Source organism: Mesorhizobium sp. M0139 (assembly GCF_040322455.1).
Classification (GTDB): domain Bacteria; phylum Pseudomonadota; class Alphaproteobacteria; order Rhizobiales; family Rhizobiaceae; genus Mesorhizobium.
This window is the reverse complement of sequence record NZ_JAMYTN010000007.1, coordinates 112,883-166,732: the sequence shown is the minus strand read 5'-3', so window position 1 is coordinate 166,732 and position 53,850 is coordinate 112,883. Positions and strand designations below refer to the sequence as shown.

Annotated in this window: 60 protein-coding genes and 2 pseudogenes (2 of these 62 only partly in view); 19 read left to right on the top strand and 43 right to left on the bottom strand. The window is 63.3% G+C overall.

Going from position 1 to position 53,850, the window contains the following annotated elements:
• The 4 genes from NKJ58_RS14150 to NKJ58_RS14135 all read right to left on the bottom strand — a co-directional run.
• On the bottom strand, positions 1–236 hold the 5' portion of the coding sequence (locus tag NKJ58_RS14150) for an antibiotic biosynthesis monooxygenase family protein (RefSeq protein WP_023752515.1). It extends 112 nt beyond the left edge of the window; 236 of the gene's 348 nt are visible here — the first part of the coding sequence; it begins with the start codon at positions 234–236; its stop codon lies off the left edge, out of view.
• 262 nt (positions 237–498) lie between these two features.
• Positions 499–2,379, bottom strand: a complete 1,881-nt coding sequence (locus NKJ58_RS14145; RefSeq protein WP_023752514.1) for an ABCB family ABC transporter ATP-binding protein/permease — start codon at positions 2,377–2,379, stop codon at positions 499–501.
• Positions 2,380–2,403: 24 nt separating this feature from the next.
• Complete coding sequence (locus NKJ58_RS14140; RefSeq protein ID WP_023685665.1) at positions 2,404–2,739, bottom strand: ArsR/SmtB family transcription factor; 336 nt, start codon at positions 2,737–2,739, stop codon at positions 2,404–2,406.
• A 229-nt stretch (positions 2,740–2,968) separates the two neighbouring features.
• Positions 2,969–4,675, bottom strand: coding sequence for a LysM peptidoglycan-binding domain-containing protein (locus NKJ58_RS14135; protein ID WP_352560204.1), 1,707 nt, complete (start codon positions 4,673–4,675; stop codon positions 2,969–2,971).
• A 125-nt stretch (positions 4,676–4,800) separates the two neighbouring features.
• Between NKJ58_RS14135 and NKJ58_RS14130 the strand changes: the two genes are divergently transcribed.
• From NKJ58_RS14130 to NKJ58_RS14115, 4 genes are all read left to right on the top strand, one after another.
• Positions 4,801–5,412, top strand: a complete 612-nt coding sequence (locus NKJ58_RS14130) for an LOG family protein (protein ID WP_023673582.1) — start codon at positions 4,801–4,803, stop codon at positions 5,410–5,412.
• The gene (locus NKJ58_RS14125; protein WP_023727585.1) at positions 5,399–5,674 is read left to right on the top strand and encodes a hypothetical protein; all 276 of its coding nucleotides are present in this window, start codon (positions 5,399–5,401) and stop codon (positions 5,672–5,674) included. Before NKJ58_RS14130 ends, NKJ58_RS14125 begins: the two co-directional genes overlap by 14 nt.
• A gap of 121 nt (positions 5,675–5,795) precedes the next feature.
• Complete coding sequence (locus NKJ58_RS14120; protein ID WP_352518926.1) at positions 5,796–7,100, top strand: sulfotransferase family protein; 1,305 nt, start codon at positions 5,796–5,798, stop codon at positions 7,098–7,100.
• 158 nt (positions 7,101–7,258) lie between these two features.
• The gene (locus tag NKJ58_RS14115) at positions 7,259–8,251 is read left to right on the top strand and encodes a transporter (protein ID WP_023698659.1); all 993 of its coding nucleotides are present in this window, start codon (positions 7,259–7,261) and stop codon (positions 8,249–8,251) included.
• 66 nt (positions 8,252–8,317) lie between these two features.
• Here the strand turns inward: NKJ58_RS14115 and NKJ58_RS14110 are convergent, their stop codons facing one another.
• From NKJ58_RS14110 to cysS, 9 genes are all read right to left on the bottom strand, one after another.
• Positions 8,318–9,004, bottom strand: coding sequence for a glutathione S-transferase family protein (locus NKJ58_RS14110; RefSeq protein WP_023698660.1), 687 nt, complete (start codon positions 9,002–9,004; stop codon positions 8,318–8,320).
• Between the two features lie 11 nt (positions 9,005–9,015).
• Positions 9,016–9,945, bottom strand: coding sequence for an EamA family transporter RarD (gene rarD / locus NKJ58_RS14105; RefSeq protein ID WP_023673577.1), 930 nt, complete (start codon positions 9,943–9,945; stop codon positions 9,016–9,018).
• A 138-nt stretch (positions 9,946–10,083) separates the two neighbouring features.
• On the bottom strand, positions 10,084–11,700 hold the full coding sequence (gene cimA / locus NKJ58_RS14100) for a citramalate synthase (protein ID WP_023684468.1): 1,617 nt from the start codon (positions 11,698–11,700) through the stop codon (positions 10,084–10,086).
• A gap of 187 nt (positions 11,701–11,887) precedes the next feature.
• Positions 11,888–12,844: a prolyl aminopeptidase gene (pip, locus tag NKJ58_RS14095; RefSeq protein ID WP_023735501.1), complete on the bottom strand. Its 957-nt coding sequence runs from the start codon at positions 12,842–12,844 to the stop codon at positions 11,888–11,890.
• A gap of 8 nt (positions 12,845–12,852) precedes the next feature.
• A complete protein-coding gene (locus tag NKJ58_RS14090) occupies positions 12,853–13,329 on the bottom strand; it encodes a GFA family protein (protein ID WP_023687309.1) in 477 nt (158 codons plus the stop codon).
• Positions 13,326–13,832, bottom strand: a complete 507-nt coding sequence (locus NKJ58_RS14085; RefSeq protein ID WP_023687308.1) for a GFA family protein — start codon at positions 13,830–13,832, stop codon at positions 13,326–13,328. Before NKJ58_RS14085 ends, NKJ58_RS14090 begins: the two co-directional genes overlap by 4 nt.
• A gap of 22 nt (positions 13,833–13,854) precedes the next feature.
• On the bottom strand, positions 13,855–14,241 hold the full coding sequence (locus NKJ58_RS14080) for a VOC family protein (protein WP_023673572.1): 387 nt from the start codon (positions 14,239–14,241) through the stop codon (positions 13,855–13,857).
• Entirely contained in the window at positions 14,238–14,642 is a 405-nt protein-coding gene (locus tag NKJ58_RS14075) for an endonuclease domain-containing protein (protein ID WP_023709770.1), read from the bottom strand. The genes NKJ58_RS14080 and NKJ58_RS14075 overlap by 4 nt, the downstream gene beginning before the upstream one ends.
• 178 nt (positions 14,643–14,820) lie before the next feature.
• Positions 14,821–16,254 carry a cysteine--tRNA ligase gene (gene cysS / locus NKJ58_RS14070; RefSeq protein WP_352518925.1) on the bottom strand — a complete coding sequence of 478 codons (1,434 nt, stop codon included), beginning with the start codon at positions 16,252–16,254 and terminating at the stop codon, positions 14,821–14,823.
• A 390-nt stretch (positions 16,255–16,644) separates the two neighbouring features.
• Here cysS and NKJ58_RS14065 point away from each other — a divergent pair, with 390 nt between their 5' ends.
• Positions 16,645–16,800 (top strand): hypothetical protein, encoded by a 156-nt coding sequence (locus NKJ58_RS14065; RefSeq protein WP_023673568.1) that lies wholly within the window; start codon positions 16,645–16,647, stop codon positions 16,798–16,800.
• A 138-nt stretch (positions 16,801–16,938) separates the two neighbouring features.
• Here NKJ58_RS14065 and NKJ58_RS14060 read toward each other — a convergent pair whose 3' ends face one another.
• Positions 16,939–17,697 carry an SOS response-associated peptidase gene (locus tag NKJ58_RS14060; RefSeq protein ID WP_023727577.1) on the bottom strand — a complete coding sequence of 253 codons (759 nt, stop codon included), beginning with the start codon at positions 17,695–17,697 and terminating at the stop codon, positions 16,939–16,941.
• A 126-nt stretch (positions 17,698–17,823) separates the two neighbouring features.
• On the opposite strand from NKJ58_RS14060, the gene NKJ58_RS14055 reads away from it, so the two are divergent.
• The 4 genes from NKJ58_RS14055 (at position 17,824) to NKJ58_RS14040 (ending at position 20,172) form a co-directional block, all read left to right on the top strand.
• Positions 17,824–18,231 (top strand): NUDIX hydrolase, encoded by a 408-nt coding sequence (locus NKJ58_RS14055; protein ID WP_023698665.1) that lies wholly within the window; start codon positions 17,824–17,826, stop codon positions 18,229–18,231.
• Between the two features lie 67 nt (positions 18,232–18,298).
• Positions 18,299–18,676, top strand: a complete 378-nt coding sequence (locus NKJ58_RS14050) for a TIGR02301 family protein (RefSeq protein WP_023692875.1) — start codon at positions 18,299–18,301, stop codon at positions 18,674–18,676.
• A gap of 328 nt (positions 18,677–19,004) precedes the next feature.
• A complete protein-coding gene (locus NKJ58_RS14045) occupies positions 19,005–19,262 on the top strand; it encodes a hypothetical protein (RefSeq protein ID WP_023673564.1) in 258 nt (85 codons plus the stop codon).
• Positions 19,263–19,368: 106 nt separating this feature from the next.
• Positions 19,369–20,172 (top strand): hypothetical protein, encoded by an 804-nt coding sequence (locus tag NKJ58_RS14040; RefSeq protein ID WP_023687301.1) that lies wholly within the window; start codon positions 19,369–19,371, stop codon positions 20,170–20,172.
• A 21-nt stretch (positions 20,173–20,193) separates the two neighbouring features.
• On the opposite strand, the gene NKJ58_RS14035 is transcribed toward NKJ58_RS14040, so the two are convergent.
• The 3 genes from NKJ58_RS14035 to NKJ58_RS14025 all read right to left on the bottom strand — a co-directional run bounded on the left by NKJ58_RS14035 (position 20,194) and on the right by NKJ58_RS14025 (position 22,598).
• Complete coding sequence (locus NKJ58_RS14035) at positions 20,194–20,922, bottom strand: nucleotidyl transferase AbiEii/AbiGii toxin family protein (RefSeq protein ID WP_023684480.1); 729 nt, start codon at positions 20,920–20,922, stop codon at positions 20,194–20,196.
• 62 nt (positions 20,923–20,984) lie between these two features.
• Positions 20,985–21,212, bottom strand: a complete 228-nt coding sequence (locus NKJ58_RS14030) for a hypothetical protein (RefSeq protein ID WP_027049982.1) — start codon at positions 21,210–21,212, stop codon at positions 20,985–20,987.
• A gap of 54 nt (positions 21,213–21,266) precedes the next feature.
• Positions 21,267–22,598: a dihydroorotase gene (locus tag NKJ58_RS14025; RefSeq protein WP_023727576.1), complete on the bottom strand. Its 1,332-nt coding sequence runs from the start codon at positions 22,596–22,598 to the stop codon at positions 21,267–21,269.
• Positions 22,599–22,680: 82 nt separating this feature from the next.
• Here NKJ58_RS14025 and ygfZ point away from each other — a divergent pair, with 82 nt between their 5' ends.
• The 3 genes from ygfZ (at position 22,681) to NKJ58_RS14010 (ending at position 26,379) form a co-directional block, all read left to right on the top strand.
• Positions 22,681–23,541: a CAF17-like 4Fe-4S cluster assembly/insertion protein YgfZ gene (gene ygfZ, locus NKJ58_RS14020; RefSeq protein ID WP_023727575.1), complete on the top strand. Its 861-nt coding sequence runs from the start codon at positions 22,681–22,683 to the stop codon at positions 23,539–23,541.
• Entirely contained in the window at positions 23,541–24,179 is a 639-nt protein-coding gene (locus NKJ58_RS14015; RefSeq protein ID WP_023727574.1) for an HD domain-containing protein, read from the top strand. The genes ygfZ and NKJ58_RS14015 overlap by 1 nt, the downstream gene beginning before the upstream one ends.
• Positions 24,180–24,246: 67 nt before the next feature.
• Entirely contained in the window at positions 24,247–26,379 is a 2,133-nt protein-coding gene (locus NKJ58_RS14010; protein ID WP_352459644.1) for a putative bifunctional diguanylate cyclase/phosphodiesterase, read from the top strand.
• Here the strand turns inward: NKJ58_RS14010 and NKJ58_RS14005 are convergent.
• Positions 26,348–27,127 carry an AraC family transcriptional regulator gene (locus NKJ58_RS14005; RefSeq protein WP_050593978.1) on the bottom strand — a complete coding sequence of 260 codons (780 nt, stop codon included), beginning with the start codon at positions 27,125–27,127 and terminating at the stop codon, positions 26,348–26,350. The genes NKJ58_RS14010 and NKJ58_RS14005 overlap by 32 nt on opposite strands.
• Positions 27,128–27,287: 160 nt before the next feature.
• Here NKJ58_RS14005 and NKJ58_RS14000 point away from each other — a divergent pair, with 160 nt between their 5' ends.
• Positions 27,288–28,454 (top strand): amidohydrolase, encoded by a 1,167-nt coding sequence (locus tag NKJ58_RS14000; RefSeq protein WP_023727571.1) that lies wholly within the window; start codon positions 27,288–27,290, stop codon positions 28,452–28,454.
• Positions 28,455–28,466: 12 nt separating this feature from the next.
• Here NKJ58_RS14000 and NKJ58_RS13995 read toward each other — a convergent pair whose 3' ends face one another.
• Positions 28,467–29,384, bottom strand: coding sequence for a fatty acid desaturase family protein (locus NKJ58_RS13995; protein WP_023692868.1), 918 nt, complete (start codon positions 29,382–29,384; stop codon positions 28,467–28,469).
• A gap of 87 nt (positions 29,385–29,471) precedes the next feature.
• On the opposite strand from NKJ58_RS13995, the gene NKJ58_RS13990 reads away from it, so the two are divergent.
• The gene (locus NKJ58_RS13990; RefSeq protein WP_023753089.1) at positions 29,472–30,371 is read left to right on the top strand and encodes a LysR substrate-binding domain-containing protein; all 900 of its coding nucleotides are present in this window, start codon (positions 29,472–29,474) and stop codon (positions 30,369–30,371) included.
• A gap of 12 nt (positions 30,372–30,383) precedes the next feature.
• On the opposite strand, the gene NKJ58_RS13985 is transcribed toward NKJ58_RS13990, so the two are convergent.
• The 8 genes from NKJ58_RS13985 to NKJ58_RS13950 all read right to left on the bottom strand — a co-directional run bounded on the left by NKJ58_RS13985 (position 30,384) and on the right by NKJ58_RS13950 (position 38,394).
• Positions 30,384–30,656 carry a DUF3303 domain-containing protein gene (locus tag NKJ58_RS13985; RefSeq protein WP_023727570.1) on the bottom strand — a complete coding sequence of 91 codons (273 nt, stop codon included), beginning with the start codon at positions 30,654–30,656 and terminating at the stop codon, positions 30,384–30,386.
• Positions 30,657–30,694: 38 nt separating this feature from the next.
• The gene (locus tag NKJ58_RS13980) at positions 30,695–32,158 is read right to left on the bottom strand and encodes a RimK family ATP-grasp domain-containing protein (protein WP_023692866.1); all 1,464 of its coding nucleotides are present in this window, start codon (positions 32,156–32,158) and stop codon (positions 30,695–30,697) included.
• Between the two features lie 5 nt (positions 32,159–32,163).
• Positions 32,164–33,261, bottom strand: coding sequence for a peptidase C39 family protein (locus NKJ58_RS13975; protein WP_023820178.1), 1,098 nt, complete (start codon positions 33,259–33,261; stop codon positions 32,164–32,166).
• A gap of 159 nt (positions 33,262–33,420) precedes the next feature.
• The gene (locus NKJ58_RS13970; RefSeq protein WP_023709777.1) at positions 33,421–34,212 is read right to left on the bottom strand and encodes an anti-sigma factor family protein; all 792 of its coding nucleotides are present in this window, start codon (positions 34,210–34,212) and stop codon (positions 33,421–33,423) included.
• On the bottom strand, positions 34,209–34,727 hold the full coding sequence (locus tag NKJ58_RS13965; RefSeq protein WP_023670250.1) for an RNA polymerase sigma factor: 519 nt from the start codon (positions 34,725–34,727) through the stop codon (positions 34,209–34,211). Before NKJ58_RS13965 ends, NKJ58_RS13970 begins: the two co-directional genes overlap by 4 nt.
• A gap of 162 nt (positions 34,728–34,889) precedes the next feature.
• Positions 34,890–35,306 carry a type II toxin-antitoxin system VapC family toxin gene (locus NKJ58_RS13960; RefSeq protein ID WP_352497148.1) on the bottom strand — a complete coding sequence of 139 codons (417 nt, stop codon included), beginning with the start codon at positions 35,304–35,306 and terminating at the stop codon, positions 34,890–34,892.
• On the bottom strand, positions 35,306–35,548 hold the full coding sequence (locus NKJ58_RS13955; RefSeq protein WP_023687289.1) for a type II toxin-antitoxin system VapB family antitoxin: 243 nt from the start codon (positions 35,546–35,548) through the stop codon (positions 35,306–35,308). The genes NKJ58_RS13960 and NKJ58_RS13955 overlap by 1 nt, the downstream gene beginning before the upstream one ends.
• 47 nt (positions 35,549–35,595) lie before the next feature.
• Positions 35,596–38,394 carry a DUF2339 domain-containing protein gene (locus NKJ58_RS13950; protein ID WP_023820176.1) on the bottom strand — a complete coding sequence of 933 codons (2,799 nt, stop codon included), beginning with the start codon at positions 38,392–38,394 and terminating at the stop codon, positions 35,596–35,598.
• Positions 38,395–38,641: 247 nt separating this feature from the next.
• Here NKJ58_RS13950 and NKJ58_RS13945 point away from each other — a divergent pair, with 247 nt between their 5' ends.
• Positions 38,642–39,106, top strand: coding sequence for an NUDIX hydrolase (locus tag NKJ58_RS13945; protein WP_023670246.1), 465 nt, complete (start codon positions 38,642–38,644; stop codon positions 39,104–39,106).
• A 101-nt stretch (positions 39,107–39,207) separates the two neighbouring features.
• Here NKJ58_RS13945 and recO read toward each other — a convergent pair whose 3' ends face one another.
• The 11 genes from recO to rpoZ form a co-directional block, all read right to left on the bottom strand.
• Entirely contained in the window at positions 39,208–39,999 is a 792-nt protein-coding gene (gene recO, locus NKJ58_RS13940; protein WP_023670245.1) for a DNA repair protein RecO, read from the bottom strand.
• Positions 40,000–40,101: 102 nt separating this feature from the next.
• Entirely contained in the window at positions 40,102–40,995 is an 894-nt protein-coding gene (locus tag NKJ58_RS13935; RefSeq protein WP_023820175.1) for an aminoglycoside phosphotransferase family protein, read from the bottom strand.
• A gap of 45 nt (positions 40,996–41,040) precedes the next feature.
• On the bottom strand, positions 41,041–41,967 hold the full coding sequence (era, locus tag NKJ58_RS13930; RefSeq protein WP_023670243.1) for a GTPase Era: 927 nt from the start codon (positions 41,965–41,967) through the stop codon (positions 41,041–41,043).
• Positions 41,964–42,680 carry a ribonuclease III gene (gene rnc / locus NKJ58_RS13925; protein WP_023692856.1) on the bottom strand — a complete coding sequence of 239 codons (717 nt, stop codon included), beginning with the start codon at positions 42,678–42,680 and terminating at the stop codon, positions 41,964–41,966. Before rnc ends, era begins: the two co-directional genes overlap by 4 nt.
• The gene (gene lepB / locus NKJ58_RS13920; RefSeq protein ID WP_023670241.1) at positions 42,680–43,429 is read right to left on the bottom strand and encodes a signal peptidase I; all 750 of its coding nucleotides are present in this window, start codon (positions 43,427–43,429) and stop codon (positions 42,680–42,682) included. The genes rnc and lepB overlap by 1 nt, the downstream gene beginning before the upstream one ends.
• 90 nt (positions 43,430–43,519) lie before the next feature.
• On the bottom strand, positions 43,520–43,933 hold the full coding sequence (acpS, locus tag NKJ58_RS13915) for a holo-ACP synthase (protein ID WP_023670240.1): 414 nt from the start codon (positions 43,931–43,933) through the stop codon (positions 43,520–43,522).
• Positions 43,930–44,514, bottom strand: a complete 585-nt coding sequence (locus tag NKJ58_RS13910; protein WP_023670239.1) for a DUF2062 domain-containing protein — start codon at positions 44,512–44,514, stop codon at positions 43,930–43,932. The genes acpS and NKJ58_RS13910 overlap by 4 nt, the downstream gene beginning before the upstream one ends.
• A 265-nt stretch (positions 44,515–44,779) precedes the next feature.
• The gene (locus NKJ58_RS13905) at positions 44,780–45,160 is read right to left on the bottom strand and encodes a VOC family protein (RefSeq protein WP_023684494.1); all 381 of its coding nucleotides are present in this window, start codon (positions 45,158–45,160) and stop codon (positions 44,780–44,782) included.
• A gap of 11 nt (positions 45,161–45,171) precedes the next feature.
• Positions 45,172–45,750 (bottom strand): orotate phosphoribosyltransferase, encoded by a 579-nt coding sequence (pyrE, locus tag NKJ58_RS13900; protein ID WP_023684495.1) that lies wholly within the window; start codon positions 45,748–45,750, stop codon positions 45,172–45,174.
• Positions 45,751–45,863: 113 nt separating this feature from the next.
• Complete coding sequence (locus NKJ58_RS13895; protein ID WP_023670236.1) at positions 45,864–48,095, bottom strand: RelA/SpoT family protein; 2,232 nt, start codon at positions 48,093–48,095, stop codon at positions 45,864–45,866.
• 127 nt (positions 48,096–48,222) lie between these two features.
• Positions 48,223–48,624, bottom strand: coding sequence for a DNA-directed RNA polymerase subunit omega (gene rpoZ, locus NKJ58_RS13890; protein ID WP_023670235.1), 402 nt, complete (start codon positions 48,622–48,624; stop codon positions 48,223–48,225).
• 331 nt (positions 48,625–48,955) lie between these two features.
• Here rpoZ and NKJ58_RS13885 point away from each other — a divergent pair, with 331 nt between their 5' ends.
• Positions 48,956–49,537 carry a LabA-like NYN domain-containing protein gene (locus NKJ58_RS13885; RefSeq protein WP_023670234.1) on the top strand — a complete coding sequence of 194 codons (582 nt, stop codon included), beginning with the start codon at positions 48,956–48,958 and terminating at the stop codon, positions 49,535–49,537.
• Positions 49,534–50,199, top strand: a complete 666-nt coding sequence (locus NKJ58_RS13880) for a uracil-DNA glycosylase (protein ID WP_023731417.1) — start codon at positions 49,534–49,536, stop codon at positions 50,197–50,199. Before NKJ58_RS13885 ends, NKJ58_RS13880 begins: the two co-directional genes overlap by 4 nt.
• A gap of 10 nt (positions 50,200–50,209) precedes the next feature.
• On the opposite strand, the pseudogene NKJ58_RS13875 reads toward NKJ58_RS13880, so the two are convergent.
• Positions 50,210–50,673 (bottom strand): annotated as a pseudogene (locus tag NKJ58_RS13875) (zinc-binding dehydrogenase); the annotation flags it as partial.
• Between the two features lie 8 nt (positions 50,674–50,681).
• On the opposite strand from NKJ58_RS13875, the pseudogene NKJ58_RS13870 reads away from it, so the two are divergent.
• Positions 50,682–50,837 (top strand): annotated as a pseudogene (locus tag NKJ58_RS13870) (winged helix-turn-helix transcriptional regulator); the annotation flags it as partial.
• Between the two features lie 37 nt (positions 50,838–50,874).
• Here NKJ58_RS13870 and NKJ58_RS13865 read toward each other — a convergent pair.
• Positions 50,875–51,363, bottom strand: coding sequence for an Lrp/AsnC family transcriptional regulator (locus NKJ58_RS13865; RefSeq protein WP_050592001.1), 489 nt, complete (start codon positions 51,361–51,363; stop codon positions 50,875–50,877).
• Between the two features lie 138 nt (positions 51,364–51,501).
• On the opposite strand from NKJ58_RS13865, the gene NKJ58_RS13860 reads away from it, so the two are divergent.
• Positions 51,502–52,401 carry a DMT family transporter gene (locus NKJ58_RS13860; RefSeq protein WP_245263125.1) on the top strand — a complete coding sequence of 300 codons (900 nt, stop codon included), beginning with the start codon at positions 51,502–51,504 and terminating at the stop codon, positions 52,399–52,401.
• A gap of 36 nt (positions 52,402–52,437) precedes the next feature.
• Here NKJ58_RS13860 and NKJ58_RS13855 read toward each other — a convergent pair whose 3' ends face one another.
• From NKJ58_RS13855 to dapA, 3 genes are all read right to left on the bottom strand, one after another.
• Positions 52,438–53,178 carry a glycoside hydrolase family 25 protein gene (locus NKJ58_RS13855; protein ID WP_023670227.1) on the bottom strand — a complete coding sequence of 247 codons (741 nt, stop codon included), beginning with the start codon at positions 53,176–53,178 and terminating at the stop codon, positions 52,438–52,440.
• 82 nt (positions 53,179–53,260) lie between these two features.
• A complete protein-coding gene (gene smpB, locus NKJ58_RS13850; protein ID WP_023670226.1) occupies positions 53,261–53,740 on the bottom strand; it encodes an SsrA-binding protein SmpB in 480 nt (159 codons plus the stop codon).
• Between the two features lie 25 nt (positions 53,741–53,765).
• Positions 53,766–53,850: the final stretch of a 4-hydroxy-tetrahydrodipicolinate synthase gene (dapA, locus tag NKJ58_RS13845; RefSeq protein WP_352853324.1), read on the bottom strand. It continues 797 nt past the right edge of the window; 85 of the gene's 882 nt are visible here — the last part of the coding sequence; its start codon lies beyond the right edge, outside the window — the gene reads right to left on this strand; it ends in the stop codon at positions 53,766–53,768.

The window sequence follows — 53,850 nt, the reverse complement described above, 5'->3', positions numbered from 1 at the left end:
ACGACATTGTCGACGGCCGCCTGGTTTTCCCATTCGACAATGGTGACGAGGTTGAATTCGCCCGGTCCCGAAAATTGCTCGAGCACGAAATCCTGGACGAAGCCCTGCTGCAGACGCAGCAATTCATGAGTCGCTCGAACTTTGCTGAGGATTTCTTCGCGGGCCTCGGCAGGAACGACAAATTTGTCGACCCTGAACACGGCTTCACTGGTAAGCTGTTGATTGAGTTGATCCATTTCAATTGTCTCCGTTCCTGAACGACTTGGGTTCTGTGGCTCAGGAACGGGTTTGCGGTCTCAACCAAGGTTGAGGTCAAGAGGGAAAATCGCGAGCGTTCTTCCTTCTCCCCTTGTGGGAGAAGGTGGATCGGCGCGACAGCGCCGAGACGGTTGAGGGGTGTTCCAGCGGAGTGAGGCGTTGGCGTTCCCTGGAACACCCCTCATCCGTCGCCTTCGGCGACACCTTCTCCCACAAGGGGAGAAGGGGAAGGCGTCGACGCTAGCTCACCTCCGAGGTCCTTCTGCGCACAACCACACCCAGCTCATCGCTCTCCCTGGCAATGCGCAGCCTCTCCTCGGCTTCCGTCGCTTCGCGCTGGCGGTCCCACATCGAGGCGTAGAGGCCGTGTTGGCGCATCAGCTCGGCATGGGTGCCGCGTTCGGCGATCTCGCCGTCCTTGAGTACGATGATCTCGTCGGCCGTGATCACCGTCGATAGGCGATGGGCAATGACGATGGTGGTGCGGCCCTTGCTGACCAGGTCGAGGGCAGCCTGGATCTCCTGTTCGGTGTGGCTGTCCAGCGCCGAGGTCGCCTCGTCGAGCATCAGGATCGGCGGCGCCTTCAGGATGGTGCGGGCGATCGCGACGCGCTGCTTTTCGCCGCCCGACAGTTTTAGCCCGCGCTCACCAACCATCGAGCGGTAGCCTTCGGGCAGTCGTTCGATGAACGGGCCGATCTGGGCAAGCTCGGCGGCTTTCTGCATGTCTTCCTCGCTGGCGCCGATGCGGCCGTAACGGATGTTGTAGGCGATGGTGTCGTTGAACAGCACGGTGTCCTGCGGCACCATGCCGATGGCGCCGCGCAGGCTCGCCTGCGTCACATCACGGACATCCTGGCCGTCGATCAGCACCTGACCGCCCTGGACGTCGTAGAAGCGGAACAAGAGCCGCGAAATCGTCGACTTGCCGGCGCCGGACGGACCGACAATGGCCACCGTCTTGCCGGCCGGAACCTCGAAGGAGACGCCCTTCAGAATCTTGCGGCTGGGGTCGTAGGCGAAGTGCACGTCGCGGAACTCGACCTTGCCGGCTGTAACGGCCAGTGGCTTGGCATCGGGCTTGTCGGTGATTTCCTGCGGCACATCGAGCAGGTCGAACATTTGCTCGATGTCGGTCAGCCCCTGGCGGATTTCGCGGTAGATGAAGCCGATGAAATTGAGCGGCACCGCAAGCTGCATCAGCATGGCGTTGATGAAGACGAAATCGCCGACCGTCTGCGTGCCGGCCTGCACCTCCAGCGCCGACATGCACATGACGATGACGGTGCCGAGACCGAAGATGATGCCCTGGCCGAAATTCAGCCAACCGAGCGAGGTCCATATTCTGGTCGCCGCCATTTCATAGCGCGCCATCGAACGGTCGAAGCGCTCAGCCTCCATACCCTCGTTGTTGAAGTATTTGACCGTCTCGTAGTTGAGCAGCGAGTCGATCGCCTTGGTGTTGGCGTCGGTGTCGCTATCGTTCATGTCGCGGCGGATCGAGATGCGCCAGTCGCTGGCGCGCACCGTGAACCAGACGTAGAGCCACACCGTGGCCGCCACCACGACCACATATTTCCAGCCATAAGTGTAGGCGAAGATACCGGTGGTCAGCGCGAATTCGAGGATGGTCGGCGCCGTGTTCAGCATGATGAAGCGCACGATCGTCTCGATGCCCTTGGTGCCGCGCTCGATGATGCGCGACAGGCCGCCGGTGCGGCGCTCGAGGTGAAAGCGCAGCGACAGCTGGTGCATGTGAACGAAGGTGCGGAACGCGAGCTGGCGCACCGCATATTGGCCAACGCGGGCAAACAGCGCATCGCGCAGCTGGTTGAAGCCGAGTTGCACCAGCCGCACGACATTGTAGGCGACGACCAGCATCACCGGCGCCAGCAGGAAGGATGGCAGCGGCGGCGGCGATTTGGCGTCACCGGCCAGAGAATCGGTCGCCCATTTGAAGAAGTACGGCCCGGCAACCAGTGTCAACTTGGCAACGACCAGAAGCAGCGTTGCCCAAGTGACGCGTGCCCTGAGATCGGCGCGGTCGGCCGGCCACATATAGGGCCACAGATTGCGCAAGGTGCTGAAGGTCGAGCTATCGGAAACGGTTTTTTCTGCCACTTGTCTTGCCTTTTGGGTGAGAAATCAGCGGCCGGAGCAGCAGGAATTGACGAGTGCGGTCAGCGATGCGGAAACGTCGGCGAGCGCGGCGCGGTCGAGTTGATAGCGCGAGCGCTGGCGGTCGGGCTCGAAGCGGACCAAGCCTGCTTCGACCAGGATTTTCAGATGCTGGGAGACCGTCGACTGCGCGAGGTCGAGATGGTCGACAACCTCACGGCAGCAGCAGGAGCGGCTGGCCGACAGATGTCTAAGGATCTCGATGCGCGCCGGGTGCGAGAGTGCGGCGAAGCTCGCGGCAACGGCGCGGCTTTGGGGCGGTGCGCAGTTTGCGTGGTCTGGTTCAGCGAGCGAGTCTGCCATCGTTCATCGGCGATAGACGATGAACGGGTGCGTGGCAAGCTATCCCGATGGGTAGAGCGACCTAATCTCCCCCCTCGAGGGGAGATGTCGCCGAAGGCGACAGAGGGGGTCGGTACGTCCTGACGCAACGTCGTTTGCAGCAAAGAGAAGGTCGGCGTTCTATGCGCGGCGACCCCCTCTGGCCTGCCGGCCATCTCCCCCTCAAGGGGGGAGATCAAGCGCTCGGCCGCTACTGCGTCTTCACCGGCGCCGTTGTCACCTGCTCGCCCATCGCCTTGAGGTCGGCGGCTTCGCCTTCCTTGGACTTTTCCGGAACCTTGAACACCTGCCCCGGCCAGATGCGGTCGGGATCGCTGATCTGGTCCTGGTTGGCGAGATAGATGGTCGAGAAGCGCACGCCGTGACCGTAGACGCGCCGTGAGATCCGCCACAGCGTGTCGTGCCTGCGGATGATCACCGCGCCGTCGGCATGTTCAAGCTTTGGCGCCACCGTCTCTGGCACATCGGGCGTTGCCGCCGCGACGACGGCTGGAACCTCAGCGGCAGGCGCTGCCGGTGCCGCAGGTGCCCCGGCAACCGCCGGGTCAGCCGGAGCCGGCGCTTCAGCCGCCGGTGCGGCTGGTGCGGATGCGGCAGCAGCTGGTGCGGGCTTCGCAGGGGCAGCCGCGATAGTGGCTGGCGCCGCAGGCTTCGGAGCGGCCGGTGCTTCGGCAGCAGCCGGTGCGGCCGGCTCAGCAGGCTTTGCTTCGGCGGGCTTGGTCTCGGTGGGCTTGGCCTCCGCGGGCGCCACGGCGGCGATCGCTTCGCCGGGTTCGCGCTCGAACGGCACGGCGGCGCGGGCCACGACCTTCACGCCGTCGGCGTCGAGACCGTCGACATGGATGGTGTAGCTGCCGACCGGGATGTCGCGCGTCGCCTCGACCAGGAAATGACCGTCGGGCGAGGTCACCGCATCACCAAGCAGGATATCGTTGGCATAGGCGCGCACCTTGCGGCCGGCGTCAGCCAGACCGGCGACGAAGATCTTGTTGCCGTCGATCTCGACCGCTTCGACGACGATCTTGGGTGCAGCCACGCCTGCCGCCGGCGGCGCTGCAGGTACTGCTGGCGCTGCAGGGGCAGTTGCGGCTTCCACAGCCGGAGCAGCAGGTGCTGTTTCAGCGGGAGCGGCAGGCGCTGCCGCGACCACGGCAGGCGCAGCCGTAGCAGGCGCCTCAGCGGCTGGGGCAGCGGCCTGATCGCCGGCGGCCGGTGCCGCGGGCTTGGTCTCAGGCGCCGGGACGCTAAGCAGCTCGGCCGGCTTGCCGGGTTCCTCGACCATCGCCAGCACCTGGCCGGCGGCGTCCTTGGGAACCGAAACGACGGCGGTCTGCACGGAAGGGGTAACCACATCGTCGGCCGTCGCGCGCAACGCAATCGTATAGTCGCCGGGCTTCAGCGGATCGTCGAGAACGATGACGAAGGCGCCGTCCGGACCGGCGACAGTCGAGCCAAGCACCGAGGAGCCGTTGAGGATCTCGATCTTCGAATTGGGCGCAGCATTGCCGGCAACGACGATCGAGCCGTTGCTTTCGACGCGCACGACGTCGAAGCTCGGCGCAACCGGGCCGGCCGCGGCCGGCGCTGGGGTTGTTGGGGCAGCAGCGGGCGCGGCAGGTGCCGCCGGAGCCGCAGCTTCGGTCGCGGGAGCCGTTGCGTCGGCAGGCGCGGGTGCTGCGGGAGCCTTGGCATCGGTGGGCGCGGCGGGCGCCGGCGGCAGCCTTCCCTCGGTCCCCGGATCGGCCGGCTTTTCAGCCGGCGGCGTCAGCGATGCAATCGCCGCAGGCGGCGTGGGATTCAGATACGGGTCGAGTGCGCCCGATACATAGGCGGTTCCGACGACCGCGACGGTCCCACCGGCCGCGAACAGAAACGCCTTCAATGGATTAACAGCCATATTTCCCCTACCCCTTAGCCACCTGAAGCCGGTCTAGCGTGTTTTGCCGGCACCGACAAGAAAAAGCCCGGGCTTGTCAGCCCTTGGGGCTTGACCCCGCATTCAGACCCAATCACCAATCACGAATGAACACGATTCGATCCGTCTGCGTCTATTGCGGCTCGTCTCCGGGCCGCGATGAAATCTATGCCAAGGCCGGGCACCTGCTTGGCCGCTCGCTCGCCAAAGCCGGCCTGCGGCTGGTCTATGGCGGCGGCACCAAAGGCATTATGGGCGCAGTCGCCGAAGGCGCGCTCAAGGCCGGCGGCAAGGTAACGGGCATCATTCCGCGCTTCCTCATCAACAAGGAGGCGACCGAAACCGCGCTTGACCGGCTCGACGAGTTGCTGATCACCGACAACATGCACGAGCGCAAGCACAAGATGTTCGAGAAATCCGACGCCTTTGTGGCGCTGCCCGGCGGCATCGGCACGGTCGAGGAAATCGTCGAGATCATGACCTGGGGCCAGCTCGGCCATCACCGCAAGCCGATCGTCTTCGCCAACGTTCAAGGATTCTGGGATCCGATGCTGGCGCTGCTCGACCATATGGCCAGCGAAGGCTTCATCCACACCGCGCAACGGGTCAAGCCGCTGGTGGTCGAAGACCCCGAGGCCATCGTCGCCGCCATCATGGTGGCGGGGTCGTCGGTCGATGCGCCGACGGAAGGCGTGCAGTCTGTAATTGACAAGATGTGAGGACGAAGCCGGCCTTGGCGCAGGCGGCCAGGAATTGAGCCCGGTTGGTGTCGTCGGCCTGGCGCACCAACTGCGCCGCGTCGTGCTGGCGCTCAAGGCTGCCGGCTACGAAACACTGGGCAACACCTGGATCGGCGACAGCAACAAGGCCAGCCTGGCCCAGAAGCAGAAGTCCAATGCGAAGCCACTGATCGACTGCATCTGCTTGGCAAGGATCTGTAGCGTTGGGGCAGCTGACTTCGATCTGTCCAGCTTTTCTTGAGCTCCGTCTTGTGCGCAATGTAAGCACGTTGGCGACGATTTCCATTTGCAGCCCGCTTCGCAGTTGGTTATCGGAGAACATTGGGCGGGAACGGAAATTTGGAGAGCGAGACAAAGGGGAGATGAATCCGCGCGAGCGATTGACGGCCGCGAAGGGCGAGATCGCGTCGCAACCAAGGACGGCGATCCTGGTCCTCGGAATGCACCGCAGCGGCACCTCGGCGCTCGGCGCCCTCGTCGCCGCGCATGGAGCCACGCCGCCGAAACATCTGCTGCCCGGGAGCCTCCACAATCCCAAGGGACATTGGGAAAGTACCCCACTCACCATCGCCGACGACCACCTGCTCACGGCGGCCGCCTCCTCCTGGCAAGATTGGCTGCCGCTAGATCGGCAGTGGCTGCAGTCGCCGGCAGCCGAGCGATTTCGGCCCATGATGACGGCGATCATTGCCAGCGAGTTCGGCGATGCCCCCCTGTTTTTCGTCAAGGATCCGCGGATCTGCCGGTTCCTCCCCTTCATAGCCTCGATCCTGGCCGATCTCAGGATTGACCCGATCGCATTTCTGCCTGTCCGCAACCCGCTCGAAGTCGCCTGTTCGCTGCAGGAACGGGATCAAATGGAACTGCCGACAGCGTTCATGCTGTGGCTCAGGCACGTGCTCGAAGCGGAGCATCATTCGCGACACATGCCGCGCTGTATCCTGCGCCACGAAGACCTGTTGAGCGACTGGCGACATCAGATGGACCGCGCGGCCAGGGAGACCGGAATCGTCTGGCCTGTCACGTCCGATCACGCCGACGCCGCAATCGCCGAGTTCCTGGACAAGGATCTGCATCATCAGCGGGCCTCGGTCGCTGATCTGCAAAACCATCCGGATGCCACGCCGTTAGTCCGCAGTGCCTATGCCATTTTGCGCAGTATGGCGTCTGAAGGCGACAGCCAGGACTTGCGCGACCAGCTCGACAGGGTGCGGGCGACGTTCGATGAGAGCTGCGATGTGGTTGGCAAGGCCGTTGCCGCAGGGAACCTGGCCGCTAAACGGCTACACGGCGAACTGGGAAAGGGCATCGTCGAGCGTGACGCCCTCGCTGACGCCCAACAGGCCCTCATCCGAGACCGAGACAGCTTCATGGCGGAGCGTGACGCGCTCGCTCACGCCCAGCAGGACCTCATCCAAGCCCGAGACAGCTTCATGGCGGAGCGTGATGCGCTTGCTCACGCCCAGCAGGACCTCATCCAAGCCCGAGACAGCTTCATGGCGGAGCGTGACGCGCTCGCCCTGGGCCAAGACGGCCTCGTAGCCGAGCGTAGCGCGCTGGCCAGGATCCGAGACGACCTGGTGGCGGAGCGCGATGCGGCGCTTGCGTCACGCAGATGGCGATTGACCGGACCGTTGCGATGGGTGAGCTCCATTCGTCGGCGATAGCAGCAAACACTCTAAACGCTGCTCGACAAACTGTGATCGCCTGTCAAGAAACCGTCACACGGAACCCGCCTCCCTCGTGTTACGAAGGACGGGTCGGCATCCGCGCGTCGGCATAGTCGAAATCTGAACCTGGTCGAAATTTCTTGGCGAGGCGAGCCGTGAACATTGCTCTCAACGCGGAAGGCCTGTCGCCTTACCTGCCCGACGAGCACGGGCTGTTCTTCATCTACCATTTCACCGCCGAGGGCCTGCGCACCAAGGACGCGGCCGAGGCTGCATGGACATGGCGCAGCTACCAGCTGTCCGACCTGCGCGCCCGTCATGAGATCGCCGCCGAGCAGGCTCTGCCCGGGCCGGTGCGCGAAGCTTTCCTCGGCGCCAGCCAGGGTTGCCACATCGATCTCGAGGATGCCTGGCTTTATGGCGACCTGCCGGATCTGCGCCACGACTATTCGGCGGAAGCGCGCGGGCTCGGCCATTTCCGTTTTGCGCTCAACGACAAGACGCTGATCGGCGCGCGCAAGCAGCCACTGGAATCGGTCGATCTCATCCGCAAGGCGGTGGAGAGCGGCTCGCGCAAATTCCGCTCCCCCGCCGACCTGGTCGAAGCGGTCATGGGCCAGTCGCTCGACGGCATGGCGGCCGAGCTCCACGGTCTTGGCGATACGCTGGACGGCATCGAGGACCGTATCGTGCGCGATGCCTGGCACGGCGAGCGGCAGTCGCTGGTCGAGGCGCGCCGTCAACTGGTGGTCATCCACCGGCAGATGGCGACGCTCACAAACCTTTTTCGCCATCTCGACCATTCGCATCGCAATGAGCTGCCCGATCGGATCAATGACATGGCGACAAGGCTCTCGCACCGGGCACACACGCTCTATCACGACGGCGAGCAGTTGCAGGCACGCGCAAGGTTGCTGCAGGACGAGTTGATGGCCAAGCTGACAATGCAGTCCAACCAGCTGCTCTATGTGCTGTCGGTGATGACGGCGGTGCTATTGCCGATGACCATCATATCAGGCCTGTTCGGCATGAATGTCGGTGGCCTGCCCATGGTCAATACGCCGATGGGCTTCTGGGTGGTCTCGGCGGTTTCGATCGTGATCGCCGCGGCGACCTACATGTTCGTAAGGCGGCTCGGGCGGACGTAACGCCCCGACCCCTTTGTTTTCACGCAATTCCCAAGGGAACGCGACGCGCTTTTCCTGGAATGCCCATCACGCCGTAGCGCGAAGATCCTCGACGATGGTGCCGGCGGCAGCGACCTCCGCCTCATGGTCCGGCTCCCGCCAGGTCTCGGCGAGACCCGCCGCATACCATTCATGCATGGCCGGCAGGCCAAGCAATTGCGGGGGATAGGCTGCAGCTGCCCCTTCGAAAGACAGCCCATAGGATAGCACACGGAACGCCACCGGAGCAAAGAAGGCGTCGACGGCGGTAAAATGGCCGCCGGCAAGGAACGGCCCGCCGAACAGGGCAAGGCCATCGTTCCAGAGATCGCCCAAACGGAACAGATCCTGCTTCAGCGCGTCCGACATCGGCAACGGTTTCACCCGCAAGCCGCAATTCATCGGGCATGCGCCGCGCAAGGCCGTGAAACCAGAATGCATTTCGGCGGCGGCCGAGCGCGCCCAGGCTCGCGCCTTGGCCTCGGCAGGCCACACACCATGGTGGCGCTCGGCGAGATACTCGGCAATAGCGAGCGAATCCCAGACGGCCCAGCCGTCATCGACCAGGCAAGGCACGCGCCCGCTGGGCGAGAACGCCCGGTAGAGATCGAAACTGGGCCCGGTCGGAAACGGCGTCAATTGCTCCTCGAACGGAATGTCGAGGGTGCGCATCAGCACCCATGGCCGCAGCGACCATGACGAATAGTTCTTGTTGGCGATATGCAGCACGTACATCGAAAGGCTCCCTACTTCGGGGCCAACGCCACCGGGCGGATTTCACGGCCACGAAACATCGACCAGGAATACATCGCCAATGCCGCCCAGATCAGCGCGAAGGCAATTGCTTGCGTGGTGCCGAACGGCTCGTCGAAAATCAGCACGGCGATCAGGAACACCATGGTCGGTGCGATGTACTGCATGATGCCGATGGTGGAGAGGCGCAGAAGCTTGGCGCCGAAGGCGAACAGCAGCAGCGGCACCGAGGTGACTGGGCCGCAGCCGATGAGCAAAGCCATATCGGTGCCGTTGCTGGAGATGAAATGGTCCTGGCCGTTGACGACCAGGAAGACGATGTAGGCAAGCGCCGGCACCGACAGCAAAAGCACTTCGAGCAGAAAGCCCTGGCTCGGGCCGATCGGCAACGTCTTGCGGAAGAACCCATAGGCAGCGAAGGAAAAGGCCAGCGCCAGCGACACCCAAGGCAATTTGCCGGCATCGACGGTCAGAACGGCAACTGCGACCGCCGCCAGCAACACGGCCGCGATCTGCAGCCGGTCGAGCTTCTCGCCGAGCAACAACGCGCCGACGACGATGCTAACTAATGGGTTGATGTAGTATCCGAGCGCCGTCTCGACGGTGCGGTCGACCGAGATCGCCCAGACATAGATGGCCCAATTCACGGAGATCAGGGTCGCCGTCAACGCCGCCATGGCGATGCTGCGTGGTGAGCGGATTGCCGCCTTGAAATCGGCGGTCCGACCGGCCCAGACCAGCACCGCGGCGGCAATCGGCACCGACCAGACGATGCGGTGGGCGATCACCTCGATCAGCGGCAGATGCGCAACCGCCTTCATGTAGAAGGGCAACAGGCCCCATAGCAGATAAGCGCCGAGCGCGAGGAGAAAGCCGCTGCGGGCTTTGGAGTCGGCGTCGGGCTGGATCGTGTCGCTGGCCATGGCAACCGCTATGGCCCAGTGGGCCATCCAAAACCATCGCAAAATTATGATGGATCAATGGACTTCCGCTGATGGCTCAAGGGGCGGCGCAAGTTCCTCGCCCCACTTCGGGGGCGAGGAAACCCACGTCTTGCAACCCTACTCCGCCGCCACCAATCCCGCCATGTCGCGGTTCTTCATCAGCTTGTAGACGATCGAATCCATCAGCGCCTGGAAAGAGGCGTCGATTATGTTTTCCGACACGCCGACCGTCCACCAGCGTGCGCCGGTGCCGTCATGCGATTCGATCAGGACGCGAGTGATCGCCTCGGTGCCGCCATTGAGGATACGCACCTTGAAATCGGCGAGCTCCATGTCGGCGATCTCGCTCTGGAATTTGCCGAGGTCCTTGCGCAACGCGATGTCGAGCGCGTTGACCGGGCCGTGGCCTTCGGCCACCGACATCTTCTCCTCGCCCTCGACCATCACCTTGACGATGGCTTCGGAGACCGTCTTCAACTGGCCGTTGGCATCGAAGCGGCGCTCGACCATGCAGCGGAACGAAGTGACGTTGAAGAACTCCGGCAGGCCGTGCAGCATTTTGCGCGCCAACAGCTCGAAGGAGGCATCGGCGCCCTCATAGGCGTAGCCCTCGGCCTCGCGCTCCTTGACCACCGAGATCAGCGCATCGAGACGATGGTCGTCTCTGGGCACATCGATGCCGCGCCGCTTCAGCTCGGCGAGGAAATTGGCCTTGCCGCCCTGGTCCGAAACCATAACGCGGCGGCGGTTGCCTACCGCCTCGGGCGGCACATGTTCATAGGTCGCCGGCTCCTTGGCCAGTGCGGAGGCATGGATGCCGGCCTTGGTGGCGAAGGCCGAGGCGCCAACATAGGGCGCCTGCGCTTCCGGAGCACGGTTCAGCAATTCGTCGAAGGCGCGGGAAAGCCGGGATATCCCGGTCAGCGCCTCGGCCGAGATGCCGGTTTCAAACCGATCGGCGAAGGCCGGCTTCAGCGCCAGCGTCGGTACGATCGAGACCAGATTGGCGTTGCCGCAGCGCTCGCCGATGCCGTTCAGCGTGCCTTGGATCTGGCGCACGCCGGCCTCGACGGCGGCGAGCGAATTGGCCACCGCTTGGCCGGTGTCGTCATGGGCATGGATGCCGAGATGGCCGCCCGGAATACCTGAAACAATGACCTTGTCGACGATGGCGCGCACTTCCGAGGGCTGCGTGCCACCATTGGTGTCGCACAACACCACCCAGCGCGCGCCGGCATCATAGGCGGTCCTGGCGCAGGCCAGTGCGTAGTCCGGATTGGCCTTGAAGCCGTCGAAGAAATGCTCGCAATCGACCATCGCTTCCTTGCCGGCGGCAACAGCTGCTTCGACCGACGCGTTGATCGAGTCGAGGTTTTCCTCATTGGTGCAGCCGAGCGCGACGCGGACATGATAGTCCCAGCTCTTGGCGACGAAGCAGATGGCGTCGGACTTGGACTGCACGAGCGCTGCCAGGCCCGGGTCGTTGGATGCCGACACGCCTGCCCGCTTGGTCATGCCGAAGGCGACGAACTTTGCCTTCGCCGTGCGCTTCTGCTGGAAGAAGGCGGTGTCGGTCGGATTGGCGCCGGGATAGCCGCCTTCGACATAGTCCATGCCGAACTCATCGAGCAGCTTGGCAATCGCGATCTTGTCCTCGACGGAAAAGTCGATGCCCGGCGTCTGCTGGCCATCGCGGAGGGTTGTGTCGAAGAGATAGAGGCGTTGTTTGGTCATTGTTCTGTTGGCGCGCGAGCACCCCCCTCTGGCCTGCCGGCCATCTCCCCCTCAAGGGGGAAGATCGGCAGCTTTAGCGTCGGTTCGTTTCCTGCAGCGATGAAGATTTGCGAAAGCGCCGATGACAGCCAATCTCCCCCCTTGAGGGGGAGATGTCCGGCAGGACAGAGGGGGGTGCCACGCGCTGTCATTTCCCCGCAAACCCATCCGTCGCGCGTATCAGCCGATCCAGAATCCCCGGCTCCGAATAGGAATGGCCGGCGCCTTCGATGAGGTGGAAATCCGCCTTCGGCCAGGCCTTGTGCAGGGCCCAGGCATAGCGCGCCGGGCACGGCATGTCGTAGCGGCCGTGGACGATTGTGCCGGGAATATCCGCGAGCTTATGGGCATCGCGCAGAAGCTGCCCCTCCTCCAGCCAGCCGGCGTGGACGAAATAGTGGTTCTCGATGCGGGCAAAGGCGATGGCGAAGTCGTCCTCGCCGAACTTGTCGCTGGTCTCCGGCTCCGGTAGCAGCGTGATCGTCTCACCTTCCCACAGGCTCCAGGCAAGGGCGGCTTCCAGCTGCGCCTTGCCATCGGCGCCGACCAACCGCCTGCGGTAAGCGGCCATCATGTCGCCGCGCTCGGCCTCAGGAATTGGCGCCAGGAAACGCTCCCATTTGTCGGGGAACATCTCGGAGACGCCGAACTGATAGTACCATTCGAGTTCGGCGCGGGTCAGCGTGTAGATGCCGCGCACGACAAGCTCGCTGACGCGATTAGGATGCGTCTCGGCATAGGCCAGCGCCAGCGTCGAGCCCCACGAGCCGCCGAACACCAGCCATTTTTCGAAGCCGCACATCTCACGCAGCCGCTCGATGTCGGCAACCAGGTGCCAGGTGGTGTTGGCCTCGAGCGAGGCGTTGGGTGTCGATTTCCCGCAGCCGCGCTGGTCGAACAGGATGACGTCGTAAAGCTTCGGGTCGAACAATTGCCGATGTTTTGGCGAGAAGCCGCCGCCGGGACCGCCATGCAGGAAAACGGCCGGCTTGGCGCCCCTGGTTCCGGAGCGCTCCCAGTAGATATGATGGCCGTCGCCGACATCGAGCATGCCGGACTCGTACGCCTCGATCTCTGGATAAAGAGTACGAAGTTCACTGTTCATTTCATTGCTCATATCTTCAGGCCGTGCGCGGGCCAGTCCGTGGTTTCGTGGTCGGGATGCTGGAAGGAGATGATCTGCTCCTGGCGGGAGTAGAAATCCGGATCCTGATGCATGGGCTGGTCAAAGATCGTTTCCACCCAAGGCAATCGGACCGCGTAGTTGACCTGGATCTGCGGCGCCAGATCGGAGCGGTCGTCGAAGGCGCCGATGGCGATCTCCAGTGCGCCAGGTTGGCGATAGGTCAGCGGTGTACCGCAGCGGGCACAGAAGCCGCGATCGATGTTGACCGACGACTGGAAATAGGTGGGCTCCTCGCGCATCCATTCGACGCCATCCTTGGGCACTGTCACCAGCGCGCCGAAAAACGAACCGAACTGTTTCTGGCACATGCGGCAATGGCAGATGGACGCCCGGCCGAGCTTGCCCTTGATGCGGAAACGCACGGCACCGCACTGGCAGCCGCCGGTTCGAACTTCATCGGTCATGATTTTCCCTCTGGCGGCCGGTGTTCGGTGTCCCATTGTTCGGTGTCATGGTCGGGATGCTGGTAGGAGACGAGCTCGGCGAGATAAGGCGCCGACGACATGTCGGCCATAGTGTCCTCGCCCGGCAATTGCGGGATGGTATCGACATAGGGAAGTTTTGCCTCCGTGCCCCACTGGATCAGCGGCACGATATCAGCCGGATTGTCGAAGGCGCCGATGGCGAGGCCGATGCCGTCGGGCGCGGTAAAGGTCAGCGGCGTGCCGCAATTGGCGCAAAAGCCGCGATCGACATGGCTGGACGAGGCGAAATATTTCGGTTCGCCGCGCGTCCAGTCGAGTTTGGCGCCACGCACCGAGACCAGGGGCGCGTAAAATGAGCCGAACGCCTTCTGGCACATGCGGCAATGGCAGATCGAGGCGTCACCCAGCGCACCCTCGACGCGAAAGCGCACCGCGCCGCACTGGCAGCCACCGGTGTAGATCGGCCGGTTGTCGAGGCTCATGGCGTCTCACTCCGTTTCATAGTCATTCGGGCGCATGGCAGACGGCCTCGACATTGTTGCCGTCGGGATCCAAGACGAAGGCGCCGTAATAGTCCGGGTGATAATGCGGGCGCAGCCCCGGCCCGCCATTGTCCTTGCCGCCGGCGGCGAGCGCCGCGGCATGGAAGGCGTCGACCTCGGCGCGGCTGCGCGCGGTGAAGGCGACGTGCTGATGGGTCCTCGGCTTGTCATCGCTGGCCTGCAGCCAGAACACCGGCCGGTCGCGGCCATAGCCACCGACCTTGGCGCCGCCGGTATATTCCAGTGGCACCATGTAGATCAGCGAGGCGCCAAGCGGCGCTATCGCCTGGTCATAAAAGGCTTTCGACGCGTCGAAGTCGGCGACATTGATGCCGAGATGGTCGATCATGAAACAAGCTCCTCCCTTGCTGGCGCCGGCACGTCGGCGCCGGCCAAGCCGGCCCCGATGACGATGTGCTGGCAGGCATTGTCGATATCGCGGATGACGTCGTCCTTCCAGAAGCGCAGGATGGTCCAGCCCAGCGCTTCCAGCTTGGCGGTTCGCGCGGCGTCAGATGCTGATGCTTCGGCCTGAGCGTGCTGAGAACCGTCCAACTCGACGATCAGCTTTTTGATAGGGCAGGCGAAATCGACGATGTAACCGGCGATCGGCATCTGGCGCCGGAAGGCCAGTCCCATGAGCCGGTGGGCGCGTATCTCATTCCAGATTTTTAGTTCTGCCTCAGTCATGGCTTTGCGCATCTTGCGCGCGTTGCCGCGATTGATGGGAGATACGCGATAATGGTTCATCGCGAGGCACCCCCCTCTGTCCTACCGGACATCTCCCCCTCAGGGGGGGAGATCAGCAGTTTCAATGACGGCTCCAACCCTTGAACGTCGGCGATTGGCGAAAGCCGACGCGCCGTCCAATCTCCCCCCTTGAGGGGGAGATGTCCGGCAGGACAGAGGTGGGTGCCTAGCGCCACCCTCACCGCTTCACCTCCCACGTCGTCACGCGTTCGTTGGTGACAGGATCCTTGCCGTCCTTCAGCTGCACGCCTTGCTCCAGAAGCTCGTCGCGGATGCGGTCAGCTTCGGCCCAGTTTTTGGCGGCGATGAACTCCAGGCGCTGCGCGATCGACTTGGCAACGCTGTCCTCATCCACGGCGGCCGCGCCGATATCGAAGCCGAGGAACAACAGCGATGCCTTCAGCGATGCGGCCGCTTCGTTGCCCTCCGCGGCCTCACCGGCAAGCTGCGTGAGCTGCTGGAAGGCGGCATAGGTGGCGAGGTCGTCCGACAGCGCCGCCACAATCTCCGCCGGGACTTGCCCTGCCGACGGCGCCAGGTCAGCCGCGCGTTTCCATTTGCGCAGCGTGTTCTCGGCTTCCTCCAGCTTGCGCACGGAGAAATCGATCGGCTCGCGGTAATGCGTCATCAGCATCGCCAGACGCAGCACCTCGCCCGGCCATTTGCGGCCGCCGAAAGTTTCGGTCTCCAGCAGTTCGGCGATCGCGTAGAAATTGCCGACGCTCTTCGACATTTTCTGGCCCTCGACCTGCAGGAAGCCGTTGTGCATCCAGACATTGGCCATGACGTCGGTGCCGTGGGCGCAACGCGACTGGGCGATCTCGTTCTCATGGTGCGGGAAGATCAAATCGAGGCCGCCGCCATGAATGTCGAAGACATCGCCGAGATAGGCGGCCGACATGGCCGAGCATTCGATGTGCCAGCCCGGACGGCCCCTGCCCCACGGGCTGTCCCAGCCGGGCTCTTCCGGTGACGACAATTTCCACAGCACGAAATCGCCCGGGTTCTTCTTGTGAGCGTCGACGGCAATTCGCGCACCGGCCTGCTGTTCGTCGAGATTGCGCTTCGACAGCTCGCCATAATCCGGCATCGAGGCGGTGTCGAACAGCACTTCGCCGGCGGCGACATAGGCGTGGCCGCGTTCGATCAAACGTTCGATGAGGGTGATCATGTCAACCTTGCCGTCGGCGCGGCGCGCAACGAACTCGGTGGCGCGCGGCTCGACCGTAGGCGGCAAGCAACCGAGTGCGGCGACATCCTTGTGGTACTGGTCGGCGGTCTTTTCGGTGACGCGGCGGATCGCCTCGTTGAGCGTCAGGCTTCCCAACGCGATCTCGGCGCCGAAATCGCGCAGCGCGCGGGCGTTTATCTTGTCGTCGACATCCGTGATGTTGCGCACATACGTGACACCAGCCTCGCCATAGAGGTGACGCAGCAAACGGAACAGCACGTCGAAGACGATCGCCGGACGCGCATTGCCGATATGGGCAAAGTCGTAGACGGTCGGACCGCAGACATACATGCGCACATTCGACGGGTCGATCGGGACGAACACGTCCTTCGTCCGCGTTAGCGTGTTGTAGAGGCTGAGACCCTTCGATGCGTCAGACATGCGTGCCCTTCCGGTCCGTTAAGTTCTGGATGGAGCCTACCTGTGCCAAGGCACAAATCGGGCTCCAGCCTGCTGGCCGGGGCGTTTGTCCACTCTGGGGAAAGGTGAGGCGAAAACGTCCGGACCAGCGCGAAGCTAGCCAATAATGCAAATGCCACAAATGGCGGAAAACGTTTTCATCGGCGGCTTTATCGCCTTGGCCGGTGTTGCCGTCAAGTCGCAACTTCCGGCAAAAGCGTCGCTGGATCATAGGTCAGGAGCCGCTGAAACATTTTATTAAACATGTCGGCACAGTCATGAAACATTCGCCGGCTAGTCCACCATAGGTCACGATTCGGTCAGATTCGGCCGGCAAATGCAGACACGGAAATGTTACCAGGGAAGAGATCGATGTCACGAACCAAGCAGGAATCGAGCCGCGCCAAGCAACCGGCGCTCGCCAACCACTACCGTGCGATCGGCCCGGCCGCGATCGTCGCCGCCCTTCTCCATACCGCGAAGAATAAAAAGCCGGCGCCGAAAATCACTTCGCCCCGCGCTGCCTGAACAGGCATCGTGCCGGCCGCCGACAAGGCGTGCGCCGGAACGGAAGGCTGAGGCGCCCATAGCGCGCCTGAAAACAACAGCTCTTCCTATTGAGCAGGTTCTTCCCGAAGACCGGACCTGGCTTCTTGGGAGCGCGCTCTAAAACAGCGTCATCTGACTGTCGTCCGCGCCGGGCTTCTGGCGCCTGACCTTGCCGGGCTCGACGATGCCCATGTCCTGTATCTCCGGCCCGATGTTGGCGACCTTGTTGACGAGGTCGGAGACCGGAATTGCCTCGAAGAACTCGGGCAGCGCGGGCTTGAGCAGGTCGGCCACATCGCGCGGTTCGAGCGTGCGGCAGTCCAGCCAGCGGGCAAAATCTTCAGGCGCGATCACCACCGGCATCCGGTCATGGATATGGGCGAAGCCGGCATTGGCGTTGACGGTAAGAATGGCGCCGGTGTCCATTTCCGAACCGCCCGGCTCGGCATAGGTTTCGATCAGCCCGGCAAAGGCGATCACCCCGCCATGCCTCGGCCGTATCCAGTAGGGCTGGCCCTTCTTGCCGCTGCCGGATTGCTGCCACTCATAGAAGCCGGAGGCCGGCACCAAGGCACGGCGATGGCGCATGGCAGCTTTGAACGAGGCTTTTTCAATAGCGCCTTCCGAACGCGCGTTGATGAGCAGCGGAAATTCCCTGGTGTCCTTGACCCAGGTGGGGATCAGCCCCCAGCGCACCAGCATCGCCTGGCGATCCGGGAAATTCGAGCCCGGCATGCGCGGCGGCCCCGACAGCGCCATCAGCACCGGCTGCGTCGGCGCGATGTTGTAGCGGGCCGGAAAATCCTCCAGCTCCGCCAGGCCGAGCAAGGCGGCGGTCTGGTCCGGCGTGGCCGTCAGGGCAAAGCGTCCGCACATGGGAAAGCTCGATGAAATGATCCGATCGCGAAAGTGGCGATGGAACCGGCGTTGCGCAACCGCTAAAGCTCAATGCCGCCGGCCGGTCCACAAGGGTCTGGCCTCACATAGGCGAAAACGAGATCGATGAACGAGCAGCGCAAGACACTTCCCGCAGTCTCGGTCGCCGTCGTGCGCGGCAGGACGGTGCTGCTGGTCAAGCGGGCGCGGCCGCCGTCGCAGGGGCTTTATGCCTTTCCCGGCGGCAAGGTCGAGCCCGGAGAGACGCTGCAAGAAGCAGCAGTGCGCGAATTGCTGGAGGAAACCGGGCTGCGGGCGCAGGACTATCGTCCGCTTCGCGACATCCACATCGACGGCAGCGGCGAGAATCACCCGGTCGACTATCTGCTGACCGTGTTCGGCGCCGTTTATGCCGGCGGCGAAGCGACGGCCAGCGACGATGCCGAGACCGCCGCCTTCTATAGTCTTGATGAAATGGCGACGCTGCCGCTCGCGGGTGACGTCATGGAGGTGGCTGAAGAGCTTTTGGCCTGAAGCAGGCCCATATCTGCCGCTCCGAGAATCGCCTTGCAGGCGACAAAATGTTTCGTCAGATAGACTTATGACCCGCACCTCGCTGTTCCTTGCCGCATGCATCGCCACCGCCACGGCTTTTGCCGTGCAGCCGGCGCTGGCCGCCGAGTCGCCGTTCGAGCCCGGGCTGATGCGACTGGCCGAGGTGCTGGGGTCGCTGCATTTCCTGCGCAATCTGTGCGGCGAAAAGGGCGACCAGTGGCGCACCGAGATGGAAAAGCTGATCGATTCGGAAAATCCCGATCCGGAGCGGCGTGCCCGCTTCATCGCCAGCTTCAACCGCGGTTACCGTTCCTTCGGCGGCACCTATACCCAATGCACGCCGTCAGCGACCGAAGCCATCAGCCGCTACATGAAGGAAGGCGAGACGCTGTCGCGCGACATCGCCTCGCGTTACGGCAACTGACGAGCGCCAGACGGCGTTTAGCGAACGCCTTTTCGAGCACCCGCCTTGTATCCACGGCACGTTGATGCAATCTTGGTGTTGCACTTGCGCAACAGTATTAACGAAACGTTAGCGCGCGAATGCGGAATTAACTCAAACTGAAGGTTTTCATCCCGCTCACCGGTCTAATCGGCTAAGTTTGAATCGGACCGAACGCAGGCGACGAAGTTTGTAAAGACGATCAAAAAAATGTCGTATTTACAGATACTTACTTAGCCTGCGTGAGATAGGGGCAGCCCAAGCCGGATCCGACCCGTCGGACCGCCGCTTGAAAAGGTGGACATCGCAAATGGAACATGGCGTCAACGACATCGACGCGCTGGTCAGGGAAGAAAAGCGCCTGACCGCGGTGGAAAGCCATAGCGAGGCCTGGGCGGAAGGTCTGTCGGCCGGCATAGAACCTGAAATCATCGCCGAGGCAGCGCTTGAAACCGCGTTCGGCGAGATGCTGCGAGCCAATGGCGAAACCTCGGCCCTTGCCCTGCTCGATCGCATGCGTGAAAAGGTGATCGCCGGCGCCTTCGAGCCGGAGCGGTTTCGGCACTAGGCGTCGCGCGTCTCAGAGGGTGCATCGCCAGCTTACCGGTTCTTTGACGACGGCGCGCCGTTTGGGCATCATGCCTGAACAGCCTAGGCCCAAGGAGAGGCAAGCGGTGAATTTTTCGATGTCAGGCCGGCCTCGCGGCGTGGTCCTCAGCATCTGGCTTGCCGCCTCTTGCGCCGCGGTTCCGCTGGCGCTTGTCCTGACCAGCAACCCTGCCTATGCGCTGAGCGAGATCAAGCGCGAGGAGCTTCCAGCTCCTGCCGGGCCACCAGCCAATGGTGAGACGGCGCCGTCGGAAAATTCAGTGCCAATGCCCGATCTGCCCGGCACGGCGCCACCGGCCGCTAGCCAGCCGAAATCGCCCACGGAGCCCGAACAAAGCCAACCGGAAGCCCCCGCCAACGATGGCGGCGTGGCCAACCCGCGTGCCGATCCAGAAGCGCCGGTGCCCGAAGTCGTCTATGACCTTTCCAAATTGCCCGAGCCCGTCAGGCGCATGCGCGATCTGATGGTCGAGGCCTGCGTAAGCGGCGACATCGAGAAGCTGCGGCCGCTGATCGGCAAGGGCGACACCATGACCCAATTGTCGCTGGGCGAAATCGAGGGCGACCCGATCGCCTTCCTGAAAGGGCTATCGGGCGACAAGGAAGGTCAGGAAATCCTCGCTATCCTGGAAGAGGTGCTCAATGCCGGCTATGTCCATGTAGACGTCGGCACACCGCAGGAACTCTATGTCTGGCCATATTTCTTCGCCCTGCCGCTGGACAAGCTCAACGCCAGGCAGCGGGTCGAACTGTTCAAGATCGTCACCGCCGGCGACTATGACGACATGAAGCAGTTCGGCGCCTACATCTTCTACCGCGTCGGCATCACGCCGGCCGGGCAGTGGACATTCTTCGTCGCCGGGGATTGAACGGCGATTCCCCTGGGATGGCTACTGGCTAGGGCTAGAAAGCTCGAGGCCTGTGTCAGGCCATATGCGGATACCTTCATTTCGAAGGGCCGAAATCGCTTCGACCGCCGCGTTGGGATCCATTTGCAGCACCTCGGCGGCATGCCGCAATTCTTCCTTGTCCCGCAGCCTGTTTACCACCCAAGCCACCTTGCGCTCGATATCCACGCCATAGGCCGCCTTCGCCTTGCCAACAGCGTCGCTCGGGATTTCCTTATAGATGCCAACCAGCACTCCAAGATCGATGGCATCGCGATATGCAATTGCACGGTCCTGACATCGATCCGCGTTCGCCAGCAACTTCTCGGCAAACATATCCGCCGGGACCAGGGCGGATACATTCAGATCGTCGTCGAAATGGCCTCGCAGTTTTATGCGGCCTTCGCGGATGACTTCAAACTTGATCGTTTGGCCTTTCAACCGCACGATCGTCCGCAAGCCATATTGATCGATCTGGAAGTCCCGAACAGCCTCGACCGGCTCAGGAAAGAATGCTCTGACGCCACGTTCGGCTGCGGAGGTCCGCAATTCGCGATAGCCATCACTGTCCGCACACAGGAAGTCCACATCCAGTGAGCGGCGATATTCCCCGAATTTCATAACGATCGCAGTGCCACCGCCGAACCAGCACTGGTTTGCGGTCAGGAAATGGCGATCCATCAATCCGAGCGCTTCGGCAATGATCTGGTGCTCGGGCCTCTTGAATTCCATCATGACGCTCGCGGTGTGTCCTGTTGATATTCCGGCTGCGAGGAACGATCAGGTGAGGGAAATCAGCCGGCGGTCAAGAGCACGCCGTGACCGAATTTGTCTGCCAAACTTTGGATAAGCATCTTCTCACGCACAGTAAGACGCTTTTGATCGACAAACCGCCAATTACGCTCATACAGCGCAAATGCCTCTTCGGCCGGAATCGGGCGTGCCGCATCGCGGTTCCAGGCGAGCGCCTGGAGCTCCGGAAACTCCGCAGGGACAATCATGGGCGCGATATCTGCGTTCATAATGCCCTTAACGTAGTGGATAGCGCTTAAAAAATCCAACGCAGCAAGAAACCGCTAAGCCGGCAGCGCCTCGGAAAACTCTACCGGCCTGCCCTGCCCGGGCGTGACGATCTCGCCTTCCCACATCACGCGACGACCGCGCACGATGGTGCCGATCGGCCAGCCGGTGACTTCCTTGCCGTCATAGGGCGTCCAGCCGGCCTTGGAGCCGGCTTGCGCATTGGTGATGGTCTCGCGCCGCTGGAGGTCGACAATGGTGAAATCGGCGTCATAGCCTGCGGCGATACGGCCTTTCCGGGCCATGCCGAAGATGCGCTGTGGGCCATGGCTGGAGAGGTCGACGAAGCGCTGCAGGGTCAGCCGGCCTGAATTGACGTGGTCGAGCATGATCGGCACCAGCGTCTGCACCCCGGTCATCCCCGACGGTGAGGCCGGATAGGGCTTTGCCTTTTCGGCCAGCGTGTGGGGGGCGTGGTCGGAGCCGAGCACATCGACGATGCCTTGCGCAATGCCGTGCCAGACGCCGTCGCGATGGCGGGCCGCGCGAACCGGCGGATTCATCTGGATCAGCGTGCCCAGCCGCGCATAGTCGTCGGCGGTGAGCGTCAAATGGTGCGGCGTCGCCTCGCAGGTGGCGACATCCTTGTGCTGTTCGAGGAACACGATCTCTTCGGCAGTGGAGATGTGCAGGACATGGATGCGGGCGCGGGTGCTGCGCGCGATGCGCACCAGCCGCTCGGTGCAGCGCAAGGCCGCGATCTCGTCGCGCCAGACGGGATGCGATGACGGGTCGCCCTCGACGCGCAGGCCCAGGCGCTCGCGCAGCCGGAACTCGTCCTCCGAGTGAAAGGCGGCACGGCGGCGGGTGTTGCGCAGGATCGATGCGACACCCTCGTCGTCCTCGACCAGCAGATCGCCGGTGGACGAGCCCATGAACACCTTTATCCCGGCAGCACCGGGCAGCCGCTCGAGCTCACCGACATCATCGGCATTCTCGCGCGTGCCGCCAACCCAGAAGGCGAAGTCGCAATGCATCCGGCTGGTGGCGCGGCGCACCTTGTCGGCAAGCGCCGCCTCGCTGGTGGTCAGCGGATTGGTGTTGGGCATTTCGAAGACGGCGGTGACCCCGCCCAGAACAGCGGCGCGAGATCCACTCTCGAGATCTTCCTTGTGCTCCAGCCCCGGCTCGCGAAAATGCACCTGGCTGTCAACGACGCCGGGCAGGACGTGCAGCCCGCGACAGTCGATCGCTTCGCCGGCCGAAGCTTGGCGAAGATCGCCCATTGCGACGATGCGACCACCCTTGACGCCGACATCGCGCGCGCCCTCGCCATCATGGTTGACCACCGTGCCGCCTGTCAGGATGAGGTCGTAGGTGGTGGCCATGGGCGTTCGGTCTCTTGCGGGGGGAGTATCGTCGGCTTACGTAAAGGCCGACCGTTTTGCAAGATCAGGTTCTTTGCCGCCCATGCCTTTTGCCCTGCTCAAAGACCGCGCTCTCATTTCTGTGTCAGGCCCGGATGCCGAGCATTTTTTGCAGAACATCCTCACCACCGACCTCGACACGCTGGGCGCCGGTGCGGCAAAACCCGGTGCGCTGCTTTCGCCGCAAGGCAAGATCCTGTTTGATTTCCTGATCTCGCGTAGCGGCGAGGACGGATTCCGGCTGGATTGCCGTGCCGACGTCGCAGACGACTTCCTGCGCCGGCTGATGCTTTACAAGCTGCGCGCCAAGGCCGAGATCGCGAAGCAGGATCAAGTGCTTGTGACGGTTGCGTGGGGCGATGATTCAAGCGCCTCACCTTCTGATTCAACGACACTTGCCGATGCCCGCTTCCGCGATGTGGTTGTGAGCCGTTTCTATGGCGGCGCATCCGCAGGTGGCGACCCGGCTGCGTGGAAGGCGCTCCGCATCGCCAAAGGCATTGCCGAAAGCGGTTCCGATTATCAGCTCGGCGATGCCTTCCCTCACGACGTGCTGCTCGACGAGACCGGCGGCGTCGGCTTCAAGAAAGGCTGCTATGTCGGCCAGGAAGTGGTCTCGCGCATGCAGCATCGCGGCACCGCCAGGCGCCGCGTGCTGATCGTTTCGGCCGACCGCGCCTTACCCGCGCCCGGCACGGAGCTGACGGTTGCGGGGCGGCCGGTCGGCACGCTCGGCTCGACCGCGGGCACGGCCGGCCTCGCCATTGCCCGCATCGACCGGGTCAAGGCGGCGCTCGACGCTGGCCAGCCGGTACTGGCCGGTGATGTCACCGTCTCACTCGCCATCCCGTCCTGGGCGAAGTTCAGCTTTCCCAGGGAAGCCATCGGCGCGGAGGACGCCTGATGGCTGCCGATCGCGTCGGAGCGCCACCCCGCGCGTGGCAGCGCATGCTGTCGGGACGGCGGCTCGACCTGCTCGACCCCTCGCCGCTCGACATCGAAATCTCCGACATCGCCCACGGGCTTGCCCGAGTCGCCCGCTGGAACGGCCAGACCCGCGGCGATCACGCCTTTTCGGTCGCCCAGCATTCGCTGCTGGTCGAGGCGCTGTTCAGCGAGTTGCAGCCGGGCGCGTCGGCCAATGCGCGGCTGGCAGCACTGCTGCATGACGCGCCGGAATATGTCATCGGCGATATGATCTCGCCGTTCAAATCGGTGATGGGCGGCTCCTACAAGGAGTGCGAGCTGCGCCTCCAGCGCGCCATCCATCAGCGCTTTTCGCTGCCGCCCGAACTCGGCGTCGGCTTGCGCAAGGAGATCAAGCGCGCCGACCAGATCGCGGCCTATTACGAGGCGACGCTGCTTGCCGGTTTCTCCACCGCGGAAGCAACCGAGTTCTTCGGCCGGCCGCGCGGCTTCAATGCCGACCGCTTCGACTTTAAGCCGCACTCGGTGACCTCGGCGCAAGCTGCCTTCCTCAAACGCTACGCAACGCTTGAAAAGCAACGCCAGGCAACGGTTGCCGTGCATTCGGCGCAGTGAACATACGCTAAATTAACCAGCGGTAACCACAGTACCGGGTTTCGATCACGGTCAGCAGGCACGCCTCATGTCCGTTGCGCACGTCAAGGGTGGTTCGCCCGTCCGCAGACGGGGAGCCGGAGGCGTCGCCGCGCCACGGCAGATCGCCGACGAACTGCGCCACCAGAACGAGCGCTTTTCGGCGGCCGTCGAGAATATGTCGCACGGGCTGTGCATGTTCGACGCCGACGAGCGGATGATCATCTGCAACGGCAACTATATCAGCATCTTCTCCCTCGACGCGAAGATCGTGCGGCCCGGCATCGCGTTCCTGGACATTCTAAAGCACAGCGTCGACATCGGTGTCGCCTCACAGAGCGCCGAAGACCTGTATGCCATCCGCAAGCCCTATATCGAGCGCGCGCAAGCCTCGACCTACGAGGAAATACTGTCGGACGGACGCATCGTTTCCATCACGCACCGGCCGCTGGCCTCAGGCGGCTGGGTGTCGATCTATGAGGACATTACGGAGCAAAGGCGGGCCGAGCAGGAACTGAAGGAGCAGCACCGCCGCTTCGATGCGGCGCTCGCCAACATGTCGCAAGGCCTGTTGATGTACGACGCCGAAGGCACGCTGATCGTGCGCAACCAGCGCTTCCTCGACCTCTACAAGGTCACGCCTGACGACTTCCCGCTCGGCATGAGCCAGCGCGCCCTGCTCGAACAGATGGTGCGACTGCGCATCTATCCGTCGATGGACATCGACGGCGAGATCGCCAACACCAGAGCCAGCCTGCAGGCCGGTGAGGAGCGTTCGACCGACCGCAGCCTTGCCGATGGCCGAACGCTGCTGGTTGCGCGCCGGCCGCTTACCGGTGGCGGCTGGGTGGCGACCTTCGAAGACATCACCGAGCGCCGGCGCGCCGAAGAGCGCATGAGCCACCTTGCCCATTACGACACGCTGACCGACCTGCCCAACCGCTCGATGTTTCGCGAACGGCTCGACCAGGCGATGGCCGGCGATACACCGTTGGCGATCTTCTCGCTCGACCTCGATCGCTTCAAGGCCGTTAACGACACCTGGGGACACCCGGCCGGTGACTGGCTGCTGAAATGCGTGGCGGAGCGGTTGCGGCACAGCCTGCGCAGCGACACCGATGTGGTCGCCCGCCTCGGTGGCGACGAGTTCGCCATCCTGCAGTTCAATCCCAAAGGCGCCACCGATGCGGAACAACTGGCAAAACGCATCGTCGCTGTCGTCAGCCAGCCGTTTCGCGACAAGGGCCGCGACATGCATGTCGGCATCAGCCTTGGCATCGCGCTGTATCCCGGTGACGGCAAGGACGCCGACACGCTTTTGAAGAACGCCGACATGGCGCTTTACAGCGGCAAGAGCGAAGGCCGCAACGTCTACCGCTTTTTCGAGCCCGGCATGGATGCCTTGGTGCGGGCGCGCCTGGCGCTCGAAACCGATCTCGAGACGGCACTGAAACGGCGGGAGTTCGTGCTGGAGTTCCAGCCGATCACCAACATCGCGTCGGGCAAGATCGTCGGCGCCGAATCGTTGATGCGGTGGAATTCACCGACGCGCGGCCTGGTGGCGCCCGACAATTTCATCGCAGCCGCCGAAGACAGCGGGCTGATCATTCCGCTGGGCGAATGGGCGCTGAAACAGGCCTGCAGTGTGGCCGCCGGCTGGCCGCCTGGAATGCGCATCGCCGTCAATGTCTCGGCAGTGCAGATCAGAAGCGCCGACTTTGCCCGCAGCGTGATTTCGGCGCTGGCCGTTTCCGGTGTGCCGGCCAGCCGGCTCGAACTGGAAATCACCGAGACCGTGCTGATGGATGAGAGCGAGACGGTGCTGAAGACGCTGAGGCAGCTGCGCGAACTCGGTATCCGCATCGCGCTCGACGATTTCGGCACCGGCTATTCGTCGCTCGGCTATCTCAGGCGTTTTCCCGTCGACAAGATCAAGATCGACCGCTCCTTCATCCACGATATCGACAACAAGGACACGGCGGCGATCGTGCGCACGATCATCGGGCTTGGTGCCGAACTTGGCATCACCGTCACCGCCGAAGGCGTCGAGACCGAAGCGCAGCTCGACATATTGCGCAAGGCTAGCTGCGTCGAGGCGCAGGGCTTTCTGATCGGCATGCCGTCAAAGGCCGCCGACATGGCTCGACTTCTCAAGACGAGGGCAGCGTCCCGGCGCGCCTGAACATCCCCGGCGTCATTCCATGCGCGGCGCGGAAGGTGCGCGAGAGATGGCTTTGGTCGGAGAAGCCGGCCGCAAAGGCGGCACCGGCGAGATCTGAACCTTGCCGGATCAGCAGATCGGCACGGCGCAGCCTGCGGTCACGGATGAAGGCAGCAGGGGTGAGACCCAGCACTTTCCTGAAATCGCGGATAACTTGAAAGCGCGTCACGCCTGCGGCTTCAGCGAGCCGCTGCAAATCGAGGCCCGAGTTCAGATGGTCTTCGATGACCTGTTCATAGACCCGGAGCCGGCTTTTCGATCCGAAGCTTTCGACCGCCTCGCGCCGCCGGCCGCCCCAATCGCCATGGCGCAGGATGAGCTTGCGCAAGGCGATCAGCATGGATGTTTCGGCGCTCGTGGCATCACCCAATGTCGAAGCCAAGTGCGCGACGCCTACTGCCTGGACGAGATCGGCATCATCTACGATCGCTTGTGAAAACAACGGCGGGCGATCCTGCCCGAGTTCGTCCGCGATCGCACCCACGAGCGAGGCCGAGGGATAGAAGGTGCGGTAAGCCCAGCCCTGGTCGGCGCCCGCCTCGCCGTCATGCCATATCTCCGGATTGACGAGCAGAACCGTGCCCGACGGCGCGAGGACAGTCTCGTTGCCGATGCGGACACGCTCGCACCCTTGCGTGATCAGGGCGACGACATAGGTGGGGTGCGTGTGCAGCTGGTAGCGATGCCGCGTGAAGCGCGCCTTGAGCATGCCAAGATCGCGAAAGCGCGGATGACGCCAGAACTGCGTCGTCTCCTGAGGCTGTTGAATTCCAGACACGGTCAATCCTGTTCAAGACGCCGCCGGCGCAAATCCTCTACGTGCTGGCATCGACAAGGCCGAATTTACGATAGCCGGCAAGGAGAGCGCAATGCTGCACAACGACCCCATCGCCGCCCTAACCCCGCAGGTGGTGGAATGGCGGCATCACATCCACGCCAACCCCGAACTCGGTTTCCAGGAGTATGAGACCGCGCGCTTCGTTGCCGACAAGCTGCGCACCTTCGGGCTCGACGAGGTTCATGAAGGCATAGGCGGCACCGGCGTCGTCGGCGTTCTCAGGGGACAGCCAGGCGTGCGCGCCATCGGGCTTCGGGCCGAACTCGATGCCTTGCCCGTGCTGGAAAAGACCGGACTGTCCTACGCGTCGAAAAAAGACGGCGTGATGCATGCCTGCGGCCACGACGGGCACACCGCGATGCTGCTCGGCGCCGCCAAGCTGCTCGCCGACAACAGAGCCTTCGACGGCACCGTCTGTTTCATCTTCCAGCCGGCGGAAGAAAATGAAGGCGGCGCCATGCGGATGATCGAGGACGGACTGTTCGAGCGCTTCCCCGTGGAAGCCGTCTACGCCGTCCACAACTGGCCGGGGCTGCCGCTCGGAAAGATCGCGGCCCGTGCCGGGTCGATGATGGCGGCCGTCGACACTTTCGAACTGAACTTTGAGGGGACCGGCGCGCATGCCGCCATGCCGCAGCTAGGCGACGATCCCGTGCTCGCGGCCGGCGCCTTCGTTCAAGCCGTGCAGCGCATCGTCAGCCGTTCGGTCGACCCGCAAATGGCGCTGGTCGTTTCGATCACCCAGATCCATGGCGGCAATGTCGGCAACATCGTGCCGGGCAAGGTCTGGCTGCAGGGAACCTGCCGCTTCTTCGAGCCCACTTTGTCGGACCATTGCGAAAGGCTGATCGGCGACATCGCGCAAGGCACTGCCTCGGCGCATGCACTCACCGCCAAGCTCGCCTACAAGAAAGGCTACCCGCCGCTGGTCAACACGTCGGCTGCCACTGACCGGGCCGTCCAGGCGGCAACCGCGGTTGTCGGCCGCGAGCAGGTCGAGACCGCATTCAACCCGAGCCTCGGCTGCGAGGATTTTGCCTACATGGTCCGCGAAGCCGGCGGCTGCTATGCCTGGGTCGGCGCAGGAGCGGTCAGACTGGGCGAAGGGCTGCACGGCGATCGCTATGTCTTCAACGACGCCATCGTCCCCACCGTGCTCCGCTATTTCGTCACGCTCGTTGAGCAGACGCTACGCTGACGGCCGAGCGCCTCAGCGCAAGGTCTCGACGTATTTCTCGTGGAAGCTGACATAGCCGGGTTCGACGACTTTGAGATGGCGCTCGATCAGCTGGTGGAAGGCCGGCAGCTGATGGAAGGGCACGCCGGGATAGGCGTGGTGCTCGGCGTGATACGGCATGTTCCAGGCGACTTTGCGCACCAGCCAGTTGGTCAGCGTGGTGCGGGTGTTTTCCAGCATGTTGGCGACAAGCGGGCAGCGGCCATGCTCGGCCAGCAGATAGAGCCTGAGGAAGGGCTGGCCGAGCAGCGCCGGCACGATCCAGACATAGAGCAGTACACTTGCCTCGAACCACAGGGCTAGCGCGGCGACCACGACATAGAAAGCGATCATGGCGCGGGCTTCAGTGCGCACCTTGGGCAGGCCTTTCGGCGGCACGTAGCTGTCGTGGCAGCCGCCAATCGCGTTGGTGTAGAGTGTCTGCAAATGCCCCCACCACACCGGCAGGCCCGAGACGTGGACGATGTATTGCCGCATCGTCTCCGGTTTCGGGAAGGCGAGTTCCGGATCGTTCTCGGGATCCTGGGTGAAACGGTGATGGGCGAAGTGGAAATAGCGAAACCAGTCGGCGGGCAGCGCGATCGCCAGGCTGCAGACCCTTGCGGCGGCATCGTTGAGCCACTGCGTCTCGAACGCCGTCCTGTGCACCGTCTCATGCAGCAGCGTGAACAGGAAGACGATAAGAATGCCTTGCGGCAACATCAACAGCGGCCAGTACGACACCTTGGCCGCAATCAGCCCGCCGATAGCCACAATCGCGCCGAGATGGAAGGCGAGTTGGACCAGACCCGGCCCGTCCGACTTGCCGGTCAGGCGGCTGCGCTGCTCATTGGTCAGGAACGCGATGACGTCGCGATGGTCTCTGGGTTCAAACTGGGCCGATACGGTCATGGCGCCAAGCTACTCGAATAAGAAAGCTTTCGAAAGACGAGGATTTCTGCGACACAGATAAGCTGACCTTACCTATCGGATCACCCAATGACCGCGCTTCCTTCGCTGAGAGGACTTCAAGCCTTCGAGGCGGCGGCGCGCTCGGGGAGTTTCGCCGCAGCGGCGGATGAGCTCTCGATCTCGGCGGCTGCGGTCAGCCAGCTCATTCGCACCGTCGAGGAGCAGATGGGTCGAAAACTGTTCCATCGCGTCAACCGCCGCGTGGTGCTGACGGAAGCCGGCGTCGAGATGCTGCCCCGGCTGACCCTGGCTTTTCGGGAGATCGGCAGCATCGCGCGTGGCAGCGATGCCTTCCGCCCGCGGCTTGTCGTATCGGTGCCGCCGTCCATGGCGATGGGCTGGCTTTCCGAACGCCTCGCCGGCTTTGTCGCCAGCCACGGCGCCGTCGACATATCCCTGCGCGGCGATGACGATCCGGTGCCGTTCGACCGCGAACTGATCGACATCCGGCTGTCCTTCGGCCCGCACTATCGTGAACACCCGAGCGAGGAGATCGTCAGGGACGCCGTCTACCCCGTCTGCGCGCCAGAACTCACCGCCAAAACCGACAGCCTCGCCGGCCTGCCACTGATTCACACCGACTGGGGACCGACCGGCGCGTCGTTTCCGTCTTGGCGCACATGGTTCGAGGCGGCGGGCATAGAGCCCGGCCGCACAGTGCAGCGCGGCCTGTCGGCGAACTCGTCGCGGGCAGCGCTCGACCTTGCCATTTCAGGGCTGGGCGTGGCGCTGGCGCAAGGCATTTATTGCGCCGGGGCGCTGGAAGAGGGCCGTTTGGTCCGGGCTAATGCCCTATCGATCGCGCTGCGTCAGCCATATTGCCTGACGATCCCGGAACGCAGTGCAAGGCGCGACCTGGTGGCGGCGTTTCGCAATTGGCTGATTGAGGAATGCCGGCGGTCGGTGGGTTCGCCGGTGCTCCTATGATGGTCAGCAGCGTCAGAGATGCGCAGCCAGCGCCGCTGTCATGTCCTTGTTCGTCGCCACGGGAATGATCTCGAACTCCACCAGGTCAGACCATTCGATGACCCAGCGCTGCAGCAGAGTGACGTCATCGGCCTCGACCAGCAGGAAGCAGCGGCTCATATCAGCCGCGATCCAGGAGTGGTGCACGACAAGCGCGTCCGGCTTCAATCTGCCGCGCTCGCCGAAACGGCGGTAGATCTCCTTGCGGTCGCAGCCGGTGAAATCCTCGATGACGATGAACTGCATTTTTCCCGCTCGGTTGAATTACCGCCCGGGACGGCAAACTAACGCCCGGGACGGTCCAGCCGCTCCAGGAACCATTGCGTCAGCCGCACCCAGACTTCGTCCTTTTCGCCGGAATCCTCCCAGCCATGGTCGAGGTTCGGATTGTCGTTGACCTCGATGACGAAGACGCCATCCTTGGTTTCCTTGAGATCGACGCCGTAAAGCCCGTCGCCGATGCAGCGCGCCGCCTTCACCGCGGTGTCGACGACATGCGGCGGCGTCTCTTTCAGCGTGAAGGTCTTGATGCCGCCCTGGTCGGGCTTGCCGCTGGCCTTGTGGTTGACGATCTGCCAGTGTTTTTTCGCCATCAGATAATGCACGGCAAACAGCGGCTGCCCGCCGAGCACGCCGACGCGCCAGTCATATTCGGTCGGGATGAATTTCTGCGCGATCAGGAGATCGGAATCCTCCAGCCACTCGGTGGCGAGCGTCTTCAGTTCTTCGAAGTTGCCGCATTTCTTGACGCCGCGCGAGAACGATGAATCCGGGATCTTCAGCACCAGCGGAAAGCCCAGCGTCTGCGCCGCCAGTTCGAGGTCCGAGGTGCCGGCTATCATCACCGTCGGCGGCACCGGCACCTTGTTGTAGGCCATCAGTTCGTTGAGATAGACCTTGTTGGTGCAGCGGATCATCGACAGCGGGTCGTCGATCACCGGCATGCCTTCCTGCTGGGCGCGGCGCGCGAAGCGGTAGGTGTGGTTTGAGATCGAGGTGGTCTCGCGGATGAACAGCGCGTCGTAATTGGCGAGCTTGGCCAGGTCCTTCCTGGTGATCGGCTCGATTTCGACGCCCATCTTTTCGGCGATCTTGGCCCAGTAACGCAGCGAGGAAATCTCCGACGGCGGCAGTTCCTCATGCGGATCGACCAGCGTGGCGAAGGTGTAGCGTGCCGGCGTGCGGCCCTTGGTGTCGCGCCACTCGCGGTTGGTGTACGTCTCGAGCGCCTGCACGAATAAGGCTTCTTCCTCCTCGGCCATCCTGGCCAGCGGCAGGAAGCCGATCTTGCGGATCGAAGCCCATTCGGCGCTGTCCTTGATGTGAACCTCAAGCGCCGGAGCGCGGAACCAGTCGAACAACAGCTTGGCGAAGCGGTCCCAGACCTTCGACGGTCCGATGCCGAAGAAGATGCAGATTTTTTGCGGGAAAACGCCTCCGAGATCCTTGCGGCACTTGTTGAGCGCCAGCTCCAGTTCCGGCAGCGCGTGCTCGTAGAGCTTGCGCTCGGACAGGTCGATCATCGTCTCGACCGTCGGGATGACCTTGTGGCCGCGCGAACCGGCGAGCAGAGAGGCATAATAGCCGCGGCTCTGGTAGGCGTAATTGTTCGACAGGTTGATGACCTTCGGCTGCTGGCCGCGAAACAGCGCCGGATGCGCAAGATAGTCACGGTTGGTGATGATCTTGTGCGGCGTCGCCGCCGGGTCGAGATCGTTCTGACGGCCGGTGAGGATGACCCAGGTCATTGTTATCAGCGTTTCCCAAGAGTGATGGCAGCACGCAGTCCGTCGCGGCCGAATTGCGCCATGTTCATGAAGATGCCGTGCGGCACGGGAATGTTGGCGGCATCGAGGATGGTCTCCTGTCTTTCGTCCTCGACCCAGGGATCGTGGATCAGGATGTGGTCGCCATCGTCGCCGATAGCCAGCACCCAATGCGGCACCTTCTTGCCGAACATCAGGAAGCCGCTGATCAGCACCAGCACCAGTTTTCCCTGAGCCAGGGCGCCGCGGATATCGTCGATGGTGAATGGACGGAAATTCACCGGGATGCCGTAAAGTTCCGCGCGGCGGCGAAAGTCCACCTGGGCAAGTTCCATCACCCGGCGCTTGTCGTCGCTGCGCACCGATTGCAAGAACAGCGCGCCATAGAAGGACACGAAGATTTCCGCCGCAAGCCCGCTTTCGTAGCCGGAAACCGCAAGGCCGAAGGGCTCGCAGCCGCCTGGGCCGGACATCATGAACACGGTCGTTGCCTCGCGCCATAGGCGGATTTCCATGACCGGATCGGGCACGAAGCCGGAATCGAAATTGGCCATCGCCATCATCAGGCAGCATGGACCGCAGGTGAACTCGCAGGTCTGCTGGTAGAATGGGACCTTGGTGGCGACCGGAATATCGCCGCGCAAGGTCTTTTCGTAGCGCAGCGCGGTGGCGCCATCCTCGTAATAGTGAGGCTCGCGACCGATCTTGCGGTAGCCGCTCTGCTCATAGATGCCAATGGCGCGAAGATTGTCCTCGCGCACTTCGAGACGCAACATCATGCGGTCGTGCTCGAAGGCAGCTTCTTCGGCCGCTGCAAGCAGCATGCGGCCAAAGCCGCGGCCGCTGAAAAACGGGCTGGTGGCAAGCGAATAGAGCCGGGCGACGCCGCTGCCCTTGCGAAACAGCACGATGGCGTAGCCGGCGACACGACCATCGCTTTCGGCGACCAGCATCTCGGCTGTCTCGCGTTCGATCAACAAGCGGAAGGAGCGCCGGGAAATGCGGTCACTGGAAAAGACCGCCTTCTCGATGGCGGCGAGGTCATCGACGTCGGACGCGCGGGCCTTGCGAATCTCGGCAGGCATGCGGGTTTGGAAAACCTCGATTGGGTGGAGGAAAAGACCGCAGTCAAAAACGTCGCAAACATCAGCCGAAACGCCGATATCCATCAAGCGCTATCGCACTTCGAATAGGGCCGAATTGTGACACTTTCTACCCCGGCGCATTCCCGAAACGGAATGCGCTTAACTGGCGATACCAGCCAGAAGCTGACCGTAGGCCCGCTTGGCGACCGCAGCCAGTTGCTCGCGCGGCAGCGAGCCGACGACGGCGCAGGCATAGCCCTTGTCCAGCCAGTAGACCGCCTCGGGGCCGTCGGCCTCGGCCATGTAGGTGCCCTTGGACTTGGCTGAGGAATCAGCGGTAACGAACAAGGAGATGCGCTGACCCTTGGCGTCCTCGTAAAGCAGCATCGCTGCCTTGCCCTGGCCGGCGGGCAGCAGCCGGCCGCCAACCAGCTGGAAGCCTTCCGCCACCAGATCCGGCGCCACCAGTTTCAGGCCGACGCGGTTGGACAGCCAGGTCTGCAGGTGATCCTTGTCGCTTGCCGGCACTTCCACCGCATGGCGCTGTTCGGCGGCATAGATGACATGGGCGGCGATCGCCTCTTCGGCCAGTTGGTCATCGGCGCCATCTTCCCTGCCGATGCCGTCGATGCCGGCAAAATAGCCGCCAAGACCGCCGATGACGAGCACTGCGGCCGCCGCGGGCGCAAGCCACCAGCGCGACTGCCGCGCCGCCGCTTTGGTCGCGCCTTCACCGCTAACGATCTGCTTGAACAGCACCGGCACGGGCTCGTCGAGCACACCGGCAAAGGCGGCGCGCAACGCGGTGCGGTCGGCGGTGTAGCGGGCGCTTTTGGCCTTCATTTCGGGATTGGCGTCGATCCAGGCGTCGTAGGCGGCGCGCTCGTCGCCCGGCAGCTCGCCGTCGAGAGCCATGTGGATATCGCGTTCGGAAAAATCGCGGCGGGTCATTTCTCGACGATCCTTATCGAGCGGCGGCGCGCCGTGTCATCGAGCAGGCTGCGCAGCTCCTCGCGTCCGCGCGCTATGCGCGACATCAGCGTGCCGGCGGGCACGCCGAGAATGTTGGCGGCTTCGGCATAGGAGAATCCTTCGATGGCGACCATGACGAGAGCGGCGCGACGGTCGGGGCTGATCGCCTGCAATGCGTCGATGATCTCGCGCGAGGCGGCGTTCTCCGCCTGCTCGGCGGGGACTGCCTGCGCCTCGTTTGCGTCAAGCGGCAGGATCGCCGCCTCACCGCGCCGGTTCACCTTGCGCATCTGATCGATGAACAAATGATGCATGATCGTAAACAGCCACCTCCGGGGGCTTTCTCCTGTCTGCCAGCTTTCAAGCCGCAAGAGCGCTCGTTCGAGGCAATCCTGGACGAGATCGTCGGCGGATTCGCGGTCGCGCAGAAGCGAGCGTGCGTAGCGGCGCAAGCGCGGTATTTCGCCAAGGATTGCTGCCTTCTTTTCGTCCATGACCGCTGGTTCTGAGGTCGCCCTTGTTTAACCCGATTGAACGCGCCTTCCCGGCGCGGCGCAAGCGGCCAGCGCGAAGCGGTCTGCCGCCCCGGTCACCCAAGCACTGAGATAACGAGGTGATCGGCTAAATTATTCCCCGCAATCAACAAGAGGGCCGAATTATCCTAAATCGGTCTGCGCGAAATCATGGCCTTTGTATAGCAGTGGAAGATCGCGGCTTTTCGCGCAGGCGTAAGCAAAACAGTCCCCGAGATTCAGATCCGCCTTGTGGCCAACGGCTTTGCCGTAACGGGCACTCGCGTCAATGGCCCGAGAGCTGATGTTGTCGTCAATGGCCAGACTCTCTCCCATGATCTCCACAATGAACTCATCGATCAGATCGCGGGCATGGAGAAGGGCTTCAGCGCTGGGTCTGCGCGGGCCGGCGCCAGCCCGTGCCAATGCCTGTGTTGCTTCGAAGTGAACCAACGGAGAAACCCAGACCCGCCCGGAAAAACCGGATAGCTGCTTCAGCAATTCCTCCCACCCAGGTTCCTGGTTGAGAATGGCGACGATCACCGACGCGTCGACAAACATCAGTCTTCCCACAGCTCGTCGGTGAACTTCTTCATATCGAAATCGGGATTGGGCAGGCCAAGCTTCCTGGCCCTGTCCTGAAGACTGGCGATCCGATCGCGCAGCGGCACCTTCGCCCGATTGCGCTCAAGTTCGTGCACGAGCGCGACCCGCACCGCCTCCGTTTTGCTCGGAGCGTTCGTCTCGCGTTGCAATCTGCTGGCCAGCGCATCCACTTCGTCGTCGCGGATATAGAGCGGCATCGAATATCCTCCGTTGGATATTCATATATTCCATCTCGTATATCACCTCAAGTTGCAGCGTTGGCCTCCCTCGCCGCCCGCGTCAGCAGCCGCTGGTAGAACAGGCCGATGCCGATCAGCACGGCGCCAAGACCGATGAAGGACAGCGCCCTGAGCACGCCTTCCAGTTCCGACATGTCGAACAGGAAGACTTTTACCACGGCAATCGCGATCAGCGCCGCCGAGGCGATGCGCAGCACCTGCGACTTCAGCCAGACGCCGGCGGTGAGCAGCACGACGCCGATGATCAGCCAGAGCGCCGAATAGGTGTAGGTCTCGAGCTGCCCGAGGCCGCTCCACAGGCCGATGAACTCGCCCTTGAACACGCGCCTGACCGACAGTGTGGCGTAGGCGAAGACAAGCAATGCCGCCACCACCGCCAGCATCTGCGCATACCATGGCGGCCGCTTGTCCCTGGCATAGAGCGCCAGCCCGCCGGCGGCTATGGCCGGCAACAGGTAAGCCAGGAACAAGAGGTTGAACACCGGGATCTGGCCGGTCGATTCGTCGGTGAACAGCGGATTGAGCACCAGGAAATGCTGGAGGACGATGAAGGCGACCGAGAGCACGCCGGCGGCCATCGAGCCGTAGCGCAGCACAGAGCTTGGCGAGCGCATGTCGATCGCCAACAGTATTGCGCCGGCGCCGATGGCGATCAGCGTATAGATCGCCTGTTCGGCGAGCGTCACCGGGCCGGTGTCGATGACGCCACCATGCATGGCGTGGCGCACCAGCATGGCAACGGTGAGCAGCGCGAAAAGGGCTGCACCCGCTTCCATGGCCAGGCGCGGCCGGCCATTACCAGCTGTTGGTAGTGCGGGGGTGGTACGCGCGAGTTGCCAGGCGGCAAAGCCGAAGGCTAGCGCCGGTACGCCGTATCCCGGCAGCAGCCAGTTGAACACCCGCGTCGTCGTCAGGAACTCGGCGCCGACGATGGTCGGATCGAAGGCGACGCGGCCCAGCACGGCAACGACCGCGCCGACCGAAATCCAGCCAAGCACCGGATAGCTGCGCCACCGCGTCGCCAGCGCCGGCACGATGGCGGCAACGCCGGCAAGAATGGTCGTCCAGCCGGATCCGAAGGCCATGTGCAGCATCAGCAGGCCGGCCAGAGCCGAGCCGCAAAGCGCGAAGGAGACGGCGATGTCGCCCTTGAGCGGCGGCTGTTCGGCGCGCGCGATCCATTCGCCACCGGCAGCGAAGACAACAACCAGAAGGGCAGCTATCGCTGCGTAGACAAGGTCGCGGTCGAGATTGCCGTAGGCAAGCCACAGCGTCAGCAGAATAAGCAGCGGCGCAGCGACGCCCCATGCCGCCCAGCATGCCGCGCGGACCCGTGCTGAGGCGGCGAAGCGGCGTGCGGCCCAGAAGCCGGCGCCGATGAAGACCAGGCCGAGGCCAATGCCGATGCGCAGCGTCAACGGATTTCCGGCCGCCACCGGCATGCCGTCAAAGCCGATATTCCCCTGGGTTATGTCGGAGCCGATGGTGGTGGGCGGAATGATGCCGAGATGGATCATCACGCTCACCACGCCGGCGGCATGCAGCAGCGGCAGCGCGCGCGGCCGGTAGAGTGCGGTGGCGACAAGGGCGACGAGGACGAAGGCGCCCGGCAAGGCGCCACCGGCGGCGACCAGCGTCGTGTCGACGGACAGGCCTAGCGCTGAAAACGCAACGAAAACGCCAGGCACGATCGAGGGCCAGTCGAAGCCCGCCTTTGCAGGTTCCGCTTCGCCGCCACGACTGCCCAGCCAAACAAAGGCAAGCACCGCCAGCGTCACCGCGTCGATGAACAGGACGACGGCAAGGTCGGCGAACCGGATGACGGCAAGGTCGGCGACGAGCGTACTCATCATGTAGGCGATGGTCCAGGCGCCGGTGCCGAAGAAGGCGGCCGCAATCAGGAATTTCCAGTCGCGAATGCGGGCGATCACGGCTGTGGCGGCAAGCACGATCGCCAGGTAGACGAACAGCGCCCATGGGTTGGGCGCCTGCGAGGACACAAGCGCCGGCGTCGCCATCGAGCCGACAAGGCCGATGCCGGCCAGGGCCTGGCCGTGGACGAGGGCGGCGACAATGGTCGCCACGCCGATGGCGCCGAGCACGGTGAAGGCGAAGGCCGGCCCGACGAAACCGTAAATGGCATGCGCGGCATAGACCGTACCGAACAGGATGAAGGCGCCGGCAGCCGTCAGGATCGCCGGAATATAGGCGCCTGCAGCCCCTTGCACCGGCACCTTGAAGCCGGTGCGGCGGATGAACTCGCCGCCGCCGATCAGCACCAGGCCGAGCAGCGCCGCCAGGGACAGCCGCACTTCAGGGCCGAAAATGCCGGCCTCGATGGTGTAGCGGATCAGGAACAGGCCGCCCAGGGCCAGCGCGACGCCGCCGACCCAGACCGCCCAACGGGTGCCGAGCGCCGTTTCGACCTCTGACTGGCGGGCTGCCTTCGACGTGGCGGCAGGCGCGGATCCGGTGAATGCCGCCTTGGCCGCGGCCGACAGTTCTGGCACGGCCTCGCTGGTGGCCGCATCGGCTTCGGCGGCCGGTGCCTGGGCATGTGCCGCGTCTGCTGTTGTTGGCGAAGCTATGTCGGCAACTGGTGCGCTAGCGTGAGCGGCATCCGCCGGTGCGCTTGCAGCCTGCTCGGCCGGTTTGGCAACGGGCGGTGTCGCATGCACTCCGGACAGAACCAGGCTGCGCAGCGCTCCGAGCTCGCGCTCGATCAGACTGACGCGGCCCTGCTGGCGCAAGACGAGGACAAAAAGCACGATAACGACGACGGCGCCAATCAGGCTTTCAAACATGGCGGTTCCCCCAAACCAGGCCAGTTTTCACTGACAATTGCGGCGGCCACACGGCCACCCCAGACGGCTATTCAAGTCACGCCACCGCAATGGTGGCCGAAAAGAAGTTATCGAGCATGTTTCGTCGGCAAATTCCAGCGGCCTACGGTCTTTATCCTCACCCATCATCTGAGATAGCCAGGAATGGCATGCCGCCGCCACTTGCCCAGGAGCCATGCTATCCTCGGATGAACTACGAGGAAATCGAATGCCGAAACGAAGTGCAGGGCTGCTGATCCACCGGACAAGGGCCGGCATTCTCGAATTTCTGCTCGTCCATCCCGGCGGCCCGTTCTGGGCAAGGAAGGATGAAGGCGCTTGGTCGATCCCCAAGGGCCTCGTCGAGGACAATGAAGATGAGTTGGCCGCCGCCCGGCGCGAGGCTGGGGAAGAACTCGGAGTCAGCATCGATGGCGATTTCGAACCTGTCGGCAGCTATCGGCAAGCCGGCGGCAAGATCGTCATCGCCTGGAGTGTCGAAGCCGATTTCGATCCCGATGCCGTTAAAAGCAACATGTTCACGATGGAATGGCCGCCCAGGTCAGGCGTGACGAGGGAATTTCCCGAAATCGACAGGGCCGGCTGGTTTTCGTTCGCCGAGGCCAGCCTCAAGATCCTCGGCGGTCAGCGCGCCATCCTCGATGATTTCATGGAGCATCGCAAAGCCGGCTGAGGCTCTTGCCCTACGAGTACCCCCACCCTAACCCTCCCCACAAGGGGGAGGGAATGCTCCCGCATGCAGCTTTTGGTGTGAACCTGGACGGTTTGCGGAGGTCAGCACCCACCGAGTCTCCCTCCCCCTTCTGGCGCAGCGTCTGCCGTAAGGGCGGCCTTGCCGCCCGAATGATGCTTGCGCAAGGCGGCGAGGAAGCCGGCACGGGCATCGGGCTGTTCGATGCCGCGCGGCTCGTAGACATGGCGGGTGAAAAAGAAACCGGTCAGATGGAAGGCGTCCTCGAGTGCCGCGTGGTCCGCCCGCAAGCCGGAGCCGCGCCGCAGGAAGGCCGGCAGCGCCAGCATCTTGTCGCGCCATGGCGCGCCGGCCTGGCGCGAAACCGCGCGGCCGGATTTCGGCGAGACATAGGCCAGATCCTGCCTGGCGCCGGTCGCCGCGCACTGGCTGAGATCGAGGCCGAAGCCGAGTTCGTCGAGGATGAGCAGTTCGAAGCGCGCCACCAGTTCGCCGGCGGCATCCGAATCGTCCAGATGGGCGATCATCACGGCAAGCGTCTCATACAGGCCGCCATGGGCGTCGCGCTCCGGCAGGAGCCTGAGATGCGCGGCCATGGTCTGCAGGCCGTAGACGGCGACTGCGCTGTCCATCAACCTGGCGGCATTCATCTCGATCGCCTCGGCCTGGAAGGTGCCGAGATGCTCGTCGAGGCGTGCCCGCCACAAAAGGTCGACGCGGTTGCCGGGCTGCAGCACCGGCTGCTGCTTGCGCGAGCGCCCGCCGCGCACCAGGCCGAGATGGCGGCCATGCGCACGCGTCATTACCTCGAGAATGGCGCTGGTTTCGCCATGCTTGCGGGTGCCGAGTATGATTCCCTCGTCGCGCCATTCCATGGCAGGAGCTTGTCACCGGTTGCGTGGCTAAATCAAGGTTTTGGCGCGCCGCGTGCGATCTGTGCTGACATTGGATCCCCACACATCGTCGAAAGGCTCTGATCACGCGAATTCCCGGTGATCGGCCAGGACGTCGTCGATGACGCGGCGCGATCGTTCCGCCTCGGCCTGGTTGGCGTCGTGTCCGGCAACGGTGATCAGCGCTTTCCACAGCGTCCAGCCGCGGCCGCGCGCCCAGGTCGCTTCATCGACGTCGATGGCAGCCCGGAATGCCTCCCGGCTCTCGCCCTGGAAGAATGTCCAGGCGATCGCCAGGTCGCAAGAGGGATCGCCGATGCCTGAGGTGCCGAAGTCGATGATGGCGCTCAAACGGCCGTTTTGGACCAGAAGGTTGCCCCAGGCGACGTCGCCGTGAAACCAGACGGGCGACCCTTGCCAGGTGGCGGCAAGGGCCGCATCCCAGACAGCGGTGGCCGCCTGGGTGTCGATCTGCCCCTCCAGCGCCTGGAGTGCTTCCCTTGTCTGGTTGTCATACACGCTCAGCGATCCGCCGCGGAAGAAATTGTGCTGGCCCGCGGGCGGCCCGCCCGCCGGATCGATCCGCCGGAGCGCAATGAGGAACTTGGCCAGATCGACCGCGAACTGTCGGCGATCGGCGATTTCGGCGGTCTTGGCTGTTTCGCCGTCGATCCAGCGGTAGACGGACCATTGCCAGGGGTAGTCCTCCCCAGGCTCGCCCATCGCCAGTGGAACCGGGATCGGCAGCGGCAGAAGCGGCGCCAGCCTGGGCAGCCAGCGGTGCTCTTTTTCGACCTGCAAGGCATATGGTGCGGCACTCGGCAGCCGCAGAGTCATATCATTGCCGAGGTGGAAGGTTCGGTTGTCCCAACCGCCAAACGTCACCGGGCTCACCGGCAGATGCCGCCATTGCGGAAACTGCGCGTTGACCAGCCGGCGCACGAGATCGGTATCGATGGTCGGTTTTGGATCAGGCATGTCATCGTCTCAAACTGCCGGAGCGGCATTTCTAGACGATGAAGCTCAATGGGGAAACTCAAGCCCCATCTCACGGTAGCGTTCGGGGTCGTCGCCCCAGTTTTCACGCACTTTGACGAACAAGAACAGGTGCACTTTCTGCTCGAGAATGCCGGCTATTTCCATGCGCGCCGACTGGCCGATGGCGCGGATGGTCTCGCCCTTGTGGCCGAGCACGATCTTCTTCTGGCTGTCGCGCTCGACATAGATGGTCTGGTCGATGCGCACCGAGCCGTCCGGTTTCTCTTCCCATTTCTCGGTCTCGATATGCGAGGAATAGGGCAACTCCTGATGCAGCCGCAGATACAGCTTCTCGCGGGTGATCTCGGCGGCCAGTTGGCGCATCGGCAGGTCCGAGATCTGGTCTTCCGGATAGTACCAGGGGCCGACCGGCAGCGCTTGCGCGAGATAGTCGAGCAAATCCTTGCAGCCGGAGCCGGTCAGCGCCGAGACCATGAAGGTGCGCTTGAACGGCACCTTTTCGTTTGCTGCCGCAGCCAGGGCCAGCAGCGCCTCGTGCTTGACCCGGTCGACCTTGTTGAGGATCAGCACCATCGGCTGGCGGACGTCCTTCAGCCGCTCGAGGATGGCGTCGGCGTCACCCCTGATGCCGCGCTCGGCATCGATCAGCAGAAGCACGATATCGGCGTCCTTGGCGCCACCCCAGGCGGTGGTCACCATCGCGGTGTCGAGCCGGCGCTTCGGCTTGAAGATGCCGGGCGTATCGACAAAGACGATCTGCGCGTTGTCATGCGTGGCGATGCCGCGCACGATGGCGCGGGTGGTCTGCACCTTGTGGGTGACGATCGACACCTTGGCGCCGACCAGTTGGTTGACCAGCGTCGACTTGCCGGCATTGGGCGCCCCAATCAGGGCAACGAAGCCGGAATGCGTGGCCTCCGCTGCCGGAGGGAGATCTTCGCTGCCGGTCACGCCGCACTCCCTTGGTTGGCCCAGATGCCCTCGCGCATAAGAAACGCCGATGCCGCCGCTTCTTCGGCTGCGCGGCGAGAGCCGCCCGTGCCGCTCGCCGGCGCAAAACCGCCGACCTTCACGGACACCGTGAAAACCGGTTGATGTTCAGGTCCCTCGCGTTTCTCGATCGCGTATTCGGGCCTGACATCGCTGGTCTTGGCGATCCATTCCTGCAGGTCGGATTTCGGATTGGGCGGCTTGGCCACCACCTTTTGCGAGCGCGGCTCCCAGTAACGCAGGACGAATTGCCTTGCGGCATCGAGGCCGCCGTCGATATAGACCGCCGCGATCAGCGCCTCGACCGCATCCGCCAGATAGTTTCCGCCCGAGCCGCGCGAGCGCGCCTTCAAGGCAGCGTCGGCCCGAACCAGATCTTCGAGCTGCATTTCAATGCCGATCTCGGAGCATGTCCGCGCATCGACCAGGGCATTGAAGCGCGGGGCGATTTCACCTTCCGGCGCCTCAGGAAACTTTTCAAAAAGCAGGTCGGCAACGATCAGGCCGAGCACGCGGTCGCCAAGGAATTCGAGGCGCTGGTTGTTGCTGCTTGCCTTGACCGCGCTGGAATGCGTCAGCGCGGTCTCGAGCAAACGGACGTCCCGGAAGGAATGGCCGGTTTTGGCTGTCACCAAATCGGCCAGAGTTTCACCCGTCGGGCGCTTCAAAGCCATCAATTCACGAAATGGAACAGGCGCGACAGGCGCACCAGCGACGGCCATTTCCAGATCTCGAGCGGGCTCGCCTTCCCGGCGATCGAGAAGAAGACGATGTTAGCGCGGCCGACAAGGTTCTCCGCCGGCACGTAGCCGACGCTGAGGCGGCTGTCGGAGGAATTGTCGCGGTTGTCGCCCATCATGAAATAGTTGCCGGGGGGCACGACGAACTCGCGGGTGTTGTCGGTGATCGAATTCGGTGTCAGGTCGAGCGTGTCGTAGCTGACGCCGTTGGGCAGGGTCTCGCGATAGACGTCGACCGGCTCAGGCACTTCCGTGATATCAGGATTTTGGATCTGGCCGGTTTTCACACGAGGCACGCCCTGGCCGTTGATGAACAATTGGCCGTCCTTCATCTGGATCTTGTCCCCCGGCAGGCCGACGACGCGCTTGATGTAGTCGAGCGACGGATCCGGCGGGAACTTGAAGACCACCACGTCGCCGCGCTTCGGATCGGAACCCCAGATGCGGCCGGAAAAGATGTCGGGGCCGAATGGCAGCGAATAGCGCGAGAAGCCGTAGGACCATTTGGTGACGAACAGATAGTCGCCTTCGAGCAAGGTCGGCCGCATAGAGCCGGACGGGATCGAGAAGGGCTGGAACAGCAACGTGCGGATGACCATGGCCAGCAGCAAAGCCTGGATGATGACGCTGACGATTTCGCCAAGCCCGCCGGATTTCTTCTCGGATTTTTCAGCCACGCTCATGTCGTCCTCGATTGTGCGTTGGATGGTATAGAGTCTCGGCGCGCGCTGGGCAACGTCAAGTCGGCGTTAGATAGCGGTCGTCTGATGCAATCAATGTGGCGCTTGTTCGGCGGGCAACGCCTCGATGATCACAAAGGCTTGAGCAAGCGGGAAATCATCGGTGATTGTGAGGTGGATCGCCGCTCTGTGCCCCTGTGGCAGGATTTTGGCCAGCCGTGCCGCCGCTCCCCCGGTCAGCGCCATCGTCGGCGCGCCGCTGGGCAGGTTGGCGACCCCCATGTCGCGCCAGAACACGCCCTGCGCGAGGCCGGTGCCAAGCGCCTTGGCGCAGGCCTCCTTGGCGGCGAAGCGCTTGGCATAGGAGGCTGCGCGGCCTTTGCGGCCTTCCGAGCGGACCTGTTCGACCTCGGTGTAGATGCGCTGGATGAAGCGCTGACCATGCCGTTCCAGCGACTTTTCGATGCGTCTGATGTCGATCAGGTCGCTGCCGATGCCGATGATCATTCCGCCGGAACTTCCCGTCCGCGGTGCCCGGCCTTATGCGCCCGCTCTGCCATGCGCTTCCTGCGCTGCTCGCGAAAGGCTGTCATCCCCCAGCGGGTGATGCCGTAGAAGATCAGCCCGAAGATCAGGCCGAGCGGCACAGCGCCGATCAGCATCGGCTCCAGCACCGGATGCCACAGTTTTGCAAACGACAGCGTGTGCATCATCTCACCAAGATGCGCAGGCGGTCCGTTCTTGGGCAGGCGCTCATGCAGGATCAGCTTGCCGACTTCCCAGGACGCTCCCCACAGCAGCGGGAAAGTCAGCGGATTGCCGAAGAATACCGCGCCGAGGGCGGCGGCCACCAGATTGCCGGCGACCACCCAGCAGAGCACGGCGGCGACGGCGAAATGGAAGCCGAGCGGAAAGAAGGAGGCGAAAACGCCGGCCGCGACGCCGGCCGCCACCGCATGCGGTGTCGCCTTCAGCCGCAGGATGCGCTTGGAGAAATATTGCAACGAGCGCGAAAACGAGCGGCGCGGCCACAGATAGGTACGCACCCGCTCCAGAATGCCATCAGGCTTTCGGCGTCGAAAAAGCACTCTGTTCCAGTTCCCGGTTCATCACGCCCAAATTGCAACCATCCCTGGCCGGGCGCGGTCGCTCCATCTTGCGCTTCGAGGGCGCAGAAAGGCAACAACGACTTTGATATAGCGACTGCCTTGCGGCGGAACAATGAAACGCCGCCGCGATGGTCTGCCGCAGGCGGGTAACAAGAGCGCCATTGGGGCGAAACTGAGGACAATATCGATGAAAGCTCCCCGACGACGGCAAGGTCCGCGCGAAGACGACGCCGAGGCGGATAGACTATTCCCGATATTCGCTGACTTCGACCAAATTGCTGTCCGGATCGCGGAAATAGACCGACATCATCGTGCCGCGGGCGCCGGTGCGCTCGACCGGACCGACTTCGATGGCAACGCCATTGGCTTCGAGACTGGCGCAAATCTCGGCAAGCGGCCTTGCGGCGATCAGGCAGAAATCGCCGGACCCAGGCATCGGCGTCTTGGCTTTCGGTTCAAAAGTGTGCGTTGCCTGATGCAGGTTGATCTTCTGCGATCCGAACAGCAACGCCGTCGGCCGGTTCGGCTCGTCGTGACGCTTCAGGCCAAGCACCCGCTGGTAGAAGGCGCAGCTGTCCTCCACCGAGCGGACCGTCAGCACGAAATGATCGATGCCGGCGATCATCGTGATGTCCCCTAAATGTTGCGGCTACCCGGCTTGATCGCCGGGATGGCGGCAAGTTCGGGCGGCAGGCGGTCGGCGGGATAGGCCGGCACCTCATATTCGGCAAGCGCGATCAGCGGCACGCCGACATTGGTCTTGCCGGCCGAGCGGTCGATGATGCAGGCCGCCGCCACGACCTCGGCGCCAATCGCGCGCAGGCAGTCGATGGTTTCGCGAATCGACAGGCCGGTGGTGACGATGTCCTCGACGATGACGACGCGCGATCCCGGCGCGATCTCGAAACGGCGCAGCCTGAACTCGCCGCCTTCGCGCTCCACCCAGATTGCTGGCACACCGAGATGGCGCGACGTCTCATAGGCCGGGATCAGGCCGCCGATCGCCGGGCCGACGACGTAGTCGATCTTGCCCGGCACCGCCTTTTGAATCTTCTCGGCCAGCGCCTTGCAAAGCCGCTCGGTCTTGTCGGCATGCATGAAGACGCGCGCCTTCTGCAAGAAGACCGGGCTGCGCAGGCCGGACGTCAGGATGAAATGCCCCTCCAGAACAGCGCCCGCCTCGCGGAAAATGCCCAGAACTTCGTCGGTATTCATAACTCGCCCCATGTCCATGGTGAATGGTTAATGGTGAATGGTGAATGGTGGTGAGAGCGCCTTCTTTCACTATTCACTATTCACTACACCATTCACTATTCACTATTCACTATTCACCCATTCACACGCCGCGCATCGCTGACGCTCGAATTATCCTTGAGCTGCGACAGCAGCCGGTTGAGGTGCTTCAGATCCCAGACTTCGAGATCGATCAGCATTTCGGTGAAGTCGGGCGCGGTGCGCACCATAGACAGCGTATGAATGTTGGCGTCGTTGGAGGCAACGACCTGGGCGATATCGGCGAGCGAGCCCGGCGCGTTGATGGCGGTGACCGAGACGCGCGCCGGAAAGCGCTCCTTGGTCTGCTCGTCAATGTCCCAGCGCACGTCGATCCAGCGCTCCGGCTGGTCGTCGAAGGCCTGCAGCGCCGGCGACTGGATGGGATAGATGGTGATGCCGGTGCCCGGCTGGACGATGCCGACGATGCGGTCGCCGGGCACGGCCCCTTCCGGCGCGAAACGCACCGGCAGGTCGCCGCGCACGCCGCGGATCGGTACCGCGCCATCGCGCGGCTGGTCCTTGTCCTTGCGCGCGGCTCGGGTGCCGGGCATCTGGAACAGCATGCCGGCGGCGTTGCGGATCTTCGACCAGCCCTCCTCGCGCTGCTTGGGGGCGCTGACGGTGACGCGCTCGTCCTTGTAGTCTGGGAAGACGGCCTTCATGACGTCGGTCGAGGCGAGTTCGCCGCGCCCGACCGAGGCTAGCACATCCTCGATGTCCTTGCGCGCCAGCCGGTGCAGCACCGGCTTCAGGCTTTCCTTGGTGAAAGTCTTGCCGGCGCGCTCGAAGGCGCGCTCGAGAATGCGGGCACCAAGACCTGAATATTGCTTGCGAATGGCGTTCTTGGTGGCGCGGCGGATGGCTGAACGCGCCTTGCCGGTGACCACCACCGACTCCCACGCCGCCGGCGGCACTTGCGCCTTGGAGCGGATGATCTCGACCTCGTCGCCATTCTTAAGTTCCGTCATTAGCGGCATGATGCGGCCGTTGACCTTGGCGCCGACGCAGGTGTCGCCGACGTCGGTGTGCACGGCATAGGCGAAGTCGATGGGGGTGGCGCCGCGCGGCAGAGCGATCAGCATGCCTTTCGGCGTGAAGCAGAACACCTGGTCCTGGAACAGCTCCAGCTTGGTATTTTCGAGGAAGTCTTCCGGGTTGTCGCCTTCTGCCAGTTGCTCGATGGTGCGCCGCAGCCAGGCATAGGCGTTGGTCTCCTTCGAGATCGCATGGGCGGCGCCGTTCGTCTTGCCGCCGGTGTCCTTGTAGATCGAATGGGCGGCGACGCCATATTCGGCGATCTTGTTCATCTCGCGGGTGCGGATCTGCAGTTCGACGCGCTGACGCGAGGGGCCGACAATGGTGGTGTGGATCGAACGGTAGTCGTTCTGCTTGGGCGTCGAGATGTAGTCCTTGAAGCGGCCAGGCACCATCGACCATGTGGTGTGGATGGCGCCGAGCGCACGGTAACAGTCTTCGACGCTGTCGACGACGACGCGGAAGCCGAAGATGTCCGAGAGCTGCTCGAAGGACAGCGCCTTGGCCTCCATTTTGCGGAACACCGACCAAGGCTTCTTCTGCCGGCTCTTCACGCCGGCGTTGATGGCATGCTTTTCGAACAGCGCCGACAGCGCCTTTTCGATGTCGGTCAGCACACCCTTGTTGCGCTCGAATATCTCGGCAAGCCTGGCTGTGACGGCGCGATAGGCTTCCGGATTGATGAAGCGGAAGGCGATCTCTTCCAGTTCCTCGCGCATGCCTTGCATGCCCATGCGCCCGGCCAGCGGCGCGTAGATATCCATCGTCTCCTCGGCGATGCGCAGGCGCTTGGCCTCGGGCATATGGTCGAGGGTGCGCATGTTGTGCAAACGGTCGGCGAGCTTGACCAGCAGAACGCGGACATCCTCCGAGATGGCCAGCAACAGCTTGCGCAGGTTTTCCGCCTGCTCGGCCTTCTTGGAGACGAGATCGAGCTTCTTCAGCTTGGTCAGGCCTTCGACCAGCTTGCCCATTTCGGGGCCGAACAGATCGTCGATCTCGGCCCGCGTCGCGGTGGTGTCCTCGATCGTGTCATGCAGCAAGGCGACGGCGATCGTCGCCTCGTCCATGTGCATTTCGGTGAGGATGGCGGCGACTTCGAGCGGATGCGAGAAATAGGGATCGCCGGAAGCTCGCTTCTGGTGGCCATGCTTCTGCATGGCGTAGACATAGGCCTTGTTGAGCAGCGCCTCGTTGACGTCAGGCTTGTAGCGCGCAACGCGCTCGACAAGCTCATACTGACGCATCATGGGCGGGTTCTCACGGTGCTGAAATGATTGATGCGCCGCACTGATGTACGGCGCATCTCATAGATAGCCACGAAACTCACGGGACGGAAGTGCCGGAACCATATTCCCGGCAGGTCCAGGGCAGCGATTAGTAGTCGTCGCTCTTTTCCGGGGGAACCAGGCCCTCGATGCCGGCCAAAAGGTCTTCCTCGGTCATGCGATCGAAGGTGACGTTTTCTTCCGCGTCGTCGGCGTCGGTAGCTGCAACTGCGTTGCCGGTCTGGTCGGCGATCGCCTCGCCGTCGGCCTCGGGCTCGTCAACCTCGACATGCTTCTGCAGCGAGTGGATCAGATCTTCCTTGAGGTCGTCGGGCGACAGCGTCTCGTCGGCGATCTCGCGCAGCGCCACGACCGGGTTCTTGTCGTTGTCGCGCGGCACGGTGATCGGCGCGCCCTGGCTGATCTGGCGGGCGCGATGGCCGGCAAGCAGCACGAGCTCGAAGCGGTTGTCGACCTTGTCGATGCAGTCTTCAACGGTTACGCGGGCCATTGATTGCCCCTTTCATGCCTGGATTTGATGGAAAACAGGCGCGGTCCATAACCCGAACGCCGCCAAAATACAAGCATTATGGCTCTGTGGCCCATGGGCTGGCGAATGCCAGCTTCTGGCGCCGCTGAATGCCTTGCCGGCGAAGCCCGCCTACCGGGCGACGACACGGCTCCGATCACAATTGCTTGCAGTGCGCCCCGGCACCCTTGGATTGCCGTAAAACTGGCGCTATCTCGGTTGACGAAAGGTCAGCCGGTTTATTTACGAGCCGAGCGTTATAAACGACCCATTTCGATTAGTCCGCCACCTATTTCGAAAAAGGAATATTGCCATGTTCGACCCCCGTGAAAAAATCGCTCTTTTCATAGACGGCGCCAATCTCTACGCCACCTCGCGCGCACTCGGCTTCGACATAGACTACCGCAAACTGCTGTCCAGCTTCCAGAAGCGCGGCTATTTGCTGCGGGCCTATTACTACACCGCTCTGGTCGAGGATCAGGAATACTCTTCGATCCGTCCCCTGATCGACTGGCTCGACTATAATGGCTTCAAGGTGGTGACCAAGCCGGCCAAGGAGTTCACCGACTCGACCGGCCGCCGCAAGATCAAGGGCAATATGGACATCGAACTGACCGTCGATGCGCTCGAACTTGCCGATGTCGTCGACCACTATGTCATCTTCTCCGGCGACGGCGATTTCCGCACACTGGTCGAAGCGCTACAGCGGCGCGGCCGCAAGGTCTCGATCGTCTCCACCATGGCCTCGCAACCACCGATGATCTCGGACGATCTGCGCCGCCAGGCCGACCATTTCATCGATTTGACCTCGCTGAAGAACGAGGTCGGCCGCGATCCCTCCGAACGGCCGGTGCGCAGGCCCGAGCCGGCCGAAGTCGAAGAGGAAGACTATTGACGGCGGCGGCCTTGGACGCCGCTCCCGAACCCGACCGCGACTGCCCGCTCTGCCCGCGCCTGCATGATTTCATCGCAGACTGGCGGCAGCGCGAGCCGTCGTGGTTCAATGCGCCGGTGCCGACTTTCCTGCCGCCTGATGGCGAGGACGCCGTCGAGCTGCTGATCGTCGGGCTGGCGCCCGGCCTGCGCGGCGCCAACCGCACCGGGCGACCGTTCACCGGCGACTATGCCGGCGACCTGCTCTACTCAACGATGATCGCTCACGGTCTTGCCCGCGGCGAGTTCAAGGCGCGGCCGGATGACGGGCTCGAACTGATCGGCACCGCGATCACCAATGCGGTGCGCTGCGTGCCGCCTGAAAACAAGCCGGTCGGCGCCGAGATCGCCACTTGCCGCAGCTTTCTGGTGCCGACGATTGCACGCTTTCCCAAACTGCGCGCCCTGCTGGCGCTGGGCTCCATCGCCCACCAGTCGACCGTCAGGGCGCTGGGCCAGCGCGTCGCCGCCTATCCGTTCAAGCACGGCGGTCAGTTGCCGGCCGGCGGCGTCACGCTGTTTTCCAGCTATCACTGCTCGCGCTACAACACCAACACTGGGGTGCTGACCGAAGCGATGTTCGTCAAGGTATTCAGCGAGATCGCGTCGTTCCTGCGGAACTAGACGCTGCCTCTCAAAATCCCTCGAGCACGATCTTGCCCTTGGCCTTGCCGGTCTCGATCAGCGCATGGGCGCGCTTCAGATTGGCGGCATTGATTGGGCCGAACGTCTCGCCCAGCGTGGTGCGGATGGTGCCGGCGTCGACAAGGCGCGCCAGTTCGTTGAGATGTTCGCCCTGCGCGGCCATATCGGGCGTTTCATACAGCGAGCGGGTGAACATCGGCTCCCAGTGGACCGAAACGCTCTTGCGACCCAGTCGCGGGTTTCGGGCCGCGATGCGGTGGCGATCATCGTCAGATCGGTCAGCTGGCGCGCGAGCTGGACCGCGATCGACCCGACGCCGCCGGCGCCGCCGACGATCAGGATGGTGTTCGCGGCGCCGATGACTAGCTTCTTCACATTGAGGCGGTCGAACAGCGCCTCAAAGGCGGTGATCGCCGTCGTCGGCAGTGCTGCCGCCTGCGCATAGCCGAGCGAGCCAGACTGGGCTCATCGCCCGCAAGGTCTATGCGCAGATGCCGCCGAAGGTCGAGTACAGCCCGACGCCTCGTGGCCGAAGCCTAGAGCCCGTGATCACCGTGCTGAAGGTCTGGGGCGATGCGAATGTGACGCTGGCGCCGGAGGTTTCCCAGGCCGCTTGAAGCGGAGGCGTGGCAACCGCTTGCGTTGGTCCGGCCCTCACACCGGCAGCAGCGCGTCCGGCTTCACGTCCGATATCGACGCATAGGTGTGCGTTTCCCTGACACCCGGCAGCGGCAGGATCACGCGCTTCAAAAAATCCTGATAGGCGGCCATTTCCGAAATGCGCGCTTTCACCAGATAGTCGAAGCCGCCCACGACCATATGGCACTCCAGCACTTCGGGGGCCCTTGCTACCGCTTCGGCGAAACGGTCGAACACATGCGGCGCCGCCTGGTCGAGCCTGACTTCGATGAAGACGAGCGTGCCGCGGCCGATCTTTTGCGGATTGAGCACGGCCCGGACCGCGGTGATGAAACCCTCACGGAAAAGGCGCTTCACGCGCTGGCTGGTGCCGGTCGGCGACAGGCCGACACGGGCTGCTAGGTCAAGCGTCGTGCGACGCCCGTCCTCCTGCAGCAACCGAAGCAGGCTGCGATCGATGGCGTCGAGCTGATCGGATTCATGATTCACGTTTGCAGCGCCCATATCGCGTGACTTTCACTTCCACATTGCGAAAACAGCATATTTTGACGCACCATTTTCGACAATAGGCTGCGTTTTCAACGAAAGCCGTCTGGAGGAAGTACCCTTCCGCTGGCAGGATCGAGCGGGACAAGAATGCGCGTGACAGAGGACCGAAACACGAAGCCGGCAATCCTTGCTGCCCTGGCCATGATCGGCATCTACGCCGTGCAGTTCGTCGCCGCCCGCTTCAGCCTGCGGGAACATCTGACCGCGACCGATTTGGCAACGTTGCGCTTTGCCGGCGCCGGCATGGTCATGCTGCTGGTCGTCTGGAGAAACGGCCGGGCGACTGGCAAGGCATTGGGCTGGAGGCGTGCCTTGACGCTGGCGGCACTGGCCGGACTGCCCTACCCTATCATCATCAATTGGGGACTGACCTATGCGCCGGCAGCGCATGGTGCCGCACTTTGCCCTGCCTCGATCGTGTTCTTCTCATTCGTGCTGTCGCGCATCGCCACGAGGGAGAAAACCTCGCGCCAGCGAACCATCGGCGTCGCAGCCATCATCGCCGGGCTGATCCTGTTCATTGCACCCGTGCGCACTGGCGGCGGCATGAAGGATGTCCTCTTCGGCGATCTTCTGTTCGTCGGATCCGGCGCGATGTTTGCCACCTATGCCGTTCTCGTGCGGCGCTGGCGCGTCGTTCCGGTTGCGGCGACCGCAACGGTGGTGCTGCTGTCATGCGTGCCGCTGCCGTTGCTCTATTTCTTTGCCCCAAGCGGCCTCCGCGCGGCATCAGTGGCCGAGATTGCCAGCCAGATCGTCATTCAAGGGTTTTTGGCAGGTGCGGCCGCCATGTTCCTGTACACCTATATCGTCCGGCAGCTGGGGTCGCAGGCGCCATCGCTGTTCATGCCATGCGTGCCGATCGCAACCGTGCTGATCGCGATGACGGTGCTCGGCGAGACGCCGACCGGCGCCCAGTTCGCCGCCGTACTGATCATGGCCGCGGGGATGGCTTTTTCGGCTCTTTCCAGGCCTGTTCCCAAGCCTGCGTAAGACTGCGGATGCCAAACTCAAGGCCAGCTGATTCGTTCAAGGCGATGGAGGCTTTTGCGAAGAGAGCGATGCGGGCGCAGCAAATAGCTCGGCCAGCGTTTGCTGCCCACCCTGCAGGACGTTGAGATCGACATCGCCCTCGATCCCGTCGACACGGCCCATATTGTGGTACTGCCAGTAAATCCAGCCGTCCTCGCTCGGCTTGAACGCCAGCGAGCGCAGCCAGCGCTGCCGCACAGCCATCTGTCCGGCATAGGCGTCCTCAGCCTCGTCGGTCAGGTAGATGATCGCCGGCTTGCCGAACGCAGCTTCAACCGGTCCGAGGAAGGCCTGGAGTTCCGCGCTCAGCTGCTCCGGCGACGGGCGTTGCGGGCAGTTGCCGCCGAATTCGATGTCGACGACCGGCGGCAGCAGCGGCTGGTCGTGCGGCACCACCGCGATGAAATTTTTCGCCTGGTCGGCGCCCGGCCGGCAGAAGGTGAAGAAGTGATAGGCGCCGACGGCGAGGCCGGCCGCGCGCGCCTCGCGCAGGTTTTTGGCGAAGGCATCGTCGACATGGTCGCCGCCCTCGGTCGCCTTGATGACAGCGAAGGCGACATCGTCGGCGGCAACGCGGCGCCAGTCGATTTCACCCTGATGATGGGAAACGTCGATACCCCTGACCGGATAGCTGTCACGATCGGGCGAGAAGGTCCGGAAATAGAAGAAGCCGCCTGCTGCGACGAGGCCGGCAAAGACCAGACTGGCCGCACCCCAGAGGATGATCCGGTTCTTCAAACCTTTCCCCATCGTGTTTTGCTGTTGCAGCTGTTCGAAACTTGAAAGCCGATGTCTGGCTTTTCTGGGGCTGCCTGAGATTCTAGCCGCGTTCCTTCATGAGCCGGCCCTTTTCGCGCGACCAGTCGCGCTGCTTTTCTGTCTCGCGCTTGTCGTGCAGTTTCTTGCCGCGGCCGACGGCGAGCAGCAGCTTGGCACGGCCCTGGTCGTTGAAGTAGATTTTCAGCGGCACCAGCGTCATGCCTTCGCGGTCGATGCTCTGCGCAAGTTTTGCCATCTCGCGCTTGTTGAGCAGCAGCTTGCGGCGCCGTCTGGGCTCATGGTTGAAGCGGTTGGCCTGCAGGTATTCCGGCAGATAGGAATTGATCAGCCAGATCTCGCCGCCCTCCACCGAGGCGTAGCTGTCCTGGATGTTGGCCTGGCCCTGGCGCAGCGACTTGACCTCGGTGCCGGTCAGCACCAGGCCGGCCTCGACGGTGTCGAGCACCTCATAGGAAAACCGCGCCTTGCGGTTTTCCGCAACGGTTTTGTTGTTTGGATCGGCTTTTCTGACTTGGTTCATGATGTGGAGAGGTGGCGCCTCATCCCTAGTTTATCAAGCCGGCGTGCTTCATCGCCGCATCGATCTTCTCGGCGGTCGACGCCTCGATGGTCACCAGCGGCGAGCGCACC

What these genes read in the sequence shown, in the direction of transcription:
- pip (WP_023735501.1), bottom strand. Translation starts at nt 12,844, where the DNA reads ATGAACAGTGAACTTCGTACTCTTTATCCAGAGATCGAGGCGTACGAG.
- NKJ58_RS14090 (WP_023687309.1), bottom strand. Translation starts at nt 13,329, where the DNA reads ATGACCGATGAAGTTCGAACCGGCGGCTGCCAGTGCGGTGCCGTGCGT.
- NKJ58_RS14055 (WP_023698665.1), top strand. Translation starts at nt 17,824, where the DNA reads ATGAACGAGCAGCGCAAGACACTTCCCGCAGTCTCGGTCGCCGTCGTG.
- recO (WP_023670245.1), bottom strand. Translation starts at nt 39,999, where the DNA reads ATGGAATGGCGCGACGAGGGAATCATACTCGGCACCCGCAAGCATGGC.
- NKJ58_RS14005 (WP_050593978.1), bottom strand. Translation starts at nt 27,127, where the DNA reads ATGCTCAAGGCGCGCTTCACGCGGCATCGCTACCAGCTGCACACGCAC.
- NKJ58_RS13865 (WP_050592001.1), bottom strand. Translation starts at nt 51,363, where the DNA reads ATGGGCGCTGCAAACGTGAATCATGAATCCGATCAGCTCGACGCCATC.
- NKJ58_RS14035 (WP_023684480.1), bottom strand. Translation starts at nt 20,922, where the DNA reads ATGGAATTCAAGAGGCCCGAGCACCAGATCATTGCCGAAGCGCTCGGA.
- rarD (WP_023673577.1), bottom strand. Translation starts at nt 9,945, where the DNA reads ATGGCCAGCGACACGATCCAGCCCGACGCCGACTCCAAAGCCCGCAGC.
- lepB (WP_023670241.1), bottom strand. Translation starts at nt 43,429, where the DNA reads ATGAGCGTGGCTGAAAAATCCGAGAAGAAATCCGGCGGGCTTGGCGAA.
- NKJ58_RS14030 (WP_027049982.1), bottom strand. Translation starts at nt 21,212, where the DNA reads ATGAACGCAGATATCGCGCCCATGATTGTCCCTGCGGAGTTTCCGGAG.
- cysS (WP_352518925.1), bottom strand. Translation starts at nt 16,254, where the DNA reads ATGTCTGACGCATCGAAGGGTCTCAGCCTCTACAACACGCTAACGCGG.
- NKJ58_RS13885 (WP_023670234.1), top strand. Translation starts at nt 48,956, where the DNA reads ATGTTCGACCCCCGTGAAAAAATCGCTCTTTTCATAGACGGCGCCAAT.
- NKJ58_RS14080 (WP_023673572.1), bottom strand. Translation starts at nt 14,241, where the DNA reads ATGATCGACCATCTCGGCATCAATGTCGCCGACTTCGACGCGTCGAAA.
- NKJ58_RS13975 (WP_023820178.1), bottom strand. Translation starts at nt 33,261, where the DNA reads ATGCCTGCCGAGATTCGCAAGGCCCGCGCGTCCGACGTCGATGACCTC.
- cimA (WP_023684468.1), bottom strand. Translation starts at nt 11,700, where the DNA reads ATGACCAAACAACGCCTCTATCTCTTCGACACAACCCTCCGCGATGGC.
- NKJ58_RS13895 (WP_023670236.1), bottom strand. Translation starts at nt 48,095, where the DNA reads ATGATGCGTCAGTATGAGCTTGTCGAGCGCGTTGCGCGCTACAAGCCT.
- NKJ58_RS13905 (WP_023684494.1), bottom strand. Translation starts at nt 45,160, where the DNA reads ATGATCGCCGGCATCGATCATTTCGTGCTGACGGTCCGCTCGGTGGAG.
- NKJ58_RS14010 (WP_352459644.1), top strand. Translation starts at nt 24,247, where the DNA reads ATGTCCGTTGCGCACGTCAAGGGTGGTTCGCCCGTCCGCAGACGGGGA.
- NKJ58_RS14140 (WP_023685665.1), bottom strand. Translation starts at nt 2,739, where the DNA reads ATGGCAGACTCGCTCGCTGAACCAGACCACGCAAACTGCGCACCGCCC.
- NKJ58_RS14015 (WP_023727574.1), top strand. Translation starts at nt 23,541, where the DNA reads ATGGCTGCCGATCGCGTCGGAGCGCCACCCCGCGCGTGGCAGCGCATG.
- NKJ58_RS13980 (WP_023692866.1), bottom strand. Translation starts at nt 32,158, where the DNA reads ATGACCTGGGTCATCCTCACCGGCCGTCAGAACGATCTCGACCCGGCG.
- NKJ58_RS14000 (WP_023727571.1), top strand. Translation starts at nt 27,288, where the DNA reads ATGCTGCACAACGACCCCATCGCCGCCCTAACCCCGCAGGTGGTGGAA.
- ygfZ (WP_023727575.1), top strand. Translation starts at nt 22,681, where the DNA reads ATGCCTTTTGCCCTGCTCAAAGACCGCGCTCTCATTTCTGTGTCAGGC.
- NKJ58_RS13995 (WP_023692868.1), bottom strand. Translation starts at nt 29,384, where the DNA reads ATGACCGTATCGGCCCAGTTTGAACCCAGAGACCATCGCGACGTCATC.
- NKJ58_RS13985 (WP_023727570.1), bottom strand. Translation starts at nt 30,656, where the DNA reads ATGCAGTTCATCGTCATCGAGGATTTCACCGGCTGCGACCGCAAGGAG.
- NKJ58_RS13990 (WP_023753089.1), top strand. Translation starts at nt 29,472, where the DNA reads ATGACCGCGCTTCCTTCGCTGAGAGGACTTCAAGCCTTCGAGGCGGCG.
- NKJ58_RS13935 (WP_023820175.1), bottom strand. Translation starts at nt 40,995, where the DNA reads ATGCCTGATCCAAAACCGACCATCGATACCGATCTCGTGCGCCGGCTG.
- acpS (WP_023670240.1), bottom strand. Translation starts at nt 43,933, where the DNA reads ATGATCATCGGCATCGGCAGCGACCTGATCGACATCAGACGCATCGAA.
- NKJ58_RS14135 (WP_352560204.1), bottom strand. Translation starts at nt 4,675, where the DNA reads ATGGCTGTTAATCCATTGAAGGCGTTTCTGTTCGCGGCCGGTGGGACC.
- NKJ58_RS13955 (WP_023687289.1), bottom strand. Translation starts at nt 35,548, where the DNA reads ATGCCGCTCTATATCCGCGACGACGAAGTGGATGCGCTGGCCAGCAGA.
- pyrE (WP_023684495.1), bottom strand. Translation starts at nt 45,750, where the DNA reads ATGAATACCGACGAAGTTCTGGGCATTTTCCGCGAGGCGGGCGCTGTT.
- rnc (WP_023692856.1), bottom strand. Translation starts at nt 42,680, where the DNA reads ATGGCTTTGAAGCGCCCGACGGGTGAAACTCTGGCCGATTTGGTGACA.
- NKJ58_RS14085 (WP_023687308.1), bottom strand. Translation starts at nt 13,832, where the DNA reads ATGAGCCTCGACAACCGGCCGATCTACACCGGTGGCTGCCAGTGCGGC.
- NKJ58_RS14130 (WP_023673582.1), top strand. Translation starts at nt 4,801, where the DNA reads ATGAACACGATTCGATCCGTCTGCGTCTATTGCGGCTCGTCTCCGGGC.
- NKJ58_RS13960 (WP_352497148.1), bottom strand. Translation starts at nt 35,306, where the DNA reads ATGTTTGTCGACGCGTCGGTGATCGTCGCCATTCTCAACCAGGAACCT.
- smpB (WP_023670226.1), bottom strand. Translation starts at nt 53,740, where the DNA reads ATGAACCAAGTCAGAAAAGCCGATCCAAACAACAAAACCGTTGCGGAA.
- NKJ58_RS14060 (WP_023727577.1), bottom strand. Translation starts at nt 17,697, where the DNA reads ATGTGCGGACGCTTTGCCCTGACGGCCACGCCGGACCAGACCGCCGCC.
- NKJ58_RS14120 (WP_352518926.1), top strand. Translation starts at nt 5,796, where the DNA reads ATGAATCCGCGCGAGCGATTGACGGCCGCGAAGGGCGAGATCGCGTCG.
- rpoZ (WP_023670235.1), bottom strand. Translation starts at nt 48,624, where the DNA reads ATGGCCCGCGTAACCGTTGAAGACTGCATCGACAAGGTCGACAACCGC.
- NKJ58_RS13950 (WP_023820176.1), bottom strand. Translation starts at nt 38,394, where the DNA reads ATGTTTGAAAGCCTGATTGGCGCCGTCGTCGTTATCGTGCTTTTTGTC.
- NKJ58_RS13970 (WP_023709777.1), bottom strand. Translation starts at nt 34,212, where the DNA reads ATGACCCGCCGCGATTTTTCCGAACGCGATATCCACATGGCTCTCGAC.
- NKJ58_RS13965 (WP_023670250.1), bottom strand. Translation starts at nt 34,727, where the DNA reads ATGGACGAAAAGAAGGCAGCAATCCTTGGCGAAATACCGCGCTTGCGC.
- NKJ58_RS14025 (WP_023727576.1), bottom strand. Translation starts at nt 22,598, where the DNA reads ATGGCCACCACCTACGACCTCATCCTGACAGGCGGCACGGTGGTCAAC.
- NKJ58_RS14075 (WP_023709770.1), bottom strand. Translation starts at nt 14,642, where the DNA reads ATGAACCATTATCGCGTATCTCCCATCAATCGCGGCAACGCGCGCAAG.
- NKJ58_RS14050 (WP_023692875.1), top strand. Translation starts at nt 18,299, where the DNA reads ATGACCCGCACCTCGCTGTTCCTTGCCGCATGCATCGCCACCGCCACG.
- NKJ58_RS14065 (WP_023673568.1), top strand. Translation starts at nt 16,645, where the DNA reads ATGTCACGAACCAAGCAGGAATCGAGCCGCGCCAAGCAACCGGCGCTC.
- NKJ58_RS14110 (WP_023698660.1), bottom strand. Translation starts at nt 9,004, where the DNA reads ATGTACGTGCTGCATATCGCCAACAAGAACTATTCGTCATGGTCGCTG.
- NKJ58_RS14045 (WP_023673564.1), top strand. Translation starts at nt 19,005, where the DNA reads ATGGAACATGGCGTCAACGACATCGACGCGCTGGTCAGGGAAGAAAAG.
- NKJ58_RS13945 (WP_023670246.1), top strand. Translation starts at nt 38,642, where the DNA reads ATGCCGAAACGAAGTGCAGGGCTGCTGATCCACCGGACAAGGGCCGGC.